This window comes from Pseudomonas sp. Ma2-10 (genome assembly GCF_054330215.1).
Genome location: NZ_JBTEYL010000004.1, coordinates 1 through 54008, shown reverse-complemented (window position 1 = coordinate 54008; position 54008 = coordinate 1). Strand labels below are relative to the sequence as shown.

Genomic DNA, 54008 nt, shown 5'->3' with positions numbered 1-54008 from the left:
TGCAGCGGTTGAACGTGGTCGGCGTGTTCAAGGTTGGCGCTGAACTGGACGGTTCCATGGCGCTGATCCACGTGGCCGATGCCGCGCAGATACAGCACTGGGCGCCGAATCAGGTACAGAGCGTGCGCCTGGCGGTAAAGGATCTGTACGCCGCGCCGAAGGTTTCCAGCGATATTGCTGGTGGGCTGGGCGCCGCTTACAAGGCTGATGACTGGACTCACACACAGGGCAGTCTGTTCAGTGCGATGAAGATGGAAAAAACCATGATCGGTTTGTTGTTGCTGATGATCGTCGCCGTGGCGGCATTCAACATCATCGCAACCCTGATCATGGTGGTGAACGACAAAGGTGCGGACATCGCGATCCTGCGGACCATTGGCGCTACGCCACGGCAAATCATGGCGATTTTCATGGTGCAGGGCACCGTGATCGGGGTTGTCGGTACGTTGATTGGTGGTGTGCTTGGCGTGATTGCGGCGCTGAACGTCAGCGAGCTGGTGGGCTGGATGGAGCGAGTCAGCGGGCAGCACATCTTCAGTTCAGACGTGTACTTCGTCAGTAACCTGCCGTCCGAACTGCAGGGGGCGGATGTGGTGTTGATCTGCTCCGCCGGGTTCATTCTGAGCTTCCTTGCCACCGTTTACCCGGCATGGCGTGCGGCGAAAGTCGAACCGGCTACCGCGTTGCGTTATTCGTAAGCTTTGATTGCCCCACCTTGATCGCTCCCATCACGCTGTGTGGGAGCGATCAAGTTTGCGGCAGTTCAATCACAAACCGCGTCCACCCGTTATCCGATTCGCAACGAATCTGCCCGCCATGGGCGCGGATGATTGACTGAGTGATCGCCAGCCCCAATCCCGCATGTTCACTACTGCCTTCCTGGCGCGCGGGATCAGCCCGGTAGAAGCGATCAAACAACCGCGGCAGCAATGCGCCATCAATGCCGTCGCCACTGTTCTCGACCGTCAGGCTCACTCCGTTGGGCTGATCAATAATTCGCACCCGAACCTCGCCTTCGACCGGCGTAAACCGCAACGCATTGTCCAGCAAATTGGAAAGCGCCCGCCGCAACATGCTGCGATCACCTTCCACGTGCGCACTGCCTTCACGACTCAACCTGACCTGAGCGTCCTCTGCCCATGGGGCAAAAAACTCCAGCAATAAATCCGCTTCTTCCGCCAGCTCCAGCGGTTCGCGCTTGGGCATCAACAACCCATGGTCAGCCTTGGCCAGGTACAACATGTCGTTGACCAGTTGCGCCATCCATTGCAGTTCTTCGAGATTGCTGTGCAGTGCTTCTCGGTAATCCTCAATGGGGCGTGGGCGGGTGAGGGTGACCTGGGTTTGGGTCAACAGGTTCGACAGCGGCGTGCGCAATTCATGGGCGATGTCGGCGGAAAAGGCCGAGAGTCGCTGAAATGAGTCGTCAAGGCGTCCGAGCATGGCATTGAAGTTTTGGGCCATTTCGGCGAGTTCTGGCGGCATGTTTTCTTCAGGCAGGCGTGCATTGAGCGACTGCGCTGAAACGCCGCTGGCTACCGCACTCATGCGCAGCAACGGACGCAACCCACTGCGCGCGGCCCAGGCACCGAGCAGGGCGGTGGCCAGTGCCGACAAGCCGACTGTCAGCCAGATCAGGTGCTGCATGCGTTGCAGAAAGTGCTGGTGATGGGTGATGTCCAGCAGCAAGGTCAGCTGCGGCGAGTCAGGTTTGTCGAGGTACAACGGAGCGTTGAGGGCGCGGTAGTCGGTACCTTCGCTGCTCACCGTGGACAAACCCGCCTGGGTAGGTAACTCCTGGGGCAAGCGCGTCGAACTGTCATACCAGCGCTTGCCGTCGCTGCCGGTGATCCGCAGCGACAGATCAGCCTGTCGGCTCAATTCATCGGCCAGTTTGACGTTGCTTTCACTCGACTGAATGTCACGAAGTGCCCGACGTAAACCAATCAGCTTGCCGTCCAGCAACTGTTGGTCGAGTTCAACGAAATGCGCTTCACTGGCCCGACTGAACAACACCCCGGCAAACAGCGACACCACGGCGGTGCACGCCGCAAACAGCAGCGCCAGGCGACTGCTTAACGAAAGCCGGCGCATCAGGCGGGGCGCTCTTCAAGGACGTAACCCATGCCACGCACGGTGTGAATCAACTTGTTCGGGAATTCATCGTCGATTTTCAGGCGTAAACGACGGATCGCCACTTCGATGACATTGGTGTCACTGTCGAAATTCATGTCCCAGACCTGGGACGCGATCAACGACTTGGGCAGGACTTCGCCTTGCCTGCGCAGGAGCATTTCCAGCAGGGCGAATTCCTTGGCCGTCAGGTCGATGCGCTGGCCGCTGCGCTCGACCCGGCGTCGGATCAGGTCCAGACGCAAGTCCGCCAGTTGCAGGCTGGTTTCCTGAGGTGTGGCGTTACCACGGCGCAACAGGCTGCGGATCCGGGCCAGCAGTTCGGAGAAGGCGAAAGGCTTGACCAGGTAATCGTCGGCGCCCAGTTCGAGGCCGTGGACCCTGTCCTCCACCGCGTCGCGGGCTGTCAGAAACAGTACCGGCGTGTCGAGGCCGGCACCGCGCACCGCTTGCAGAATCTGCCAGCCATCGCGGCCGGGCAACATCACATCGAGAATCAACAGGGCGTAATCGCCGGTCAGCGCCAGTTGCTGGCCGGTGCCGCCGTCCGCCACCAGTTCCGTATTGAAACCGGCCTCGGTCAGGCCCTGGCGCAGGTAGTGGCCAGTTTTCGGTTGGTCTTCGACGATCAGCAGTTTCATGGGCGACTCGAGGCAAATAGAACGAACGCTTTATACCGTGGGCGGCGTTAATACAGGTAAACCTGACAAAGTTGTAATCTGGTGGTCAGGTTGCGGGCAGTCGCAGCAGTTTAGAGTTTTCCACAGACTGAACCTTATCTTGTTGGAGTATGACTATGTTTTTGCGCAATTCACTGGTGCGCGTCGGGTGTTTGCTGGCGCTGAGCTCGCCGGCGTGGGCTTCCCCTGCGCATACCTACGACTTCGGTCAACCGGCCCCGGCGGCAAAGGCGACTCGCAGCGTTGAAGTCGTCATGGGCGACATGTTGTTCACCCCCAAGGTGATTGATATCAAGGCCGGTGAGACGGTTCATTTTGTACTGGTGAATAAAGGGCAGTTGTTGCACGAATTCAACCTCGGTGACGCGGCGATGCATGCCAAACATCAGCAGGAAATGATGAAGATGCAGCAGAGCGGCATGCTCACGCCGACAGGCATGAAGGACATGGATCACGGCGTCATGGCCGATATGGGGCATGGAATGAAGCACGACGACCCCAATAGTGTGCTCGTCGAACCGGGCAAAACCGCCGAGCTGACTTGGACCTTTACCAAGGCCAGCAACCTGGAATTTGCGTGCAACATCCCCGCTCATTACCAGGCCGGCATGGTCGGCAAGTTGACTGTCAGTCAGTAAGCACTCAAAGGCGGGAGCAAAGGCTGGTAGAATCCGCTGATTCTTCAGTCAGGTTTCCGCCATGCATCCCGCAGCCGAACACTCGCCGCTGGGCAAATCCAGCGAATACATCGCCACCTACACGCCGTCCTTGCTGTTCCCGATCCCGCGCACCGCGAAATGGGCGGAGCTGGGCCTGACGGCTGAAACCCTGCCGTACAAGGGCGTGGATTTCTGGAACTGCTTCGAGCTGTCGTGGCTGTTGCCGTCCGGCAAGCCAGTGGTGGCGATTGGCGAATTCAGTATCCCGGCGGACTCGCCAAACATCATCGAATCGAAGTCGTTCAAGCTGTACCTCAACTCCCTGAACCAGACGCCGTTTGCCGACATCGCGAGCCTTGAAGCGACGTTGGCCAAAGACCTGTCGGCCGCTGCCGGTAAACTGGTCGGCGTGCGGGTTCGCAACCTGAAGGACGTCGAGGCCGAAGGCGTCGTGGCGTTACCGGGCACGTGCATTGATGATCTGGATATCAGCGTCAGCAACTATGAGCATCCGCGTCCGGAACTGCTGCGTTGCGATGAATCGCGCATTGTGGAGGAGGGCGTGCACAGTCATTTGCTCAAATCCAACTGCCCGGTTACCCGTCAGCCGGACTGGGGTAGCGTGGCGGTGGAATACCGTGGTGCGGCGCTGGATCACGCGAGTTTACTGGAGTACATCGTGAGCTTCCGTCAGCACTCCGACTTCCATGAACAGTGCGTGGAGCGGGTTTTTCTCGACCTGCAACGGTTGTTGAAGCCGGAGAAATTGACGGTGTATGCGCGGTATGTGCGGCGCGGTGGGTTGGACATCAACCCGTATCGCAGTACTGAAGACGTGCAGCTGGCGAACCATCGGCTGGTCCGTCAGTAAGAACGAAAAAGCCCCGCTAGTGACAGCGGGGCTTTTTTGCATCTGATGGGTTCAGATCCCCATATTGGCCAGGGCTTGCACGATGTTGCGCAAGGTGCCAGCAAGGGTTGGGTGTTCGATTTCGAAGCGTTCGACGGCCAGGTTCACATTGTCGGAGAGACTGGAGTCCTTGGTTTTGGTTTCGAGCTCAAGTTCCAGCTCGATTTGTTGCATCAGCGCGTGCAGGTCTTCGCGCTCGGCTTCGGTCAGCGGTGGATTCTGTTCCAATTGCTCGCGCAGAGTATTGAGCTGTTGTTGCAGTTCGCGGGCAGGCATGGCGTTCTTCCTTTTATCGATAGGCACTGGCATAGACCGCAGCAGCACGCCAAAGGTCTATGGCTTGACCTTTAGATTAATCCACTCGCGCGCAACCTGCATGATCTCGATCAGGGCTTTTCGCCCTTGAGCCGGCGCAGGCTGATGTCGGCCAGGCAGGTGTCGAGTTCACCGAGGTGATCAATCACCGAATGCACACCCAGACTGAACAGTTGCATCGTTGCCTTGCCGCGTTTGAATTCCCGTTCCTGCTGACTCAGCGCCTGCCATTCGTTGGGCGCCAGTCCGCAGAGTGAGCCGCAGGACGCCAGCCCAATAGTCCACAATCCGGCATTGAGCCCCGCTTGCAGCAATCGCGGTTCGCCGCTGACCAGCACGCAACCCTCCAGTCGTTCAACATTCAACGTCATCAAGGCTTGCCAGCAGGTGTGCGGTGCCGGCCATGGATTGTTTGTTTCGAGGTGTTGCGAAGATTTGATCCACGAAGGCAATGCAGCGGCCAGGGAATGGCTGAGGGCCGGAGGCAGTTCATCGAGCCAGGCACAGGGGATCTGCTGATGTTGCAAGCTGCGCAGGCTATCCAGCGCGCCGGGCGTGGCGTCAGCGTGCGTGGCAGAGGGGAGGCCGTGCGCCCGCGTGCGGGCACCGAAATCCACCAGGCAACCACTGAGGCCGAACAGGACGGCGGTCAGGCTGGGCGCAATGTGGATCAAGGTTTCGGCGTGCGGCATATCAACGTCCCTGAAATAGCGTCAAGGCTAGGGGGCAACGGTGACAGTTGAGTGACACTGATGTGAATCGCTCACAATCATCACGAATGATCCGTAGGCTGCCTCGCACGGTGCTGCCTTAAGAGGCTTTTCCGTCTTATACTAGCCAGCTCTACGCTTGGGCCAAGCGCCCGCGCCAGTACAATCCAAGGAGTTTTTCTATGCGCTGGAGCAATCATCTAGCTCAGTTTTGTGTGTTTGCCAGCGTATTGCTGGTTCCGTTCGTTGTCCAGGCAGCCTCGGAAGACGACCCTTGGGAAAGCATCAATCGCCCGATCTACAAATTCAACGATGTGCTCGACACCTATGCGCTGAAGCCTTTGGCCCAAGGCTATCAATTCGTGACGCCGCAGTTTCTTGAAGACGGCATCCACAACATGTTCCGCAACGTCGGTGATGTCACCAACCTTGCCAACGATATCTTGCAGGCCAAACCGGCCGCCGCTGGCATCGACGTCGCGCGCTTGCTCTTCAATACCACGTTCGGCCTACTGGGCTTTATCGACGTCGGCACCAAAATGGGCCTGCAGCGCAATGACGAAGACTTCGGCCAGACCCTCGGCTATTGGGGGGTAGGTAGCGGTCCGTACGTGATGCTGCCGCTTCTGGGCCCAAGCACCTTGCGTGACGCGCCATCCAAGTATGTCGACGGCTACACCGGCCCGTACCCATACATCCACGACGTACCTGTGCGTAACTCGATCTTTGGCCTGAACATCGTCGACACTCGCGCCAGTCTGCTGTCGAGCGAGAAGCTGATCAGCGGCGACAAGTACATCTTCATCCGCAATGCGTACTTGCAGAACCGTGAGTTCAAAGTCAAAGACGGCCAGGTTGAAGACGATTTTTGATCCCGACCGGTAAAACGAAGAAGGCGGCCAGTGGGCCGCCTTCTTTCGTTTGGCTTCCGAGACCGGTTTGGCTCATGGGTTTAAACCTTCCTTTACGTTACGGTTTTGCCTGTTCTTATAACTCCCGGTGATTTGAAATTGAAAGACGTCAAGCGACCATCGGCGTGAGCTTGAAACGCCCCGCGGATGGGAGTACCGTCTGCGCCTTAGAAGGGCACCTCTGGTGTACCTGTATGTAGGGCAAATGCTCGAAAACAGTGCAGTAGAGAGGCTAGAAAGCGAATCCAGTAGTGTGAGCCGGGACAAAGCCCCTGCCTGCTACGCAAACCTAATTCTGGCGCCGTTTGCCCACATGCCAAAAACCAGTGCCACGCTGCTGATAATCGATGATGACGAAGTAGTGCGCGCGAGCCTCGCCGCCTATTTGGAAGACAGTGGTTTCAGCGTCTTGCAGGCCAGCAATGGCCAGCAGGGTCTTCAGGTATTCGAGCAAGACAAGCCCGACTTGATCATCTGCGATCTGCGCATGCCTCAGATGGGCGGACTCGAACTCATTCGCCAGGTCACCGAGCGGTCACCACAAACCCCGGTGATTGTGGTTTCGGGCGCCGGCGTGATGAACGACGCGGTCGAGGCCCTGCGCTTGGGCGCGGCGGACTACCTGATCAAACCTCTCGAAGATCTGGCTGTGCTCGAGCATTCTGTGCGCCGGGCCTTGGATCGTGCGCGCCTGCTGCTGGAAAACCAGCGCTACCGCGAGAAGCTGGAAAAGGCCAACCGCGAGCTCGCCGCCAGCCTGAACCTGCTCCAGGAAGACCAGAACGCCGGTCGCCAGGTGCAGATGAACATGCTGCCGGTCAGTCCCTGGACCATCGACGAGTTCCAGTTTGCTCACCAGATCATCCCGTCGTTGTACCTGTCGGGTGATTTCGTCGACTACTTTCGGGTCGACGAGCGTCGGGTAGCCTTCTACCTGGCGGACGTTTCCGGTCATGGCGCCTCTTCAGCCTTCGTCACCGTGCTGCTGAAGTTCATGACCACACGCTTACTCTTCGAGTCCAAGCGCAGCGGTACATTGCCGGAATTCAAACCTTCAGAGGTCCTTGGTCATATCAACCGAGGCCTGATCAGTTGTAAGCTGGGTAAACACGTCACAATGGTCGGTGGAGTCATCGACGAGGAGACAGGGTTGTTGACCTATAGCATCGGTGGTCATTTGCCGTTGCCTGTGTTGTACACGCCAGACAGTGTTCGTTATCTGGAAGGGCGTGGTCTGCCGGTGGGCCTCTTCAATGAAGCCACCTACGAAGACCACGTACTGGAGCTGCCGCCGACGTTCAGCCTGACGCTGATGTCAGATGGTATTCTGGACCTTTTGCCAGAACCTACACTCAAAGAGAAAGAAGCGGCTTTGCCCCAGCGGGTCAAGGCAGCAGGCGGCAGCCTGGATGGTCTGCGGCAGGTTTTTGGATTGGCCACGCTAGGGGAGATGCCGGATGATATCGCCCTGTTGGTGTTGAGCAGGAATCTTTAATGAGTACCGGTAGAATCCAGTTCGCCGAGCAGGATGGCACCTTCGTCCTGAAGTTCGTCGGTGAAGTCCGCCTGACCCTGTGTTCGGCGTTGGATGCGACTATTGAGCGGATCTTCACGGCGTTGAACTTCAACGCAATCGTGATCGACCTGACCGAAACCCGCAGCATCGACAGCACCACCCTTGGCCTTTTGGCCAAGTTGTCGATCCTATCTCGGCAAAAAGTCGGCCTGCTGCCGACCGTCGTCACCACCCACGAAGACATCACCCGTCTCCTGCAGTCCATGGGCTTCGAGCAAGTGTTCAACATTGTTGATCGCCCGATCCCGTGCCCTGAGTGCCTGACCGACCTGCCAGACCAGGATCAGTCCGAAGAAGTGGTGCGGATCAAAGTGCTCGAAGCACACAAGATCCTCATGGGGTTGAACGACTCCAATCGTGAAGCGTTTCATGATCTGGTGAACGCGCTCGAGCGTCACTGATTCCATAAGCGAGCGTGCACAAAAAAGGGCGAACCTGTGAAGGCTCGCCCTTTTTGCGTTTGCTCTTATTGGATCAGAGCTTGGCTTGCAGCAATGCTTCGAGTTTTTCCTGGTCGCGAGCGAACTGACGAATACCCTCAGCCAGTTTCTCGGTCGCCATCGCGTCCTCGTTGGACAACCAACGGAACTGCGCTTCATTCAAGTTCAAACGCGCTTCACCGGCATGGCCTGGGGCCAATTTGCGCTCCAGCTTGCCAGTGTCCGCCGCCAGCTTATCAATCAGATCCGGGCTGATGGTCAGACGGTCGCAACCGGCCAGTTGCTCGATCTGATTCAGGTTGCGGAAGCTCGCGCCCATGACGACAGTCTTGTAGTCATTGGCCTTGAAGTAGTTGTAGATGCGTGTAACTGACTGCACGCCCGGATCATCCGCGCCGGTGTAGTCGTTGCCGTTGGCTTTCTTGTACCAGTCGTAGATACGACCCACGAACGGCGAAATCAGGAAAACCCCTGCGTCAGCACATGCCGCAGCCTGAGCGAACGAGAACAGCAGCGTCAGGTTGGTCTGAATGCCTTCTTTTTCCAGAATTTCGGCCGCGCGGATGCCTTCCCAGGTGGAAGCGATCTTGATCAGCACGCGGTCACGGCCAATGCCGGCCTTGTCGTACAGGTCGATCAGACGGTGCGCACGCTTCAATACGGCGTCAGTGTCGAACGACAGGCGCGCATCCACTTCGGTGGAAATGCGGCCGGGGATCACTTTCAGAATTTCTTGCCCTACCGCAACGCCAAAACGGTCGCTGGCCAGCCCCACATCGCCCTTGCAGTCGCTGACGCAAGCGTTCAGCAACTCGGCATAACCGGGAATGGCCGCCGCTTTGAGCAGCAGGGAAGGGTTGGTAGTAGCGTCCACGGGTTTAACGCGAGCGATAGCTTCGAAGTCGCCGGTGTCGGCAACCACGGTGGTCATTTGTTTGAGTTGTTCCAGCTTGGAAGTCATGGGCGTGCTCTGTCCTATGGGTCTAATGACATTACCCGAGCGCTGACAGCCACTCAAGGGTGCGTGTACGTATCGAGGGCCCCAGCGGCAACATCCGGGAAACGGCTGTTTGAAAGGCCGGGCGCGCTGTCGGTAAATACGATGCCGAATCAGACCACAGGTTCAACCCACGCGACCGTTAACGGCCCTCAAGCAACTCAGCCGCCTGATCCAGCAACACCAAAGGCTCTTTAGCCTTGTGAATATCCACCGACAACAACTGCCGAAACTTCCGTGCCCCGGGAAACCCGGTGCCCAGCCCCAGCACATGCCGAGTGATGTGGTGCATCGAGCCGCCCGCATCAATATGCGCGGCGATATAAGGCCGCAACTGCGCCAGCGCCTCGGCCCGGCTGATCACCGGCGCCGTGCTGCCGAACAGTTGCTGATCCACCTCAGCCATCACATAAGGGTTGTGATAGGCCTCACGCCCAAGCATCACGCCGTCGAACGTCTGCAAATGTTCGTGACAGGCTTCCAGCGTCTTGATCCCGCCGTTGAGAATAATCTCCAGCTCCGGAAAATCCGTTTTCAACCGCGCCGCCACGTCATAGCGCAGGGGCGGAATGTCACGGTTTTCCTTCGGCGACAACCCCTCCAGAATCGCAATCCGCGCATGCACCGTAAAACTCGTGCATCCGGCATCCCGAACCGTGCCGACGAAATCACACAACTCCTCGTAACTGTCCCGCCCATTAATCCCGATCCGATGCTTCACCGTCACCGGAATCGACACCGCTTCGCGCATCGCCTTCACACAATCAGCCACCAGCTGCGGATGCCCCATCAGGCACGCACCGATCATATTGTTCTGCACCCGATCACTCGGGCAGCCGACATTCAAATTCACCTCGTCGTAACCGTGCTCCTGCGCCATACGCGCACACATCGCCAGGTCCAGCGGGACACTGCCGCCGAGTTGCAGGGCGAGCGGGTGTTCGGCCTCGTTGTGACGCAGGAAGCGGTCGTGATCGCCGTTAAGCAGCGCGCCGGTAGTGACCATCTCGGTGTAGAGGAGGGCGTGTTTGGAGAGTAGGCGTAGGAAAAACCTGCAATGCCTATCAGTCCAATCCATCATAGGCGCAACGGAAAACCGCCGAGATAGTGCAGGGCTTGAGTTTACTGGGCTGTAGTGGGTGTTTGGGACCATTTGGCTCAACGTATTTATAGCGTGTTTTTAGGCGTTTTCAGGCGTTTTTTCGATGGCGCTGGTACAATGTACCAATCACTTTCAGAATTGTACCAGTCGACCATGGCAACGATCAGAGCACGAAAACGCACCGATGGCTCAGTCAGTTACACGGCACAGATACGCCTGTTTCGCGATGGAGCGCAAGTCTACCAAGAGAGCCAGACCTTCGCCCGGAAACAGGCGGCACAAGCGTGGGTGCGGCGACGTGAGGCAGAGCTAGATCAGCCTGGTGCGATCGAGCGAGCAAACCGCAAGGGCGTCACCGTACAGGACATGATCAAGCAGTACCTGGATGAAATGGAGAAAGTCCGGCCGCTGGGTAAAACCAAGGAAGCCACTCTAAATGCTATCGCGGCGACGGAGTTTGGCCAGACCGTTGATTCTGCCATCAACAGTCAGCGATTGGTGGATTTTGCACTCTGGCGCATGAGCAAAGAGGGCGGCGGTGTCCAGCCGCAGACGGCCGGCAACGATCTGGCGCACCTTGGGGCCGTCCTATCGATTGCACGGCCAGCTTGGGGGTATGAGGTCGATATCCACGCGATGGCAGATGCTCGAAAGGTGTTGAGAAAGCTGGGTTACAACATGAAAAGCCGCGAGCGGGATCGGCGGCCGACCAAGGACGAGCTGGATAAGGTGCTGGAACACTTTGTAGGTATTCAGCAGCGTCGCCCTAGTTCGATCAACATGCTCAAAGTAACTGGCTTCGCGTTGTTCTCCACGCGTAGGCAAGACGAGATCGGCCGAATGCTCTGGGAGGACGTCGATGAAGAGCGTCAGCGGGTGATGGTGCGGGACATGAAGAACCCAGGCCAGAAGATTGGCAACGATGTTTGGTGTCACCTCCCGGATGAAGCTTGGCGCATTCTGAAGAGCATGCCAAAGGAGCGTGCAGAGATTTTCCCCTACAACTCGTCATCGATCGCCACTGCCTGGGCAAAGGCGTGCAAGTTTCTGATGATTGAAGATCTGCACTTCCACGATCTGCGGCACGACGGCGTGAGCCGGTTATTTGAAATGGACTGGGATATCCCGCGAGTGGCCAGTGTTTCCGGGCATCGGGATTGGAATTCATTGCGTAGATACACCCATCTGCGTGGGCGAGGTGACCACTATGCCGAATGGCCGTGGTTAGAGCGGATCATTCAGGCGCCCGTGAAGCTGGGCGCCTGGGGTAAGCAATGAGTTAACTGGCTCGGCGGTATCCGTTGAGCTGGTTGAACTCTTTCACCGCAGCTTCCCGTTGCAGATCAAGATAGGCCGCCAGATCAGTGATGTGGATACCTTTGGCGCTTTTCTGGCTCGGCTCCAGCCGAGTGATCGGGATTTTGATCTGTCCGGCCATGACCTTGCGCTGGAACATATCGGTGGTCAGGTGCGTGAAGTAGTCCTTGCATACCTGCTCTAGCGGGATAATGGCCCGGCCATTGTACTGGGCCATAAGAATGAAGGCAGTATTCATTCTATCTCCTCGCGCATGGATACTTTGCTTCTGCTGGCCGCAGATAGGTCTGGCAGTAGTGCTGGTGCTGGCCTGACAGTAAAATATGTTCCACCTATCTCGACTGTTTGAACGCCCCTAAGAAATCCAGTTATGTCGATATCAATGCCATTCTTTAAACGACGTTGATGAGCCGCTACCAAGTGTAGTATTGGCCGTTTTCGTCCTGTCTCGGTTAGTGGAACTGATCTCGCGTACAGCAAGGATTTAATTTGCTCTGGCATTGAACCCAGCCGAGCGAGGCAGTTGGATTCACGGGCCTCTATAGTCCAGCAGTAACGGCTGTCGGCAATGAATTGCAAAGCAATCGATGCTCTGGCTTCACGACCTTTTAGTTCCTTTTCCGGCGTGCTGAGGTCGTGAGTGGTTTTGTACCGGCCAGCGATTTCAAAGCGTTGTTCACAGGCAACAACTTTGCCTTCTTTCGTTATGCAAAAGAAAGAACGATCACCCTCAATAAAATCATTTTCCGATGCGGCTATTATTATTTCATACAGCTGCCCACCCGAACGTTTGTGCCATATCTTGGGTAGACTGGTGACTTTCCGAATATATGTGGTTTGAAAAAAGCCACCATATTCATCGGGCGGGGCTTGTTGTGTCCTGGTAAATCCAATGCATCCCAGTGTAGGTAAAGGGTCATTGGTAACATCGAATTCCCAATCTCCAACGTCGGTTGTGCTTGGCGCGATGATGAATCTGTCGTTGCTCGGAATATAGGGACCGATTCTTCTGATGAGGCCCATCCGCTCATTAGTAAGAGTATTTGGGCCGGCCCCTTTATTTTTTTTGATTCTGGTTTCAAAACAGGTGATCAAGGCTGCGGCGACAGAGTCTTCAAAAGAGTCACTTGTCCAGAGATCTAGGTTGCCTGAGCTAGTGAGTGTCATTGAAGTTCTCCTTGCTGTACCACGCTGAGGCCCAATCGGTAGCCCGCTGCATGGATCTGTCCGGCTAGTTTTCGACCGACGCCGGGAATGCACATAAGCTCCTTTATTTCGCTCATGTTTTGAGTGTGCGAGGTGGTTTTATACCCCACGACAGGCTGCGCGAGCGGGCGTTTCTGAGCGTTTAGCGTTGCATCAGCGAGCGCTGCCCCGCGCAGCTTTTCGTGGGGTATAAGTGCCTCGGCAGTGGCGCTGAGAGGGACAATAATGCCTGCTGCTGCGCAGCAGAGACTGTTTGTTTCAGTTGTGTCGACACGATTGGCAGTGCGGAGCAAAGCGGTCAACGCTTGGGTGGTATGCAGGTCCATCTTCATGCCGCTTTCCTCCGGTGTTCGATAGTGAGTTGGTCCATCAGGTGCTGGTGAAACGTGAGCCGTGCTTCGGTGCTGCTGTAACTTGCTGGCAGCCTGGGTGGTGAGGCGCAGCATTGAGATAGGACGACTCATGCTTCACCTCCGACCATTTTTTGGTGTTGGTTTTTCAGGTGAAGTTGCTGAAAAAACAGAGATGCTTTTTTTGCGTCCTCGAAACTTGTACGGATGCTTCCGTCGCCAGATTCGCTCTCCTTGGATAATTCCAGTTGTGTTGCTGGATCCAGCAGGGCTGCCATGGCGAGCGCTTGATCGCGTAGCGCAATGGTGTCGCGTTCGAGTTTCTTTCCCGTACGGAAGGCGCTGAATGTCTCAGCCGCGATTCGCAGTTTTTCTGCGATTTCCAGCAGGGTTTGACGTTCTGTCTCTCCCATTTTGGAGGCATCTAGGGCGCGCGCGTAGCGTGCGTAGATTGATTCGTAATGGCCGTGCCATTGATCAACAAGAAGTTGCAGTCCTCGAATCGATTCCGAGTTGTCTGCCTGTTGAATAGCCTTGCCTTCGTCAATGCCTTCAATACGGCCATCGATCAGCCCGCCGCGATAGCCTGCCCAATAGGTAAGGCCGACGAGTACGATCAGAACGATCAATGCGCAGATTTGTATTGCGTTCATGTGGTGTGCTCCTGGTGGTTTCGCTTGGCTGGTGGTGGCAGCCGTTTGTTGGTTGTTTATTCGTTGTCAGTATCGGGAGGAATTTCACGTCTCCGGCTTGTCGTTTGACGGTCGCGGCATGTCTTCGTCTGCCTTGTAGGCGCGAATGTCGATCAACGCGGCAATGTGCCTGATGTGGGCATACCTCAATGCCTTCACGCTTTCATCGATGGTGGTCACCGGAAGTTGAATCCGTCCGCTGTTGATCGCTTCCGTGAACGTCTTTTCATTGAGGTTCTTGAAGTAGTGCACGCGCAGCTTTTCGAGGGGGATAAGCACGTCGCCGAAGAGGTGGTGTAGCATCTCGACGGTGGAGCTATCCGGCGCGGGAAGTAGTCGTAGCGGTGTTTGGTTGGGGTTGTTCATACGGCTGCTCAGCCTCCTTGCGTTTAAGTCGTGATGGGTGATTCCAGGCATTCAGGCAGTGGCACTTGGTCAGTTCCCGCAGATGGTCAGGCACTTCAAGGAGCGCGGCATTGCGCTCCTCGCGTGTGAGCATGGCGACGATCTGGCGGGCGTACTCCCTAGGCCACGTCACGGTTGTCTACCGGGATTTCTGGTAGGTCCAGCCCCAGTTGCTCGGCAAGCCATCGAATGCCGGCTTGTTTCACCCTGGTTGACTGGCTGTACTGCATGCCGAATGTCTCGTGATGCCAGCTACCGTTTTTGACCCCCAGATACTCGCGATCCCGGGTCGGGAAGGCCGGAAGTTTCTGCAAGTTGAGCAGCCCCTTTTCTTGCATGAGGCTGATCAGTTTGGGGCGGGTGATGCCTAGGTATTTGGCGGTTTGGAGGAGGGTGCGATCCATGAGTCCTCCTTACGCGGCATGCGCGGCGGGAGTCGCCGCGGCTGCCAGGTGGTTGATGGATTCGGCAACCTTTTCGTAGATCTCTGCATCGGTGCCGCACACGGTGAAGCACTTGGTGCGCGGGCGTTTCACGCCGATGCTCATGATGGTGGTGATGCCGGTGCGTGTTTGGGTTCGATGGATCGCGACATGGACGGGCAGTTCAAAACCCATGTCGAGGCTCTCCACGCCACCGGTACGCACCAACTCGAACACGCGCTGTTTGTGCTCGATATCGAACCGTGCATATTGTCGGGCTGCGTGTGGAGTGTTCTGCAGATCGGCTGTGCTGGTGGCGTCGAGCGGACCGTTGATGATCTCTTCAATGAAGTCTGCCAGCTTGAGGTGCATCTTTTTTTCATTCGGCAAGGTCAGCGTGTGGCGCTCGCTGCCTGGCTCAATGACGAAGAGAGTGTCCGATGCGTTGCGTTCAACCTTCAGGCGAAACGGCACGGCTTCGCGCTTGGGGTCCGACCTGAGTACGTGGTTGAAGGTGCCACTTAGATTGACCTGGGCGTTGAGCAGTTGAAGGGCGCGGTTGTCGAATTTGAACTTGCTCATGCTGCAAACCCTCCGCCGTTCGGATCGAACGGCGCAGGAGCGGTGCGGGATTTTTGCTTGGGTTTTGTAGGGATGAATGCACAGCCGCATTTGCGAGCCAAACGGCGAATCTCGAAGATGCGGGAGGGGTCAGTAGTGGTCGGGTGGACGTACAGGGTGGCTGTGGTATGCATGATGTTGCCTCGCTCTGTGGTGGAAGAGTGAGGAAAAAATAACCTCAAAGGTTATTTTATTCAACATAAAATTAACCTTGAAGGTGTTTTTGTGTGTGGCTGGGTCTGCTCCTTTGACTTGTGACTTTCAGCAAAGCCCTATGGAAATCGTGGAACGTGAGAGCTAGTGACTGATTTTTTGATTTTTCTGTGAACGAATAGCTGCCATCTTGATATTATCGAGCGATTTAGACCTAGAGAATTTGAATGGATTCTTCAATAGAACCTCCGACGATTATTGATCTTTTTTGTGGCTGTGGAGGATTTTCCTTAGGGGCGGAGCTTGCTGGGTTTCATACACTAGCGGCAGTGGATATTGACTCCACGATCCAATCTGGGTATCGGAAAAATTATCCTCATACCAAGGCAATCGAAGGAAACGTGGCTGAGATAACGCTGAATGATTGGTATCAGTTGATTGGCTCAGTTCGACCTGACGGGATTATTGGTGGCCCTCCCTGTCAGGGTTTTAGCCGAATCGGTAAGCGTCAGAAGGACGATCCGAGAAATAATTTAGTTCATCATTTTTATAGGCATGTTAGAGAATTAGATCCCAAATTTTTTATTATGGAAAATGTCCAGGGAATATTGGACGAAGATAATGTCGATACCTTAATGCAAGGGATCGATCAGGTTTCCGGTCGATTTGAGATATTAGGTCCATTCGTAATCAATGCCGCAGATTTCGGTGCACCTACAAATCGTTATAGGGTTTTAGTAGTTGGTTATAATCCACTAGAAGTGTCTCCTCTCTCAATAGAGCAATTCACTGGTCGAAAGGTAGAGAGATTAACAACGGTTGAAGACGCTATTTCTGATTTGCCTTCGCCAATCGCCACAACTAACAGTACAGAGTTTTCTTGGAGTAAGTATCCTAAAATTGGGCGGTCAGGTATTTCTGATTATGCGAAGAGAATGCGACAACCTCCACCTGTCGGTATCGGTTGGCCTGAGGCGTTAACAAAGTTAAAGCTAGGGTTCATTTCTGGGCTCGCAGAAACGAAGCATACTCCGGTTGTTTCGGCACGTTATGCTGCTACCCCTCCTGGCAAAGCTGATCCGGTAAGTAAGTCGTATAAACTAAAGTGGGACGGGCTTAGCCCCACCCTGCGCGCAGGGACAGGGTCGGACAAGGGGTCTTTTCAAGCGGTCCGACCACTTCATCCGGTAGATGGACGGGTGATTAACGTACGTGAAGCTGCTCGGCTCCAAGGCTTTCCTGATTGGTACGTATTTCATCCTGCCAAGTGGCATAGTTTTCGGATGATTGGGAACAGTGTTTCACCTATTGTGTCTTTTGGATTGCTTTCTGAAGTGTACAAAAAACTAAAAATTTCGAAGAAGATTTCGGCTGCATAATAAGCATGGAGAGCAATTCTAATGAGTAAGGCTGAAGAAATTACTGTTGATACTCGGCCTAGTAAGGCTGTTGTTGTCGATAGTCTCACGCGTGACATTAGTATTGAAGCATGTATTTTTGATTTGATCGATAATTCGATCGATGCAGCCAGAAATACAATGATAAAGCTCAATCCAAAGGTTGGCGCAGAAGTTCTTCCTGAGAGTTATCAGGGATATAAGATTGACATAAGTATTAGTGGTGGCGTTTTTTCAATCGATGATAATTGTGGTGGTATTACAGTTCGGCATCTAGAAAAGTCAGTTCTTCGATTTGGTGAGCGTTCCGCCCATCATATGGGGATCGGAGTGTTTGGGGTCGGGCTAAATCGAGCACTATTTAGAATAGGTAGGGTGACACACCTTGACTCTGATACAGGTCTGGAGCGTTCCGTACTCGATTTTAATACAGATGATTATTTAGCGACAGATGAGTGGGATTTAAAGGCCACAAAGCTTCCATCTGCAGGGAAGGTTGGTACAAAGATTGAAATTAGTTCTTTTTCCAACGAGACCTCGCAGCTTTTTGCAGGCAGCGATTGGGTGGGGAGAATCATAGTTGAAGCTGGTAGGCGATATGGGCGCTTCATTGATAAAGGGCTTTTGATCAAGGTTAATGGTAGTGAGGTAGATAGTCATATTATTCGAATTCGCCCTGATAGCCCCTATGGAATAGATTCGAAGTTTTTTAAAGTGTCTGACGAGATATCTGTGTTAATAGAGTCGGGTCAGCATTTGCATCATCGATTTTCGGCAGAACAAGATTATAATAAATCCAGGAACGCGGGTTTGACAGGGGAGTACGGCTGGAATGTGTTTTGCAATGAGCGGGCCGTATTGATCTCTGATCGCACAAGAAAAAGCGGCTGGTTAACAAAGTTCCACACGGAATTTTATGGTTTTGTCGGGCATGTGTATTTTACTTGTAAGGATCCATCAAAGCTTCCTTGGAATACTACGAAGTCAGATGTAGATCTTAACAACGTCGCATATCAAGCTGCTTTGGATGATATGTCTAAGTTTGCTTTGAAGTGGCGGAAAAACTCCGGTGATGCTAAGCAGAAAAAAAAGGATCTGGAACCACTTACTCCCACTCCAACCGCGAATCCAGCCCCGGTTCCTGCGCCAGCACCTGCTCCGGGTCCTACCCCTGCTAATGGTCCTAAACCTAAGGCTCCAATTAAAAAGCCGATTCAAAAAATCGATCACAATCAATTTGTAACTGTGCTACCCCAAGATATAGATCAGCGTCATTGTTATGATAAACACTTGGCATTGGTTCATGAGGCGCAGAGGCTAAATCTTGGTGATCTTACTTATTCTGGTCTTGTTTTAATTCGAATGCTATTTGAGGCTAGTGCAATTTGTTTTTTAACAAGAAAGGATAGGTATGGAGAGCTGCGCGAAGTAATAATCTCCAATAGGAACGCGGAAAGAGAAAAGTCCGGGAGAGAGAAACTATCCGCGAAGGAAGAAAAGAATTCTGAGCCTACAGTTGATGAGGTGATACTTTTCTTACAAGGGCATGAGGATATTTGGGATGATGCAATAAGGAATAAAATAAAGCATAGCCTAACAAAGTTTTCCGGATTTAAGTCGACTTTGAATAGTGCTGCGCATAATACGTTTCAAATGCTTAATAAGTATGAGGCGTTCAAGATACGCGATGCCGTTCTGCCAATATTGCGCTACCTTATAGAAAAAGAGTGATAAGTGCTTTTATATATAGATTATTGGCGACAGGTGTGATTTTCTTCTCCCTTAGAGCTATCTAGGGGAGAAGTCGTACTTCACAAGTCGGAAATTTTCCATCTTGCTCTTCCGCAAATGCTCCACTCTTCTGTCATACGAATAATTCGCTCTGGCCAATCTGGATTCAGTGCATAGAGGTATTGTTCATTGCCTTCTTGCTTTAACTGCTTGAGGGTTGCAGCCTGATCTCTTGTTCTTTTCGCTGCAACAAAATGACCTGGTAATGCTTCAAGTGATGGATCAATAACGATCTTATCTCCCGCAACAAACTTTGGCTCCATACTCATCCCCTCCACGCGCAGAATGAAGGCTCGTGGGCCGACCGGTCCAGGTGCGTCGATCCACTCCTCAGCATCTCGTGGGTCAAAACTTCCATGAGCCTCACACCAAGCCCCTGCTGCAATTGATCCGATCACTGGCAGTTTGCGTCCCGTATGACTTAGCACCGTGGCATTGTTGAATTCGCCTATGCCGTAGGGCATATCGAGATATCCATCATGAAGGTGCAATGCCTTCTCAATCTCTCGAGCGATCTGATCACCGATGCCTTTGGTGGGATTTTTACCCCCAAACGCACTCACCTGAGCTGGTGCTTTGCCCAGTTGTTCAGCGATGTCAGTCAGGCGGAGCTTTCTCTCTGCCAGGACTCTTCGGAAATTTTGCAGTCGGGTATCTGAGATTTTCATGTGCCAATTCTGGCCGGATTAACCTTATGGGTGAATGTCCTTTGGGGTGTTGCAAAAATTAACCTTTATGGTTAAATTTGGCGTCGGAGGTACACCACATGAAGCTGCGCGAATATATCAACCGTTTAGATTCAGATGAACTTACAGCCTACGCCGAGCGTTGCCGGATTGCTGTGAGCTACCTGCGTCTTCACGTCAAATACGCGAGCAAGGACCCTAGCGTCTCTTTGATCAAGTCTTTGACCCGTGAAAGTGAAGGCTGCGTCTCGCTAGCTGAGGTTCTGGAGCATTTCGGTATCACTGAAAACGCTCCGGCAACCAAAGCAGCATAGTCAGAAAAAAGGCGACCCAAGGGCCGCCCAGTTCCTCCCGGCACGCACCACCACAGCGCTGTCGGGTCGCGATAAAGAAAGGCGGGCACACCACATGCTAACCGTCGATCTTTACCGCGCTTTCCAAGGCACGGATGTCTTGGTGTTGCTGCCTTTTCCACCACAGATTGGGCAGCTGTTGCGCCAGAGGTGAACGACGGATCGTTCGCCTCGCCTCGGCACGGTGCCGGTGTCGATCTTGAGATCTCGCCGGCGTTTGGGCCTCTTCAAGCCACGCGACAAATGTATCACCACTGCACGTCGCGCGGCACTGGCAACTTTTAAGGATTAATGCCATGAGCCGAATCGCTCTGAGTTGTGTAGAACGGGCGCAGCGGGAAGTCCTGCCGCTCGATCTAGCGCTTTACCATGCTGCTCGGGACTATCCCGGCGGCGCCGCTGCAATTGCCGCTACCACCGGCAGAAACGCCACCACGCTGCAGCACAAGCTGTCTCCAACCCACCCGAGCCATACCGTGAACATCCAGGAATTCGGCGAAATTCTGGAGCTGACCAAGGACCGTCGCATTTTGGATGCTGTGCACTCGCTGGTGGGGGATACGACCTGGCAGGAATTGGCCGAGGCGTACACCAACGACATGCCAGAAACCTTGACCACCGGCATTGCCGAGTATTTTCGGCAGGTCGCAGACCTGGCTGATATTTGGGCCAAGAGCATCGGCGACGGCATGGTGACGGACCATGAACTGGCCGCAATTCGCCTACAGGTGTTTCGTGGCATTCAGGGGCTACTGGGAATGTTCAACCGCGCCACCTATGTCAACAAAACGACGCGGGGTGTCGACCATGGCTGACATCGCAGATTTTGCTAATGACCTGGTGCAGGAGCGGCTTGATCAGGCGCTGGCTGCACGGAACGCCGCCAAGCCTGCATTGGCGGCGCATTCGTTTTTATTCTGCGAGGACTGCGAAGAGCCTATCCCAGAAAAGCGTCGAGTGGCTCAAAAGGGCTGCACCCAATGCTTGAACTGTCAGTCCATTACTGAAGCGCGGGAGGCCCGTCATGCTCGATGAGGTATTGAATCAATTCGCAGACTACGGCCTTGAGCCTGAACAACCGCTAATCTTTGGCAAGCTCACCAGGTGCAAAACGTCGCAGGACAAGGGCAAGGAAAAAAACGGTTGGTATGTCGTCCATGAGCATCGCACTGAGAAGAACGAAACACTGATCTTCGGCAGCTTCGGTGATTGGCGTTCGGGCGAGTCGCAAAAGATTAAGGTGAAGGCCGGGCGCATGAGCCCGGAAGAGCGTGAAGTCATGCGCGCTCGGCAGGAGGACGCCAAGCGTAAGGCCGCTGAGGTAGCGGCCAACGCGGCACGGCGAGCAGCCAACCGTGCAGCCGGATTGTTCAAGCGCATGCCGGAAAAGGGCAAGAGCGCCTATCTGGATCGAAAACAGATCGTTGGGTTCAAGGTTCGTTATGCACCTCGCACTGGCGCGGTGTTGGTGCCAATGAGCAACGTGCGGCATCAGATCGTTGGCCTACAGGTGATCTTCCCCGTTAAGCAGGAAGACACCGGTCGCGACAAGACTTATTGGCCTGCCGGCATGTCGAAAGAAGGCGCTTTTCACTTGATCGGCGGACACCCTGAGCCAGGTGAACCGGTGCTGATCTGTGAGGGGTACGCCACGGGCGCCAGCCTGCACATGGCGACCTCGATGGCGGTGGCTATCGCCTTCGATGCGGGCAACTTGCTCTCGGTGTCCAAGGCCATGCGAGAGCAGTTCCCCGGCTGCCCGGTTATCATTTGCCGCGACGATGACTGGAAAACCAAGCGTCCGAATGGCGAGCCTTGGAACCCCGGTGAGGAAAAGGCCAACAACGCCGCGTTGATCGTCGGTGGTCAGGTGGTCGCGCCAGTCTTCTCTGGCGAGCGTGAAATCAAGTGGACCGACTTCAACGATCTGCACATTGCCGAAGGTTTGGAGGCTGTCCGCCGCCAGGTATTGGCGGTGGTCAAACCTCCTGCAGCTGGTGGTTGGAAGGATCAACTGGCTCGCACCGAAAATGGCTCCCTGATCGCGCACATGCAAAACGTCGAGCTGATCCTGGGCAATGACGAGCGCTGGGCTGGTGTCATTGGTTACAGCGTGTTCAGCTCCAAAATCGTAAAGCTACGGTCTGCGCCCTTTGGCGGCGGTGCTGGCGATTGGGCCGACATTGATGACATGCGGGTGATGAAGTGGCTCGCGCAGCAATACAACCTGCGGGTCAAAGCGTCCCATGTGATCGAAGCGGTCAGTGTGGTTGCCCACGACCATTCTTTTCACCCGGTACGTGAGTATCTGGAGAAGCTTGAGTGGGACCGCGTCCCTCGGCTGGAAACCTGGCTGACGGACGTGCTCGGGGTCCATGCAAACGAATACTCAGCCAAAGTCGGTAAGCGCTGGCCGATCTCTGCGGTGGCTCGGGTCATGCGCCCGGGCTGCAAGGCCGACTCGGTGATGATTCTTGAAGGCGGGCAGGGTGAAGGTAAGTCCACTGCCATGGGCATTCTAGGTGGTGAGTGGTTCATGGACACCCCTTTTGCCCTCGGCGACAAGGACAGCTTCCAGGCGATTCGCGGCAAGTGGATCGTCGAATTGGGGGAGCTGGACAGCTTCAACAAAGCTGAAAGCACCAAGGCCAAGCAGTTCTTCTCCGCATCTACTGATACCTATCGCGAAAGCTACGGCCGCAGAACGAACGATGTGCCACGCCAGTGTGTTTTCGTGGGTACCACCAACCAAGAGGAATACCTCAAGGACGCCACTGGTAACCGGCGTTACTGGCCAGTGTTCTGCAACAAGGTCGACCTGGAAACGCTGCGTGAGATTCGCGACCAACTGTGGGCTGAAGCGGTATTTTGCTTCGAGGCCGGCGATATCTGGTGGGTGACGAAGGACGAGTCTTGGATGTTCGCCGAGGCACAGGACGAGCGGTTTGTTGTGGACGAGTGGGAAGGTCCGATCCTGACCTGGTTGGAGGAGTCGCAGATCGGCGAAACCGCCACCGGCAACGAGATCCTGACCCAGGCCCTCAAGTTGGATGTCGGCCATTGGGGCAAGCCGGAGCAGATGCGGGTCGGTGCGATCATGCATCGCCTGGGCTGGCGGAAGAAGCGCATGCCGGCTTTGGCAAAGAGCGGCATCCGGCAGTGGGCCTATCAGAAGCCTGAGACATGGGGGCGTGCGTCTGCATTACAGGCGACCCTGGTAGAGGAGCCTTGCTTTGATTAAGCGAATTGATGAGATGCTCAAGCTCTGGGCTCAGGATCTGCATTCTCCGATGAACCCCGACTGCGGCGGATCCGGTGGCGGCAACATGATTGCCATGTTGATGGAGTGCAAGGGTGAGCTGATACGTGGAACTCGCGGCAGTAGGGTGTTGCTGGATGAGTCAGTTGATATCGAGCTAATCGTCAACAAACACCTGGCACCTGAGCTAGCCCTAGTGGTGATGGAGCACTACTGCAATCACGACAGCTTTCTCTCGCAGAAGATGTTGCACTGTGGGTGCAGCGCGCCCACGTACTATCGCCGCTTGCACGACGCCCATGTGAGCATCGACGGTTTGTTGATGGGGAAGGCTGCGTGACCTCAGGCATCACTCCCTGCGCCACTGTCCTACTGTCCGGCCCTGTCCGACTGCCATTTAATGTAGTTGGACAGGCGGAGGCCGCGCCGTTGCTGGGCTGTCCTACTGTCCAACCTTTGCCCACCCCATGCACACGTAAGCATAGCGGGCACGTAGTCGCGCTATGGCGCGTACGCGTGTTTTTAGTTTTCTCTCTATACACAAGAAAATAGTAAATAAAGTAGGACAGTAGGGCGGAGCCCCCAATTTAGGCGCCTGTAGCTGTCCTACTTCGACTCTGCATAGTGGGACAGGTAGGACGGGACACCAGAAGCGATAGCCGCCTGAATGCGTTGTACCCCTGTTGTACCTGCGTCACACCCACGTTGCACCCGTATTGCTCCATGGCATTAAAACTAGCTTGCTGCCATGATAATCCACCTGTAAAAAGTACCCATCTTCGATACGTGCGACCGCAGAGAGCGGCAGGCACTACACACCAAACCCGGCCATTGCGCCGGGTTTTTGCGTTTATGGAGTAGGGCGATGACGAACGAGCAGCAAGCACTGGCAGAGATGCCGATTTGGTTAGTGATCGTCCTGGCCCTGGTCGGCGGTGTATCGGGTGAGATGTGGAGAGCCGACAAGGACGGGGCGCGGGGCTGGGCGTTGTTGCGACGCCTGGCGCTTCGGTCCGGTGCCTGCATTGTCTGCGGCGTGTCGGCGATGATGCTGATGATCGGTGCGGGCATGACTATCTGGACGGCGGGCAGCTTGGGCTGCCTGACCGCGATGGCCGGCGCTGATGTCGCCATCGGTCTTTATGAACGCTGGGCCGCCAAGCGACTGGGCGTTTCCGAAGTGCCGCCGGCCAGTGGCGAACAGGGGTGAGTAATCGCGGCGGGGCGCCGAAAACTGGCGGGGACCCTGGGGTTATTCGGAGGGTACGGGGTCGGAAACCCGCGGGAAAGTGTTAGCGGACAGTTCACCAGCTTAGTGAACTGGGGTGAACAGGTGAACCCCCCCGTATTCATTAGGTGAACAGGACATTCCATCATGACGGTAATCAGCAAAACGGAGTTTGCAGCACGGCGCGGTTGGGCGAAATCGTATGTTTCCAAGTTGGCGAATCAGGATCGGTTGGTACTGACTGACGATGGCAAGGTGGAGCTGGAAGCCACCGAAGCCCTGCTGGCCGAGTCTGCCGACCCAAGCAAAGCCGCCGTCGCCGACCGGCACGACCGGCTTCGCCTTCAGCGGGAAGCTCAAATCGCCGCAGAAGAACCTGCGGTGCCGCAAGTCGGCCAGCCGGTGGATTTCCAAAGGTCTCGGGCTCTGCGCGAGCACTACATGGCGTTGCAGGAGCAAGCCAACTTTCACAAACAGCAGGGCACTTTGGTCGAGCGCATCGCAGTAGAAACCGGCGCTTACAACGCGGGCCGCTTGTTGCGGGATCAACTGCTGGGCATGCCTCCGCAACTGGCACCGGAACTTGCCGTCATGACCGACCCCTGGCAAATCGAAAAGCACCTGACGGCCGCTATCCGTCGCTCGCTTGAGGATGCAGAACGCTTGTCCTCAGCGGATCTTGAACACGCCCTGACCCCGAGCTAAGCCCATGCCCACGGAAATCCCTAACGGTGCAGAGGTGTACCGGGAGGCGTATTTCCGTGGGCTGCACCCTGACCCGGATGTCTGGGTAGATGAGTGGGCCGACGAATACATGCGCATCCCGCGTGACACTGGTGCTGCCGAACCCGGCCAGTACCGCACGTCACGCACGCCCTATGCGCGCGAGCCCATGCGCTGCCTGTCGCCGGCTCACCCTTGCAAGCGCGTGGTCACCATGGTGGCCTCGCAATTGATGAAAACCCAGATCGCCTTGAACTGGATTGGTGGCCTGATCCACATGGCGCCGTCCAATATCTTGACCCTTCTACCGAGTCTCGGCCTGGCCAAGCGGGTGTCGTCGAGGATCAGTAAAACCATCAAGGCCACACCGGTGCTGCGCGAACGTGTGGCGTCCAGCCGCTCGCGGGATTCACGCAACACCATGGACACCAAGGAGTTCGAGGGCGGTTCGCTGTACGTCACCACCGCCGGCTCGGCCGCCAACCTGTCGGAGCTGTCGGCGCGCTACGTCTACGGCGATGAGATCGATCGCTGGGAAGTGGACATCGGCGAGGAGGGCGACCCCATCGAGCTGGCGGAAACGCGAGGCAGCACCTTCGGCCGCAACGCCAAGTTCTACTTCTCCAGCTCGCCGACGATCAAGGGCGCCTCGCGGATCTCCGACCTGTTCGAGGGCAGCGACCAGCGTTACTACTACGTGCCGTGCCCGAGCTGCGGGCACATGCAAATCCTTGAGTGGGAACGACTGCATTACTCAAAGGACTACAGCGTCGTGCATTACCAGTGCGCTGGTCCTGACTGCGATGTGCTGATCGATGAATACCACAAGGGCGAGATGCTCGCCAAAGGCGAATGGCGTGCCCATGCCGAAGGCGATGGCGAGACGGTGGGTTTCCATCTCAATGCACTGTATTCGCCGCTGGGCTGGATGGACTGGAAGTCGCTCGCCAAGCAATTCGAGAAGGCCAAGAAGGCCCAGGCCAAAGGTGATCTAGAACCGATGCAGGTGTTTTACAATACCCGTCTGGCGAAGGTCTGGGACAGCGCACAAGAGCAAACCAAAGCCGATGAACTTAGAAAGCGGGCGCGGTTGGAAGGCTTCACCCTCGGCTCACTGTCGGCTGCGGTGCTGATGATCACCGGCTCCGTCGACGTCCAGGCCAACCGCCTGGAGTTCATGGCCATGGGCTGGGGCGTCGGCATGGAGCGCTGGGTCGTCGACTATCAGGTGGTCTCGGGTGATCCCGCAGATGAACGTACCTGGGCAGCATTGGACGAATTGCTCAAGGCTAAATATCGCCATCCGTGCGGTGTTGGCCTCGGCATTCTCGCGGTGGCCGTCGACTCCGGTGGCCACCACACGGATGAGGTCTATCAGTTCTGCCGCGTTCGGCGCTGGCGGAATGTGTTCGCCATCAAGGGCGCGAGCAAACCCGGTAAGCCGGTGATTGCTCAGCGCCCGTCGATGGTCGACGTGACTTGGAAGGGCCAGACCGAACGCAACGGCGCCGAGCTGTGGTTCGTCGGTACCGACACGGCCAAGGACTGGATCTACAACCGCTATCCGTTCGAATCTGGCCCGGGTGCACTGCACTTTGCCAATGACCTGCCGGATGATTTCTTCGACCAGTGCGTCGCGGAGCGCAAGGTTGCACGGTACATACGCGGACACAAGCGCATTGAGTGGGTCAAGGGCAAGGCCGAGCGTAACGAAGCACTCGACTTAATGGTGTATTGCCTGGCCATGGCGCATTACCTGGGTCTCAACCGTTACAAGGAACACGACTGGGAGCGAGTGCGTCAGTCCCTGGCGCAGTCTGGTCTGTTCGACGACGCATTGGGCATCAAGCCTGTTCAAGGCGAACGCGTCACCGGACCAGCAACACCCGTTGCTGCACCGCAATCGGCTCCACAACCTACTGCTACGGTCGTGCAATCGCGACCTGCAGCACCGCCACCTCAACGCCGCAGCTCCACCAGCGGTTACCTGAAGAGACGCTGATATGTCCTTTACCCAAAAGCACCTCGACGCGGTTGAGGCGGCCATCGCACGCGGTGAAAAAGTCGTGCGTTACACCGACCGCACCGTGGAGTACCGCTCCATCGACGAACTGCTCAAGGCGCGCGAGGAAATACGTTCGTCGCTGATCAATGCTGCCGGGCCGCGTTCGCGCGTGGTCAGGCTGTACCACGGAGGCAAAGGAGTCTAATGGCCCGGCACTTTCCGACACTCACCCGTAACGGATTCGTGTTGTCGTCGAACATCAAGGCCAGTTACGAAGGCGCCGGGGAGGGTCGCCGATCCACTGGCTGGGATGCTCCCGACAATGGGGTCAACAGCATCAACACTCCGGCGCTGCGTAACTTGCGTTCGCGCTCCCGAGCAGCGGTTCGCAACGACCCGTATGCCTTCAACGTGATCGACAAGCGCGTCAGCAACCTGATCGGTACCGGCATCACCCCGCGACCCAAAACCGACGACGAAGCCCTGCGCAAATTGCTACAGGAACTCTGGGACGATTGGGTTGATGAATCGGACGCCGATGAGCGTACCGACTTCTACGGCCAGCAGGCCCTGGCGGCGCGCACGGTTGAAACCTCGGGCGAATGTTTTGTGCGATTGCGTCCGCGCAGTTTGGACGAAGGTCTCGCGGTACCGCTGCAGCTTCAGATACTCGCGCCGGAGTTCGTGCCGCATGACAAGTTCGAGACCACCAAAACCGGCAACCTCATCCGCGCTGGCATCGAGTTCACCCCGGATGGAAAGCGGGTGGCGTACTGGATGTACCTGTCGCATCCGCGTGACTCGTCGTCGCTGAACGCCGGTTACAACCAGTTGGTGCGCGTGCCGGCCTCGCAGGTGCTGCATATCTTTGAGCCGGTCGAGCCTGGCCAGTTGCGCGGCGTACCGCGATTGTCACCGGTGCTGAAGCGCCTGCGCAGTCTCGACAACTACGACGACGCGGTGTTGTTTCGCCAGGAGGTGGCCAACCTGTTTGCCGGATTCATCAGTCGGCCAGCGCCGGAATCTGGACAGACGCCCCGAGATCCAATCACCGGCCAACTACTGGACAACGATCGAGACGGCTTCACGCCGATGGTCGCGCTTGAGCCCGGCACCATGCAGGAGCTGGGGCCGGGTGAAGAGGTCGAGTTCTCCAAACCGCCGGACGCGGGCAACAATTACCCGGACTTCATGCGGCAGCAACTGATGGCCGCAGCGGCGGGGACGGGGACGCCTTACGAGATCCTCACCGGCGACATGCGCGAGGTCAACGACCGGGCGCTGCGGGTGGTGCTCAACGAGTTTCGGCGCCGTCTGGAACAACTGCAGTTCGGTGTCTACGTGCACCAACTGTGCCGCCCGGTGCGGGCGGCCTGGATGGACATGGCCGTGTTGTCGGGTGTCCTGGTGCTGAAGGATTACGCACAGCGTCGACGTGAATATCTGCGCACTCGTTGGGTGCCGCAAGGTTGGGCCTACATCCAGCCCGTGCAGGACGTACAGGCGCGGCGGATGGAAGTCCAAGCGGGCTTTGCCTCGCGTAGCGAGATGGTCCTGCGCACCGGCTACGACGCCGAAACGGTCGACGCGGAAAACGCCGCCGATCTGGCCCGGGCCACGCGTCTGGGCCTCAACTACAACACTCTCGACGCCGTCGTCACCAACGACGACAACAAGGAGCAACCATGAGCAAGAAAGCGCGACCGCGCATTTACAATCGCGCGGGTCAGCGCGTGCAGGTTCAGGACAAGACTTGGTACGCGTTGCAGGCCAGCGGCGAGGCCACCGAGCGAGTGATCGAGGTCTTTGTCTATGGCGAGATCGGCACTTGGGGCATTACGGCCAATCAGTTTGTGCAAGACCTGCGCGCCATGGACGACGGAGTCTCGCCAGTGATCGCGGCATTCAACAGCATCGGCGGTGATTTGTTTGACGGGCTGGCGATGCACAACGCGCTGTCGCGTCTGGGCGAGCGCTGCACCGGCCGGATTGATGCGTTGGCCGCCAGTGCCGCCAGCGTGGCGGTGTGCGGTGCACACCACGTAGTCATCGCGTCGAACGCCATGCTGATGATCCACAACCCTTACACCTACGCCGGTGGTGACGCTGAGGACTTCCGCCGAGTCGCTGATGTGCTGGATCAGACTCTGGAGGCGATTATCGCTGCCTACAAGGCCAAGGCGCCGGACATCGATGACGCCGAGCTGCGTCGCATGGTCAACGCCGAAACCTGGCTGACGGCCAATGAAGCGGTGGCCCTGGGTCTGGCCGATGAAGTCGGCGACGGCATCAAGGTCAAAGCATGCCTCGGCCAAGGCGCTGTGTTGCAGCGTTACCAGCACGCACCGGCTGAGTTGCTGGCCCAGCTCGACGAGCCACCCGAGCCGGATCCGGAGCTGGAGTCGATCGATCCGCCGTTGGTGCCGGAGGTGGTCGACTCGGCCAAGTTGGCACTGATGATCACCCAGCGCTGCACGGCGGCGGGCATCAGCAACCTGGTCGAGCCGCTGCTCAGCTCGACCCAACTCGAAAGCGAAGAGATCGTCCTGGCCGGCCTGGCCCGTGCCAAAGCGGTGAATGACCTCTGCGTGGCAGCGCGCTTGCCGGAGTTCAGCGCCGAATACGTCGCGGCGGGACTGGATGCTGCAGCGGTGCGGGCGCGTCTGTTCGACAAGATTGTCTCCAGTGGCAAGGGCTTTGAGATCGACAACAGTCTGCCGCTGGACCACGACCCGGCACCGAAGGTGCTGGCCAAACAACCTGACCCCACCTCGATCTGGGCTTCGCGACAAGCGGCTCAATCTGGAACTGCGCACGGCGCGAAAGGAGCAAGACCATGACCATCAAAAAAGAGCCGATCCACGCGGGTGAGTTTCTCCTGTCTGAGGGCGCCGGGAACATCTCGCGGGAAACGATCAACGTTGCCGCTGGCCCTGCGTTGAATCCCGGCCAAGTCCTCGGTCTGGTGACGGCCACGGGGGAGTTCGCGCCGTATGACCCGGCCGCCGAAGACGGTACTCAGGCTGCCGTGGCGATCCTCTACGGGCAGCTGGGAGAGTCGGATATCGTGCGCCGTGGTCGCGCCGTGGTGCGCATGGCGGAGGTCAGCGAAGTGCACCTGACCGGGCTGGACCCTGAGGCCGAAAAAGACCTGGCCATCCATTTCCTGATCGTCCGCTAAGACCATCAGCCGCGTTTACCCAGCCCGCCTTGAGCGGGTTTTTTCATTTCTGGAGAGTACCCATGGCCGAGATCGCCATTTTTGACGACGAAGCGTTCACCGTCACTGCGCTGACTGCTGCACTCAACGATCAACCCTATTTGCCAGGGCGCATCAGCGCTTTGGGCCTGTTCCGCGAGGAAGGCATCACCACCCTGACCGTACAGATCGAAAAGGACGGCGACACCCTGGCACTGGTGCCTGCCGGTGAGCGGGGTGGCTCTGGTCTGGTCGTCGCGGCCAGCAAGCGCAACCTGATCCCGTTCAACACCGTGCACCTGCCGGAGCGTTTCACCATCAAGGCCGACGAGATCCAGGGCATTCGGGCTTTCGGTACTCGCACCGAGCTGCAGGCGGTGCAGGATGTGGTCAATGCCCGCCTGGCCAAAGCGCGTCGTCAGTTGGACGCGACCCACGAGTTCCAGCGCATGGGTGCCCTGAATGGCCTGATCCTCGACGCCGATGGCCAAACACCGCTGTTGGACATCTATGCATCCTTCGGAGTGCAGCGTCAGAAGCTGCCCATGGGCCTGGCCGATCAGAGTACCGAGCTGCGGGTTAAGTGCGGCGAAGCGCTGGATATGCAGGAAGACGCGCTGGGCAGTGTGACCAGTACCGGTTCTCGCGCCTTCTGCGGCAGGAACTTCTGGAACAAATTGATCGTTCACAAGACGGTCAAGGAAACCTACCTCAACAGCCAGCAAGCGGCAGCGTTGCGCGGTGATGCCCGGGAGAGCTTCGAGTTCGGCGGTATTGTCTGGGAGCGCTACCGTGGCAAGGTGGCGGGTGTGTCTTTCGTCCACGACGACAAAGCGTTGCTGGTCCCTGAGGGTGTGCCTGATCTGTACATCTCGGTGTTTGCTCCAGCGGACTACATGGAGACGGTCAACACTCAGGGAATCCCTTACTACAGCATGATCGAGCCTCTGCCGTTCAATAAAGGCATGGCCGGTGAAGCCCAGTCCAACCCGCTGCACCTGTGCACCCGACCGCGTGCACAGATCCTGCTGGAGCTCTGACTATGAGCTTTCGCGATCTGGTTGCCGAGGTCGATGCGGTGGTGTTCGAAACACTGGGCGACACCGCACGGATTGAGGGTCGCGAAGAGCCGGTGTTCGGTATGTTTGCCGCGCCCTGGTTGCAGCCGAAGTTTGGCAAGCTCAACACCGGGTTACGTGAGCCGCGTTTCGAGATCCGCGTCAGCGATTCGCAGGGCTTGGTGCAGGGCCTGTTGGTCAGTATCGATTTGCCCGCCTTGGACGGCGGCGGCGATTACGACCTGCTGCAGCTGGAGCCGAGCGGTGACGGCCTGGTAGCCCTGATCCTGAGGATGCGCCCATGAGTGTCGGTAGCTATTTCAAACCCTCGGCCGGCGGCGGGATGATTTCCATCCAGTCCTCGGCCACGGACCTTCAAGCGTTTCAGGACTTTGCCAAGTTGGTACCCAAGGCTGCGGCAACGGCGCACCGACGCGCGATCAACAAAACGTTGGGTTGGTTGCGCACGCACATCGCCCGGGCCGTCAGCCGGCAAGAGCGCATCGCTGTCGCTGCTGTGCGTCAACGGTTGCGCAGCTATCCGGTTTCCGGCGGGGCTACGAGCGGCAAGTTGTGGTTCGGTTTGAACGCCATCGAGTCCAGCCGGATCGGCCGCGCACGGCAAACGGGCAGCGGCGTGTCGGTAGCGGGGCGGCGTTACCAGGGGGCATTCCTGAAAAAGGTCTATGGCAACAAGCCCGACATCTGGATTCGCACGGCGAGCAAGCACTTCAACACGGACGACTACCCAGACAGCACGGTGTCACCGGGTCGTGGGCCGAGTTCGGGGTGGGTGGCGGAAAATGGCAGTCGCTTTCCGTTGGCCAAGGCGAAAGTCTCGCTGGAGCAGGCGCGGCCACACTTCGATAGCTGGGTACAAAAGGCGGATGAGCGCCTGCTGGAGATCCTGAAACAGGAGCTCAACTTTGAGCTGCAGAAGTACCTCAAGAGGATAGGCAATGTCTGACGAACCCTTCAGTCTGGAGCAGCTTTACCAGGCGGTAGAACAGCATCTGCGTGCCCACCTGCCAGGCGTGCAGGCAGTCACAGCCTGGCCGAACATTTCGGATCGCGTGTTGCTGCCGGCGGTGTTTCTGGAACTCGCCGAGATCGAACCGGGTACCGATATCGGCACGGGCGAAACCTCGTTGGTCTGCAAGTTCGAGGCACGCATCATCGTTGACCCGATCAAGCCGCACCATCATCAACATGCCGTGCAATTGGCGACACAACTGGCCGTGCTGCTGCGTGCGCAGACCTGGGGCTTGCCAGTTGAACCCGCCGAATTCGTGCAGGCACTGCAGGATTGGACCCAGCCGCAGCTGGATGGCTACACGGTCTGGCTGGTGGAGTGGAACCAGCAGATTTATCTCGGTACCGAGCAATGGCCATGGCCAGATGATCAGCCGGGTGAATTGCGGTTGGAAGATTACGCCGTCGAAATTGTGACGGCGCCGGAGAGTGTGCCGTGAGTTACGCAAGCGCCCAGCATGACCGCATGCTCGCGGGGGTGGTTAAAGATTGTTATGTGGTGGCGGTGGATCTGACCGCATCACCGCCGGTATGTCGGGTTTCGGATGGTGAATGGATCAGCGCCTGGGTGCGCTGGCACAGCATCGCCGCCGGTAAGGCCAGACACTGGCGGGCACCGTCCATGGGCGAGCAGGGCAGTTTGATCAGTGCCAGTGGGGACGTGTCGCAAGGTACATTTGTTCCGGGCCTGTATGGCAATGCCGGCCCACCGCCAGATAACCGCGACCACGTCGAGGTCTGGCGCTTCGATGATGGCGGCTCGCTGGTCTACGACTGGCAGGCCAAGAGCTACAGCATCACCCTGCCCAGCGGTACGGTGACCATCAAAGTCGCCAGCACTGAGGCGGTCATAACGGACAGCGCTGTGAACGTAACCACCGGCAACATCAACCTGAAAGCGGCGGTGACTATCGACGGCGCATTACACGTCACGAAGGGCATCACCAGTGCTGGCGCGATCATCGACGCCGGTGGCAACAGCAACCACCACACGCATTAATTTCAACCCACGACAGCCCGCCCAGTGCGGGCTTTTGCATGCCTGGAGAAACACATGGCCAAGATCGTCGACATGCTAGTCACCGACGAACAGGTGTCCGCATCACCGATGCGGGAACCGCTACTGCTAACGACACCGGAGCTTTTGAAGTTTCGCGACAAGGTCTACACGTCGCGGCTGCTGATTGTCCCGGACTCCGACCGCACCCTACCGGTGAATAAGGGGGTGGTAGAGGTTTCGGTGTCCGATACCGACGCCGTCAAGTTCCTGAAAGCCAACGAAGAGTTCGAGCTGCTGAAGGAGTGATTTAGATGATCGGAATGGACCGCCACACCGGCCAACCCATTTCCGGCATCGCGCACTTGCGCCAATCCGTTCCAGACATTTTGGGCACGCCGTTGGGCAGCCGCCGGCATCGGCCGGAGTACGGCAGCAAGCTCCGGCGGTTCATTGACTTGCCCGTTAATGAGGGCTGGAAAAGCGCCGTTCAGGCTGAAGTCGCCCGCGCCCTGGGGCGTTGGGAGCCGCGTTTGAAACTGGATCAGGTGCGCGTCATTTCCGTTATTGGCGGGCAAATCAACCTGAAGATTGTCGGCGAGTACCTGGGCGACGGCGTCACGTTGGAGGTAGCCGTATGAGTATCGTGGATCTGTCGTCGCTGCCGGCGCCGACTGTGTTGGAGCCTCTGGACTTCGAAGAGGTTTATCAGGAGGGGCTGGGTGTTTTTCGCGGGTACATGGGCGGCAACTGGACCGCCGCGCTGGAAAGCGATCCGGTGGTTAAGGTGCTGGAGGTCGGCGCGTACATCAAGGTCGGTAACCGCGCCCGGGTGAATGACGCCGGCAAAGCGGTATTGCTGGCACACGCCATAAAGGGCGACCTCGATCACCTGGGGGCCAACGTCAATCTGAAGCGCCTGGTCATTCAAACCGAGGATCTGCTGGCGGTGCCACCGGTGCCGGAGGTCAAGGAGGACGACGACCCGTTTCGCGAGCGTATCCAGTTGGCCTATGAAGGGTTGACCACGGCCGGCCCGCGTAACAGCTACATCCTGCACGCGCGCAACGCCTCTGGGTTGGTGGCGGATGCCACGGCCGAAAGCCCGGCACCGTGTTGCGTTACGGTAACGGTGCTGTGTTTGGATGGGGAAGGCGAGGCGCCGCCGGAGCTGCTGGCCACGGTGGCCACCGCGCTGAATGACGACGACGTGCGGCCGGTAGGGGATCGGGTGACGGTGCAGAGCGCGCAAGTGATCCGCTACCAAATCGCCGCGATTTTGCACATGGCCAGCGCCGGCCCCGAAGCGGACGCCAGTTTGGCCGAGGCGAAAAGCCGATTGGCGGCCTGGATTAATCCGCGCAAACGGCTGGGCGTCGAGGTCGCGCGGTCCGCTGTCGACGCTCAATTGCACGTTGCCGGCGTTTCCCGGGTGGAGCTGGTCGGCTGGCAGGACTTGGCCCCGACAAAGGCTCAGGCGGCGTTCTGTACTGGTTGCACCGTGACGCTGGCGGGCTGATATGAAAAGCCTACTGCCGATCAACAGCACGCAACTGGAACGGGCCATGGAGGCCACGTTTTATGAGAAAACGATTGTCCCGCTGCGCGACCTCTACAACGCCGATACCTGTCCGGTGCATTTGCTGCCGCATCTGGCGTGGGCGTGGTCGGTGGATCGCTGGGACTATCGATGGACTGAGGCGACCAAGCGCGCCGCGATTAAGGCGTCTTACTACATCCATGCCCACAAAGGGACCATCGGCGCGCTGCGCCGGGTGGTGGAGCCCCTGGGCTACCTGATCGAAATCGTTGAGTGGTTCAACACGGTTCCGACAGGTGTTCCGGGCACCTTCGCGCTGAAGGTCGGCGTGCTGGACACCGGTATCACCGAGGAAATGTATCAGGAGTTGGAGCGTCTGATTGACGACGCCAAGCCTGTGACCCGGCACCTATCGGGGCTGGCCATCAGCTTGGCAACCTCCGGCCACTGCTACCTAGGCGTTTCCGTCACGGACGGTGACGAAATTGATGTTTACCCGCCGCAACCGAGAGACATTGAAGTCGCTGGGGTGATTGGTCGTGGTGGGCGTGAACACACAATCGACACTCTGGATGTTTACCCATGATTGACCAGAACTCACAGTTTTTTGCCATCCTGACCAATGTCGGCGCGGCCAAGCAGGCCAACGCCGATGCTTTGGGGATCGCATGGAAAATCACGCAAATGGGCGTGGGCGATGCCAACAATACCGACCCGTTGCCCTCGGCCACACAGACGTCCCTGATCAGTGAGTGGCGGCGGGCGCCGCTGAATCAGCTCAAGGTTGACCCGAATAATGCGGCAATCATCATCGCCGAGCAGGTCATTCCCGCCGATGTGGGCGGTCGCTGGATTCGCGAAATTGGCCTGTATGACGCCGATGGCGACTTGGTCGCAGTGGCCAATTGCGCGCCATCGTTCAAGCCGCTACTGAACCAGGGCTCAGGTCGCACGCAGGTCGTGCGGATGAACCTGCAGGTCAGTAACGCGTCCAGCGTCGAGCTTAAGATTGATCCAAGTGTGGTGCTGGCTACCCGATCCTACGTTGATCAAAAGGTAGTCGACGAGCTGGGGCGCTTGGACTTCAAACAATCGGTCAGGGTGGCCGCGACCGCTGCCATCGTGCTGTCTGGATTGCAAACGGTTGATGGCGTGGCGTTGGTGTCGGGGGATCGGGTACTGGTGCCGCTTCAGGCTGCCGCCAAAGATAATGGCATTTATGTCGTTGCTGCGGGCGCCTGGGCGCGCTCGGCTGATGCTGATCTTGGGGCTGAGGTGACTGCCTCAATGTTCGTTCCGGTCGAAGAGGGCGGCGTCAACGGCGACAGCCTTTGGCAGTTGGTAACCAATGGGTCGATTGTCTTGGGCGCTACGGCACTGGCATTTGAAATGCTCGCGGGCAGAACGGGGATTCAGGCGGGCACTTACAAGAGCCTGACGGTCGACAAGTACGGTCGCGCCATTGGCGGATCTAGCCCGAGCACGCTGGCCGGGATGGGCATCACGGACACCTACACCAAGACTGAAATCGAGGCGATGATTGCGCAGGCCTCGTCGCTGCCGGTCGGGGCGCAGGTCTCGTTTCCAGTGAATAAGGTTCCGCCCGGCTTTCTGGAGCGAGACGGTAGCGTCAAGAGCATTGCGCTTTATCCAGATCTGGCGGCGTTTTTGGGCGGCGCGTTCAACAAGGGCGATGAGGGGGCGGGTAATTTCCGGCTGCCAGAATCGCGCGGCGAGGGCGAGCGTGGCTGGGACCATGGTCGTGGTGTGGATGCCGGCCGAGCGGTGGGCAGTTGGCAGCAGGCGACCGGTGTCTATCCATTGGTTGGTAGTGACGGGAACGTCCTTACTGTCAATCTGACAGATGCTGACGGCGGCCTAAACCCTATGCCGCACCCGTCGTACACCTTGATGACCAAGACGGCGAACTACAGCACCATGCCGGTGGCTTCGCAGTTTGTACGGACGCGCAACGTCGCGGTGGTGATGTGCATCAAGGCCTGGAACGCGCCAATCAATCAGGGGAACATTGATATTGCGGCGCTGGCCGCCATGGTCCAGGCCCTTCAGGTTAACGGCCCTGTCGCTGGGACATTCCGCAACGCGAAAATGACGGTCGCGGTGGCCTCGGCCTCTGCCACGTTTACGGCTGATGAGGTGGTGGTCGGCGACGGTGTGAGTCGGCTGTCCTATCGCCTTACTGCGCTCAATAAAGCGATCAACCTTGCGACGGAGGGGGTTGGCGGCATGGATGTCGGAACCGCTCCTGCAAGCGGCTACGTTGCGCTTTACGCCATTTTCAACCCGTTGTCCGGTATGGCTAAAATTCTCGCCACCAACGCGACGGCGGGCGTTGCCCCGAATATCTACACCGGTGCAAACATGCCAGCAGGCTATACAGCTTCGGCCTTGATCGGGGTTTGGCCAACGAACGCAAGCAAACAGTTTGTCATGGGGCATCAGGTCGACCGTGAGGTACATCTGGCTTATGTGAGCGTGTTGGGTACAGCGGTGCAGCAGCCGGCGTTTACCGCGTTGTCACTGGCCGGGGCGATTCCGCCGAATGCCAAAAAGGTCAGTGTTCTAGTCAATATCACGTCGACGGCCCCCTCAGGTGGGATTCTGGACACGGCCGGATCGGCGTCGGGGATTGGCACTAAAAACTTGAACTTCACCAGTTCGGCAGCGGGTCAGTGGGGACTTCAAGCGATGCATGAAAATATCCCGCTTATCACTCCGCAGACGATTTATTACATTGCCACGAACAGCTCGGGAACCCCGGCGTTCAGCATTTTCGTCACGTCGTACACGTTCTAAGAGGGCTCCCCCCATGGCGCTTGTCCATGTTCAGTTTCAAAGTGGCGATCCAGATGCGCCAGTTGTCTCGGTGTTTGGCTGTCCTCAGGACGAGAAGGGCCATCCGCATCAGGGCAAAATCGAGGATAACGACCCTCGATATCTGGCTTATTTGGTGCCGCCCAGCGCGCCATTGCCTGATATCAAAAACGTGATCGCCGATGAGCGCTACAAACGCGAAGGTTCCGGCGTTGTTGCCAACGGCCTGTTGATCGATACGACGCGCGATAGTCAGTCGTTGATCGCGAGTATGGCGGTGGCGGCCCTGATTGATTCCGGGTATTGCTGCAACTTCAAAACCGAATCCGGATTTGTGGAGCTGGACGCTGCGCAGATTCTGGAGATTTCTTCGGCGGTGCGCGGGCATGTACAGGCCTGCTTTGATCGCGAGCTGGTGTTGCTGCGCGTGATCGAGGCGGGCGAGTACCGCGACGAAATGCTGGCCGAGGGTTGGCCGGATTCGCCGCCGTTACCTGAGCCCGTAGAGCTGCAATAAACGCCCCGCACTGACGGGGCGTTTTCTTTTCCGTTACGCGTAACACGAACATCCCTCACAGCCTCGCTTATGCGGGGCTTTTCCGTTTCTGGAGATTGAGCTTTATGAGTTTCTTTCACGGCGTTACGACCACCGATATCAAGACCGGGGCGCGCACCATTTCCTTGCCGTCGTCTTCCATTATCGGACTGTGCGACACCTTCACCCCGGGCATTCTCGGCGGCGGTACGGCACTGGCCGGCGAGCTGAAGTTGATCACCACCGAGCGCGAAGCCATTGCCGCCTTCGGCGCCGATTCGGCGATCACCAAGGCCTGTCAGGCGATCTACACCAAGGCCAAGGCGGTGATCGTCGCCATCGGTGTGCCGAAGCTGGAAGACGCGGCGCTGCAAACCTCGGCGATCATTGGCGGGGTTCTGGCTTCCGGTAAGCGCACCGGCCTACAGGCCTTGCTCGATGGCAAAAGTCTGTTTAACGCTCAGCCGCGGCTGTTGATCGCGCCGGGGCACACGGCCACTCAGGCGGTGGCCACGGCGCTCGATGGCTTGGCGCAGAAGCTGCGCGCCATCGGCATTCTCGACGGGCCTGGCACCACGGATGAGGCCGCCATGGCCTACGCCGATAACTTCGGCAGTCGCAACCTGTTCATGGTTGACCCGGGCGTGCAGTACTGGGACACCGGTCTGAGCCAGACGGTCGATGCCCCGGGCTCGGCTTGGGCGGCGGGCTTGTTTGCCTGGACCGATGCGGAATACGGCTTCTGGGCGTCGCCGTCGAACAAGGAGTTTGTCGGCATCACCGGCACGACCCGCGCGGTCGAGTACCTGGACGGCGACGAGACGTGCCGGGCCAACCTGCTGAACAACGCCAATATCGCGACGATCATCCGTGATGACGGTTATCGCCTGTGGGGCAACCGTACGCTGTCGAGCGATCCGAAATGGGCGTTCGTCACCCGCGTGCGCACGCTGTTCATCCTCATGGATGCCGTGCAGGCCGGCCACAAATGGGCCGTTGACCGCTCGATCACCAAGACCTACGTCAAGGATGTGACTGACGGCCTGGAAGCGTTTATGCGCGACCTGAAAGCCCAGGGCGCAATCATCAACTTCGAGGTGTACCCGGACACCGAGTTGAACACCGCCAGCCAGATTGCCCAGGGCAAAGTGTATTGGCGCATTCGCTTCACCGACGTGCCGCCGGCCGAAAACCCGAATTTCCTTTTCGAAGTCACCGATCAGTGGATGACCGAAGTTCTTGAAGCAGCCTAAGGGGCCTAGTCAATGATTCCTCAAACTTTGTTTAACACGAACCTGTTCGTTGATGGCGTGAACTTCTCCGGCGACGTGCCGAGCCTGACCCTGCCCAAGCTGGCCAGCAAGACCGACGAGTATCGCGGTGGCGGCATGGCCGGCCCGGTCGAGATGGATCAGGGCCTGGAAAAAATGGAGGCGTCCTTTGTCACCAAGGGCGTGCGCCGTGAGTCGTTGAAGTACTTCGGTCTGGCCGATGGCACGGCGTTCAATGCGACGTTCCGGGGTGCCTTCAAGGGGCAAAAGGGCGCCGTGACGGCGGTGGTCGCCACCCTGCGCGGCCGGCTCAAAGAGGTCGACCTGGGCGACTGGAAAGCCGGTGATCCGGCCGAGATCAAACACGCCATTGCAGTCACGTACTACAAACTCGAAATCGACGGGCGCCTGATGTACGAAATCGACATGGTCGCCGGTATTCAGGTGATCGACGGCAAAGACCAGCTCGCCGAAGTGCGCACCGCGCTCGGCCTCTAAGGGAATAGATCCAGATGACTCAAGTAAACGATAAGAAACTGCCGGCGTGGCTGGCGGTCACCGCTGAGAGCGCCGTCGTGACCCTCTCGCGTCCCAGCGATGCCAACGGGGTCAAGGTCGAGACGTTGACCTTGCGGGCCCCGGCCGTGCGCGAAGTGCGGGCGGCCGACCGTGCCTCTAACGGTGATGACGAGCAGCGCGAGCTGATGCTGTTCGCGGGCTTGGCCGAGGTGGGCCTGAAGGATCTGGAAGGCCTCAAGCTGGTGGACTATCGCCGTGTGCAGGCGGCCTATTCGCGCTTGGCACCCGATACCGATTACTCGACGTCGATGCCGGCGTGGTTGTCGATCACCACCGATAATGTGCTGGTCACGCTGTCGTGCCCGAGCGAAATCAACGGCGTCACGGTCGATAAGTTGGCCTTGCGTTCCCCGACCGTGCGCGATGTGCGTTCGGCGAATCGTGAGGCGGGCGGTGATGACGAGCAGCGCGAGCTGGTGTTGTTTGCCGAGTTGGCTGATGCGCCTGTCGCGGATCTGGAGGGCCTGAAGTTGGTGGATTTTAACCGCCTACAGGCCGGCTATTTTCGTATGGACCAAGACAACGGGGTTTGACCCCGGCGTCATAAAAATGGCCGCGAAACGTCTGGCGGCGGAAACCGGATTTTCCGCCGCTGAGATTCAGTCAATGCCGTTTGCTGAGATGGTGTGGTGGCTCACGGATTGAGCCGCCTTCGGTAAGGCTGTGCAAATGGGGGCCATGACATGGCGAACAAACTCGCCCTCGGGCTAGTGATCGGTGGTGCTGTCAGTTCTTCAGTCGGTACCGCGTTCAAGGACGTGACGGGGCGGATCAAACGCCTTGAGGCGGAAGGGGCCAAGGCACGCGTGCTGCAGCGTGCGATCGGCGACACCATTCGCTTGCGCGATGAATGGAAAAAAGCCCACGACAGCGGTTCCGCTGGGGCGTCCAAGCTGCTGGGCCGGTTGAACTCCAATCTGGACAGCTTGAAAAAGCAGGGCGTCGAAGTCGGGCGTCTGGAGAAGTCCTATCGGGCCATGGGTCAGGCGGCCAATAAGGCCGAGCTGAAGGCCAAGGGGCAGCAGCAGCTGGACGCCGGCAAGTCCGGCATGAAAAAGGCGGTCGGCGCCGCTGTCGTCGGTGTGGGCGCTATGGCGGTGCCGACCAAGGTCAGCGCGGACTTCGGCGCCATTGTGCGTGACATCGCGATCAAGGCAGGGATTGCCAACAAGCCACAAGAAAAGGAGATGTCACAAAAGATCATCGCCACCTCGCGTGACACCGGCATGGCGCGCAACGACGTGGCCGACGTGGTCAACCAGTTGGTTGGCGCCGGTATGGAGTTGAGCAAGGCCCTGGAATATGCGCCGGTCGCGGCCAAGTTTGTCGTGGGGCAGGGGTCCAACGGTGTCGACACGGCGAAGATGATCAACGCGCTGGGGCAAAACGCCAAGATCACCGACCCGAAACAGATGCAGCAAGCGCTGGAAGCGATTGCCTATCAAGGGCAGGCGGGCAGCTTTGAAGCGGCCGACATGGCCAAATGGTTCCCTGAGCTGTTGGCCAACATGGGCAGCCTGGGTATCACCGGCATGGATGCGGTGACGCAGTTGGGCGCCATGCTGCAAGTGCAGATGAAGTCGGCCGGCGGCGCCGATGAGGCGGCCAACAACCTCAAAAACTGGATGGGCAAAATCGGCTCCGGCGACACCGTCAAGGCGTATGAAAAGGCCGGCATCGACTACAAGGGTTCGATGCAGACCGGTTTGCAAAACGGGATGTCCACGCTGGAAACCAGCATGGCGCTGGCGCAGAAGTACATCCAGGCCACCGATCCGAAGCGCGCGGCGGCGATGGCCAAAGCGACGTCCGAAATCAGCCAGCAAGCTGACCCGGAGAAAGCCAAGGCCATGATGGCCTCTCTGGAAGAGTCTCTGCGCACTGGCGACCTGTTCGCTGACATGCAGGTCAAGGCCGCGCTGTCGGCGTTCATGCAGAACAAGGCGCTGTACAGCCAGCTTAAAAACGATTCGCGTGATGCCACGGGCATCCTCGACAAAAACCTCAGCGAGCGGCGTGAGGCGTCGTCGCAGAAGTGGGCCGAAATGGCTCAGTCGATGGATGACGCCATGCGCAGCGTGGGGGACGCCCTGCGCCCGGTTACGGACACGGTGGCCGAGGCGCTGACCAAGGTCACCAAAAGCATTACCTCAATGTCTGACAGCGCGCCCGGGGTGGTGACGGGGATCGCGTTGGTCGGTGGTGGATTGGTCACGCTCACGGGCCTGTTCAGTTCGTTCAAGATGGGTAAAGGGCTGTTCAACCTGGCGCGCGGCTCGCTTGGGGGTGGCAAGGCCGGCGCGGTGCAAAAGGTCTTTGTCACCAACTCCGAGGATGGGGGTGGTGACGGCGAAGGCGCCAAGGGCAAGACCGGCAAAGCGCTGTCCCTGGTGGAGACTGGGTTGAAGGCGGTGGCGGCTTTCACCGGCAAGGGGGCCGAGGGCGCCGACGATGAGGCGGGAGGCAAGAAGCCCGGCAAGTTGGATGTGGTGTCGACCGGTCTGGAACTGGTTTCGCTGGTCAAAGACGCTGCCGGGGGCGGTGACGACGACGCTGGCGGTGACGGCGTTAAAAAGGTCTTTGTGGTCAACGCCTCGGCGTTGGGCGGCGCGGAGGCCGGTGGTGCGGGTGGCCAGGGTGGTCGCCGGCGCCGGGGGCGCAGCTCTTCGCGGCGCCGTGGTCCGCCCGCGCCGCCTCGGCCGCCGATTCCTCCAGTGCCGCGTGCGGGCGCGCTGTCCCGACTGGGGGCGGTGGCGGGAACGGCAGGCAAATTCGGCAAGCTGATCCCCGGCGGTGCGTTGATGGACGCCGGCGCCATGGCGCTCGATACCTATCAGAACGCCAAGACGCAGGACGAAAAGGCCGAGGGCTACGGTGAGGCCGCCGGTTCGCTGGCGGGCACCATGGCCGGCGCGGCGGCGGGGGCGGCCATTGGTTCGGTGGTGCCGATTATTGGCACCGCGATCGGTGGCTTGATTGGTGCCTATCTCGGCAGTCAGGGCGGCCAGATCTTGGGCGGCGCCGTGGGCAAGTCGGTGTTTGGGGGTGGCGAGGAAAAGCCGGCTGTTGCGGCCACGCCGTTGCTGATGGCGCCCCGACCGGGTCCGGTGGTGCCGAGTCTGGCCACCATGGGCCAATCGTTCAATGGTGCGAATGGCTCCGGCGCGTTACTGATGGCCTCGGGGGCAGCTCCGCAAGGGCCGGTGCTGGGTGATGTCGCGCGCTCATTGGCGGTGTCGGCGGCGGCCAAGCCGGCGGCGGTGGCGATCCAGCCCAAGGAGCCGGAGAAGCCGGCACCGACCAAAGTGGATCAGCAGTTCCAGTACTCGCTGAACATGCCGGTCACGGTGAACGGTGACGTCAAAGATCCGCAGCGTATGGCGCAGGATCTGATGCCGCACATGCAGCGGCTGATGGCGGACGCGGCGAAACAGAACGCTACCAAGCTGTACGACGAACCCCATCTGTAAGGAGGCCGCATGGCGTATATGGAACAGTTGCAATCGGGGCTGAAGTACTTGATCGAGGCCGGGGAGGCTGGGCGGCGTAGTGCGGATGGCATGCTCGGCCCGGTCAACGGCGCGATCAGTGAAATCACTGGCGCGGCGTCCGAGCTGGAAAACATCCCGTTCGTGGGGCCGGCGATCGGCGCCAAGCTTCAGCGGGTGATGCGCGGCGTCGACGCGGCCCAGGCCAAGGTCGGGCAGGTGGTGGCGGTGTACGGCCGGGCCACCCGGGCGGCCGCCGAAGTACAGGAACGGCTGGGGACGCTGAAGGAACAGGCGGGCAAGGCGGCGACGGCGATCAACAACATCGCCGGCAAGGTCAGCCCGTCGTTGGCCAACATCGTGCCCACCAGTTCCTTTGCCGTGGATGCCACGCCGGCGCCGGAAGCGGTGAAGCCGTTCCCGCACTTGCTGATCATTCAGCCCCGTGACCCGAAGCTTCAGCCGTATTTCTTCAATCTGGACACCGCGGCCTTCGACGAGCTGAGCCGCTCGACCGAATTCCGCTGGGCTTCCCAGGAGCGCTTGTCGCGCCGCCCGGCGCAGCAGGCCATCGGGATGGGTGAGGAAAAGCTCACGCTCAAGGGCACGATCTACCCGGGCTTCAAGGGTGGGATCAAGCAGCTCGACACGTTGCGCACCATCGGGGCCCGGCTTCAGCCGCTGACCCTGACCACGGGCTATGGCGAGGTGATTGGGACGTGGTGCCTGAAGACCATCGCCGAGGAACAGGGCGCGTTTTTGCACGGCGGGATTCCGCGTAAACAAGGGTTCACTCTGGAGTTTGGGCGCTATGGCGACGACATGCAGAACGTCTGATGGGGACATGCTCGATGTCATTTGCCATAACGTTTATGGCCATCTGAACGGCAGCACCGAAGCGGTGCTGGATGCCAATCAGGGGTTGGCGGATGAGCCGCAGCCCTACCGCACCGGCGTGGTGATCTATCTGCCGGATCTGCCCAGCCCGACCGGGGAGGGGGTCAGCTTGTGGGATTGATGGTCTACACTCGTGCCGCTTGATTCCTCAAGCTCCTTTCTTTTTTTACCCGCCTTGTGCGGGTTTTTTTTTGAGCAAAATCCATGACCCCTATGTTTCGAATCGTGGCCGATGGCGCGGATGTAACGGCGAAGATCAATGATCGGTTGTTGTTGCTGCGCACCTCTGACAAACCCGGGATGGAGTCCGACGAGTTTGAGTTGCGCATTGATGACCGAGACGGCCAGGTGCTGCTGCCTCGGCGTGGCAGTTCGATCGAGATCTACCTGGGCTATGCCGAAACGTCCTTGGTGCGCCTGGGGCGTTACGCGGTGGACACGGTCGAGGTGTCGGGTCCGCCGGACTCGATCGTGATCAAGGGCAAGGCCAGCGACATGCGCGGCAGTGGCAAGACCATTCGTAGCGGCAGCTGGGAAGACGTGCCGCTGTCGACGATCGTGGCCGACATCGCCGCGCGCAATGGCTGGCAGCCGGTGTGTCCGGTATCGACGAAAGTTGCCCGGGTCGATCAGCTCAACGAGTCTGATTTTAATTTCATCACTCGTCTGGCCAAGCAATACGACTGCACGGCCAAGGTGGCCGACGGCAAGCTGTTGGTGATGCCGCGTCAAGCGGGCCAGACGGCCAGCGGCAAGGCGTTCGGCGCGATCACCCTGACGCGTAGCGACCTCAGCCGCTGGCAGTTCAGCCTAGGCGATCGCAACTCGCACAAGGCCGTGGCGACCAAGCACCAAGACAAGAAGACCGGCAAGCTCGCCATCGTCTCGGTGGATAACGACGACGCCCCGGATGGCTTGCCGGCGGTGCATACCGATCGGCATATCTACCCGAACAAGACCGCCGCCGAGGCGGCCGCCAAGGCGCGTTTAGCGGCGTTCAATCGTTCGACCGCTGACGTGCGGTTTGAGATGCCAGGCCGGACCGACATCTTTGCCGAGCGATTGATCAACGCCCAGGGCTTCAAGGTTGGCCTTGATGGCGAGTACCTGGCGGATTCGGTGGAGCAGGTGTTTACCCAATCCGGCTGGTCGACCACCGTCGAGTGCAATGCGGGCAAACAAGGCAAATCCAAGGGTAAGAAAAAGACAGCTAAACCGCCGCTCAAGGTGGTGAGCGTCGAGAAGCAATAACGCAACCCATCGCCGCCCCAGTGCGGTTTTTTATGTCAGGAGTGTGTATGTCCATTACGGAGCAACAGCTACAACGCATCATGCCCAACGCCCGCCGCCAAGCGGGCGTTTTTGTATCCGCCCTAAACGCGGCCATGGCGCATCGGCAAATCAATACGCCGAAACGTCAGGCGGCGTTCCTGGCCCAAGTTGGCCACGAGTCGGGTCAACTGCAGTACGTCCGCGAGCTGGGCGGCGATCAGTACCTGAGCAAGTACGACACCGGCACTCTGGCCGTGAAACTGGGCAACACCCCGGAAGCGGACGGCGATGGCCAACGCTATCGCGGTCGCGGCCTGATTCAGGTGACCGGCCATAGCAACTACCTGCGCTGCAGCCTGGCATTGTTCGGTGACGAACGTTTGCTGCGCACCCCTGAGCTGCTCGAGCTGCCGCAATGGGCGGCCGAGTCGGCGGCGTGGTTTTGGTGGGTACGCGAGCTGAACGCCCTGGCGGATCGGGATGAGTTCGAGGCGATCACTCGCAAAATCAACGGTGGTCTCAACGGCCTGCAAGATCGGCTGCAGCTGTGGAAGCGGGCGAGGGCAGTGCTATGCGTGTCGTCGACCTGATTCCTGCGCCGTACCGGCTGTTAGCCGTTTGCGTGCTGCTGACCGCATTGGTCGGCGGATCTGCCGCGTCGGCCTGGAAGGTTCAGGACTGGCGCTACGGCCAGCAACTCGCCGAACAGGCCAGCCTGCACAAAGGCGATCTGATCGCCATCAGCAACGCCGCCGCTGACCAGGTGCGCACGGCACAGGACAAGCGCCTGGCCCTTGAGCAGCGGCTGTCGACCAGTGAACAAACCCACTACAAGGAACTCAGCGATGCTCAAACCAACCAGGCTCGCCTGCGTGATCGCCTTGCCACTGCTGATCTGCGGCTGTCAGTCCTACTCGACGCCACCGATGCAGCCAGTGGCAACACAGTGTCAGCCGCCACCCCCACCGGCGGCGTGGTTCATGGCGGAACACGAGCCCAACTTGACCCAGCGCATGCTCAACGAATTATCGGCATCACCGATGCCGGCGACCAAGGACTGATCGCCCTGGCGGCCTGTCAGACTTACGCCAAAGAAGTCTCAACAGCGAAGTGAAAAAGAGCGACCGGAGTGGATGCGTCAACATCCATCCCGGCCGCCGTCCCTGCAGATTGTCCCTGCAAGTCCAGCCAAGGCTCTTGCTCCGTGCACAAAGCGCGGCGAGCCTAGCACCTGTTTATCCATACAGTAAAGGTCTTGCTCTCAATGTCCACACCCATCATCCCTTGGATGGGCGGCAAACGCCGCCTGGCCGATCGCCTCATCCCGCTTTTTCCACCACACGAATGCTACGTCGAAGTCTTTGCCGGCGGTGCCGCGCTCTACTTCATGCGACCCCAGGCCGCGCCCGTTGAAGTCCTCAACGACATCAACGGCGACCTGGTCACGCTGTATCGCGTCGTGCAGAACCACCTGGAAGAATTCGTGCGCCAGTTCAAATGGGCGCTCAGCTCGCGCCAGGTGTTCGAGTGGCAGAAGATGACCCGCCCCGAAACCCTCACCGACATCCAGCGCGCCGCCCGATTTTTCTACCTGCAGCACCATGCCTTCGCCGGCAAGGTCACCGGGCAGACGTTTGGTACCGCGACCACTGGTCCGGCCATCAACCTGCTGCGGATCGAGGAAAACCTCTCGGCCGCCTGGCAGCGGCTGTCCGGCACCTACGTCGAAAATCTTCCCTGGCTTGAATGCGCCGAACGTTACGACCGCGCCCATACCTTCCACTACATGGACCCACCTTACTGGCAGACCGCAGGTTATGGCGTGGACTTTCCGTTCGAAAACTATGATCGCATGGCTGACTTCATGCGCCGTTGCAAAGGCAGGGTGATGGTCAGCATCAACGATCACCCGGACATCCGTCGCGTGTTCGAGGGTTTTCACTTCGAGACGCTGGATATCCGATACAGCAACACCAATCAGCGGCGAGGAAAGGCAGAGGTCAGCGGTGAGTTGGTGATAATGAACTGGGAACCTGCAGCTTTAGGAGAATTGTTTTAGGCAGAAAGCGGTGTCTGCTTTAACTTTTATAGATTGACGCGCCGACGACCCCCGACTATGAGTGCTTGAGTTTAACTTTAATCTTTAGGGGGTGGTTGGCTGAGGGGTTTTTTCATGTCATATTGATATTGCATGAAAAAATAAAAATACTCGGGAGGGTTATATGAAAAAACTAACTTCGCAGATAAGTTCGATGCGGTTTGTGGTGATGGCAATGTTAAGCCTGTTTAGTGCTAATTGTTTCTCTAATGGCGAGCTTCTACCCGAAGATACACTACTCGCTAAACTTCCTGGTTCCGCGCGCGTGGTTGTAAAAAAGGAAATGAACCACGTTAACGCCTATGATCGAAATGTTGTAAGTTTCGATGGTCGAACAGTCTATGAGGATATAGTTGGCTCTAGCAATCCATGCTATTCAAATCAGGTTAATTGTTTTAATAAAGAATCGTTTCCATGGTTGTCTTTGATGGGCCATCACACCTTGAGTGTAGGTGAGGTCTTTTCGATAGCTTATAAGCCGGCCAGTTCTAGCTCTGATCTTTTCTCTTTAAATGGTTATGTTTTGCAGTCGGGCGTGAAGACTGAAGATTATCTTGGTTTTCATATTCCTTCGGGCACAAAGAATCAAGCGCCAAGGACAGTGGGTGATTTCAATAAATTGACTAATTACACCTTTCAGTTTGTTTATGATGATCCGAAAAAGTTTGAGCTATATCCGGGGATGGATAAGGAAATTGCGCTAGAAATAGAAATGAAAAAAATTACTGGCTTGCTTAAGAGTCAGCAGTATGAAGAAGCATTGCCTCGGTTTCAGCGCGTGTTCATGGCGCTGGATGCGAATAATATGGAGATTGATGAGGTGCTTGCCTATTACTATATTTTCACGTTAGATAAAACAGGCCGGAAACAATCAGTAAAAAATTTATCGGAAGGTTATTTCGCTACATGGGGTAAAAAAGGTACGCACTATAGCGAGGTAGTTGAAATGGCAGGTAAGCAGTAATTTATTGGTTGATTGCTTTATAATCAATTTTCATCGTGGTTTAGCGTTTAATTTCTCTGTTCTGCTGGGGTTGTTATGTTAAGTATGCAATCAATGCGCCGCAGTGCTTGCCGTTTAAAACTGGCTTTTTTTTACGGTTCATTCTTGTGCGTGGTCCCTTTTCAGTCGCCCTCTGCGGATACGAAAGTCATCGTAGCGGAGGGCAGTACTGAGACCTGTCATGTTCGTTCTATCGCATTAAATGTTGCGCATACGGACGCAATAAATGATGCGCATAGTGAGTGCGCAGCTCTAGGTCCTGAATGGAGGTTCGGTAAATTGAAGCATGCGGGGTACGAGCAATGTCAGCGGTGTGGTAGCTCTGATGAATTTGAGTGCAAGGTTACGCAGGCAACTTTTGAGTGTAAGCGGCCGGATCCGAAGAAAAAAGTTAATAAAGAATCAGAAGCTGGCAACCCTTCAAGTACGATAAAAAATGCATTTGGAGAGCTTGAGGGTAATAAGCCAGCGCCTACGGCTACTACACCGAAAGGGCCGTTCGGTGCGCTAAACGAACTAGATGATCTTAATAAAAAAATCAAAGCTCAGCCAGTTAGGATTTTGTCTCCTGCGAACAACGCCACTACGTCCTCTAGGATTATTGATGTATCAGGGGATACCCAGGGCTATGCCACGAATAGTGTCTTAAACGTGCAGTTTAATGGTGCCAGTCAACAAGTTCTGACATCTGATACCGGTTCGTTTGACACCAAGGTTGCTCTTAAGTCGGGGCGAAATGAAATCAAAGTTTGCGTCCGTGAGAAATGTTCAACAGTGGAAGTGAACGCCGATATCGAAAAGCTTTCACTTATGGCAACGCTTACGTGGGAGGCTGGTAGTGACCTTGATTTGAGAGTCGAAACACCGTCCGGAAATACTTGTAATTTTAAGAAGCAGTCTACACGTGGGGAATGCACTCTAGACATTGATGATACCAAAGGGTTGCGACCAGAAAATATATCTGTTCCGCTTGAGGCTCCAGCAGGAGAGTATAGGTTTACTGTGATTAACTTTAGCGGTAAAGGTGGTGTGTCCGGTAGGATTCAGACTTATCATAATGACAAGCCTTTCATAACTAGGAATTTTATTACTAGTTCTCGCAAGGGCGAGGTCGAAGCGACGGTTGTGTTAACGAAGTGAGGTTAACTTAGCCGGTCTAGTTTTGTTAGAGCCAATAATCTTCGTGGCTCAATCCTCGATACGCAATTGCCTGGAAGGTAAAGTGCTGAATGTCAAAGATGGTGCTGTCAACGCCGAGGTAGTCATCGAGTTGGCCGGTGGCTCGAAGGTGTACTCGATCGTTACCCGTGACGCCGTTGCCGAGCTGGGTTTGAAGCCCGGCGTCAGCGCCACTGCGGTTATTAAGGCTTCCCACATCATTTTGGGTGTACCGGCCTAAAAGATCACGGGTGTCCACACTGGAAGTCTTGGCGCTAATTGGTGCAGGGATGTTGTAGATCAGCCATGTCTGGCGGCACTGTTATGCCACCAGACATAGGTAGTCAACTGAGTGGCCTCTTTTGGCCCAGGCTGTGTAAAAACGCTGATGCGGTTTTTGAGGTCCTCGCTTCTACGTTAAATCCGAATGCGCTCGGCCAATCAGCAGTCCTGATTTTAGGCAGGAGCGTGATTTTCGTGCCGATTTTGATTGCAGCATCTGCAAGAAGGTGTTTTTACACAGCCTCGGCCGAAAACAGACAGTCACGACCTGCAGATTTATCGAGAGTGTGCAGGTCGAGCGGGGCGGACAGCTTTAGGGCAAATTTAGGGCATATTGTGGGCCGGAGTAGGCCGCGATATGCCACTTGCTAACGGGTAAAGCACTGAATTCGGTGGCCTGAAGCGGTCTAGCGGGACGTTGGAAGGGGTTAGAATCTCTATCCATGCCTCATTAACCTGAGGCCCAAGCGACCGCGTGCGACTCTACGCACTCCGTCAGCAAAAACAGGCATTGATTTTCAACCTGCAAATATGTCAAAAAATCGCAATGGCTGATCGCCTCGCCCACGCGTTGCCATTAGTGTGCCATTATGCTCTGCCGTCCCGCGTCGCCAAAATTGAACCTTCTACGTACATCCGCCATTTACGTTGAGCAACTCTAGCACCCGGTAGTTGCGAAAATAGGACTCCACATGATCAGTAATTTGACGCTGGAAGATTTTCTTCACCGCAATAGAATCAGTCCAGACCAGTGGGATGCAGCTGCTATTGATTGGGAAACGTTGATAGCAATCGGTAATGATTATGAACGCCATGGTCCTCAATTGCGGGAATATGCCGGGATGCTCGCAAGGGTAATGCAGCAATATAATGGAGTACACTCTGTTCGTTGGCGCATTAAAAACTCCGAACATATGCTGGAAAAAATTGTTAGAAAACGGGCAGAAAAATCAGATAAGTACCTTGCAATAAACGCGCAAAATTATTACTCGATTATTACCGATCTTATTGGTATCAGGGCCTTGCATCTTTTCAAAAATGAAGCCCTCGAAATCGATGCATCCATACGTGATAATCAACAACTAATTGATACAGAACAGCCGCTGGTGTATACCAGAAAAGGCGATACTATCTCAGAAGATGTCTTCCCCAAGGACCGTTTCGAGCATCGTGAACATCCAGCCGGCTATCGATCAGTGCATTATATTATTAAAGCGCAACCTCAAAAGCGTCAGGTCTTTGCCGAGGTCCAAGTTCGAACAATATTTGAAGAAGGCTGGAGTGAAGTTGACCATCGGGTACGTTACCCGAATTTCAATGCGGACGAGATGGTTAATGTGTTTTTGGCCATATTTAACAGGTTGGCGGGACAGGCTGATGAAATGGGTAGTTTTGTACAAGTGTTGGCCCAAGCATCCACCACTACACAGGCTGAGCTAGCCGCTGCTCATGATGAAAAAAGAAAATCCTTGGAGGCCATGGAAGCGCTGGTTTCCGAGCTGGAGCAGAAGACAGAGCAGCACGCTCAGTCACAAGGCGCCGTTCTTAAGCTTAAAGAAGAGCTTTCTCGTATGAGATCGGCAGCGGATGTTGCGGAAATGAATACTAGCGTATTCTCCGGAAAGTGGATGGAGAACATTCAGCGGAATAGCGATTTTGCTAAGAATTTGGTCGATATTGACTTCGCAGCACAGGCAAGATCTGTTCTAGGGCATACGTTAGAACCCTCTAAATATCTGCAAGGCTTACATGGTTTGGAAAGCTTGAAAGGTTTGCAAGAGTTAAAAGGCTTGCATGAGTTAAAGGGCTTACAGGAGTTAAAGGGCTTACAGGAGTTAAAGGGCTTACAGGAGTTAAAGGGCTTACAGGAGTTAAAGGGCTTACAGGAGTTAAAGGGCTTGAAAGAGTTGAAAGGTTTGGAGACGCTCAAAGAGTTGCTTGATAGCGTAAATATTGCCTCTTACTCTCCAGTTATAGACCAAGCACTGCAAGTATCTAAAGCTACCCGTAAGAAAAAAGCAGAAGGTGAGGGAGAGAAGTGAACGGAAAAAAATTTACCGTTAAGGGCGGATTTATTTTCTATTAATCGTAGCGTTGCAAGAGCGATCTAATGACGCTTCTAGCCGATTGCCGTCACTCAGAAGGCGGTATTCGGCGTCTAATAGCCCTCGGTTAACCGTTATCTAATTTCTTGAGGCGAGCCAAGCCTTGTTTGATAAATCCCGCATTTTCACCGATGGTCTCCAGTGCGACGCGAACATTTCCTCCCGCTTCCGCCGCGCCCTGGGCTTCTGCTACCAAGGTCAGCTCCATGATGGCTGCCTCCAAGGCCAGTTGATTGTGATAGATCCTTGCCAACACATCCGACAGTGAGTATTCGCTTGTCACGGTTACCGACTCCTTTCGAAAAAATTCAAGCATAGCAGCGACAGTGCTCGTGATTGGGCCCGAAAATGGTTGCTTAAAATTTGCTATTGCCGATGGAAGAAGGTGTGAATTTTAAGATGGGGTAAATGATGGTGGTACGAAATTGGTACGCAGGTTTTTGAACAGGGACTATTAGCCTTTGTTTATGGGGGTATTAGGTTTGGTAGTTCCAATCCATCATCGGCGCGACGGAGAAGCGGCGGGACACTGTAGGTGGCGTGGTTGTTGGGTTTGAGGCGTATTCTAGGGGCATCGGTTCATGTCAATTGGTGGCCGATAAAACTTGTTTTTGCCTGTTTTTGCCTGTTTTTGCAAGCTTGGTGCTAAAATTTAGCACTGAATGATCAGCTTTTAGCACTGGAGGTGAGCGGAGTGGGAACGATCACTAGGCGCTTGAACAAAAGCGGGCAGGTCAAGTACACGGCCCAGATTCGGTTGCGACGAAAAGGGGTAATAGTCTACCAAGAAAGCCAATCGTTCGACCGAAAACAGGTGGCCCGTGCCTGGATGACCAGGCGGGAGGCTGAGCTGGCACAGCCTGGCGCTCTCGATAGCGCATCACGCACGGCCGTGCCGCTCAAGAAGATCATCGAGCGCTACCTTGAGGAGTACGAAAGGATTCGTCCGCTGGGCAAGACCAAGCGTGCGACCTTAAGCGCGATCAGCGAGACTTGGTTGGGTGGCGTCCTTGATAGCGAACTGACAAGCCAGAAGTTGGTCGAGTACGCGCAGTGGCGCTTAAGCAAGGAGGGCGGCGGCGTGCAAGCTCAGACTGTAGGCAATGACCTTTCGCACTTAGGGGCGGTGATGGGAGTTGCCAGGCCGGCTTGGGGCTATCAGGTTGATCCAGTAGCGATGAGTGATGCCCGCAAGGTTCTGCGCAAGCTGGGTATGGTCAGTCGGAGTCGGGAGCGTGATCGGCGGCCGAGCAAGGACGAACTGGATAAGCTGCTTTCCTGCTTCTTTGAGCTACAAGACCGCAGGCCTAGCGCTATCCACATGCCCAAGGTGGTCGCCTTCGCGATCTTCTCGACCCGCCGGCAGGAGGAAATCACCAGGATTCGTTGGGAAGACCTGGACGAGCAACGCCAGTCGGTTCTCGTCAGGGATATGAAGAATCCTGGGCAGAAGATCGGCAACAACGTCTGGTGTCATCTGCCGGATGAAGCCTGGAAGATCCTGCAGAGCATGCCCAAATTGCGGATTCCACGACACTTGGACACTCAGCCCACGATCATTTGGACACTCGTTCCATGCTCACTTGGACACCTGATCCACGTCCACTTGGACAGGCAG

61 protein-coding genes and 1 pseudogene (1 of these 62 running past the window's edge) are annotated in these 54008 nt (G+C 57.0%); 47 read left to right on the top strand and 15 right to left on the bottom strand.

The window, feature by feature from the left end; genetic code table 11:
- Positions 1 to 698, top strand: partial view of a lipoprotein-releasing ABC transporter permease subunit gene (locus tag ACXPVS_RS07500; RefSeq protein WP_458509366.1) — the 3' portion only. Its footprint begins 547 nt before the window's first position; the window shows 698 of its 1245 coding nt (coding positions 548-1245); its start codon lies off the left edge, out of view; it ends in the stop codon at positions 696 to 698.
- Between the two features lie 49 nt (positions 699 to 747).
- On the opposite strand, the gene ACXPVS_RS07495 is transcribed toward ACXPVS_RS07500, so the two are convergent.
- Positions 748 to 2094 (bottom strand): heavy metal sensor histidine kinase, encoded by a 1347-nt coding sequence (locus ACXPVS_RS07495; RefSeq protein ID WP_458509365.1) that lies wholly within the window; start codon positions 2092 to 2094, stop codon positions 748 to 750.
- Positions 2094 to 2774: a heavy metal response regulator transcription factor gene (locus ACXPVS_RS07490; protein ID WP_458509364.1), complete on the bottom strand. Its 681-nt coding sequence runs from the start codon at positions 2772 to 2774 to the stop codon at positions 2094 to 2096. The genes ACXPVS_RS07495 and ACXPVS_RS07490 overlap by 1 nt, the downstream gene beginning before the upstream one ends.
- A gap of 155 nt (positions 2775 to 2929) precedes the next feature.
- Here ACXPVS_RS07490 and copI point away from each other — a divergent pair, with 155 nt between their 5' ends.
- Both copI and queF read left to right on the top strand, forming a co-directional pair.
- Positions 2930 to 3451, top strand: a complete 522-nt coding sequence (gene copI / locus ACXPVS_RS07485) for a copper-resistant cuproprotein CopI (protein ID WP_458509363.1) — start codon at positions 2930 to 2932, stop codon at positions 3449 to 3451.
- Between the two features lie 61 nt (positions 3452 to 3512).
- Entirely contained in the window at positions 3513 to 4343 is an 831-nt protein-coding gene (queF, locus tag ACXPVS_RS07480) for an NADPH-dependent 7-cyano-7-deazaguanine reductase QueF (protein ID WP_458509362.1), read from the top strand.
- A gap of 51 nt (positions 4344 to 4394) precedes the next feature.
- Here queF and ACXPVS_RS07475 read toward each other — a convergent pair whose 3' ends face one another.
- Positions 4395 to 4658 (bottom strand): DUF4404 family protein, encoded by a 264-nt coding sequence (locus ACXPVS_RS07475; protein ID WP_283183804.1) that lies wholly within the window; start codon positions 4656 to 4658, stop codon positions 4395 to 4397.
- A gap of 110 nt (positions 4659 to 4768) precedes the next feature.
- Positions 4769 to 5389 carry an HAD family phosphatase gene (locus ACXPVS_RS07470; RefSeq protein ID WP_458509361.1) on the bottom strand — a complete coding sequence of 207 codons (621 nt, stop codon included), beginning with the start codon at positions 5387 to 5389 and terminating at the stop codon, positions 4769 to 4771.
- Positions 5390 to 5589: 200 nt separating this feature from the next.
- On the opposite strand from ACXPVS_RS07470, the gene ACXPVS_RS07465 reads away from it, so the two are divergent.
- The 3 genes from ACXPVS_RS07465 to rssC all read left to right on the top strand — a co-directional run bounded on the left by ACXPVS_RS07465 (position 5590) and on the right by rssC (position 8295).
- Positions 5590 to 6279, top strand: a complete 690-nt coding sequence (locus ACXPVS_RS07465; protein WP_458509360.1) for an MlaA family lipoprotein — start codon at positions 5590 to 5592, stop codon at positions 6277 to 6279.
- 352 nt (positions 6280 to 6631) lie between these two features.
- Positions 6632 to 7813, top strand: coding sequence for a two-component system response regulator RssB (gene rssB / locus ACXPVS_RS07460; protein WP_458509359.1), 1182 nt, complete (start codon positions 6632 to 6634; stop codon positions 7811 to 7813).
- Positions 7813 to 8295 carry an anti-sigma factor antagonist RssC gene (gene rssC, locus ACXPVS_RS07455; RefSeq protein ID WP_007935262.1) on the top strand — a complete coding sequence of 161 codons (483 nt, stop codon included), beginning with the start codon at positions 7813 to 7815 and terminating at the stop codon, positions 8293 to 8295. The genes rssB and rssC overlap by 1 nt, the downstream gene beginning before the upstream one ends.
- Before the next feature lie 73 nt (positions 8296 to 8368).
- On the opposite strand, the gene tal is transcribed toward rssC, so the two are convergent.
- Both tal and dusA read right to left on the bottom strand, forming a co-directional pair.
- On the bottom strand, positions 8369 to 9295 hold the full coding sequence (tal, locus tag ACXPVS_RS07450; RefSeq protein WP_458509358.1) for a transaldolase: 927 nt from the start codon (positions 9293 to 9295) through the stop codon (positions 8369 to 8371).
- Positions 9296 to 9473: 178 nt separating this feature from the next.
- Positions 9474 to 10484, bottom strand: coding sequence for a tRNA dihydrouridine(20/20a) synthase DusA (gene dusA, locus ACXPVS_RS07445; protein ID WP_458509357.1), 1011 nt, complete (start codon positions 10482 to 10484; stop codon positions 9474 to 9476).
- A gap of 102 nt (positions 10485 to 10586) precedes the next feature.
- On the opposite strand from dusA, the gene ACXPVS_RS07440 reads away from it, so the two are divergent.
- Positions 10587 to 11711, top strand: coding sequence for a site-specific integrase (locus ACXPVS_RS07440; RefSeq protein ID WP_210688978.1), 1125 nt, complete (start codon positions 10587 to 10589; stop codon positions 11709 to 11711).
- A gap of 1 nt (position 11712) precedes the next feature.
- On the opposite strand, the gene ACXPVS_RS07435 is transcribed toward ACXPVS_RS07440, so the two are convergent.
- The 7 genes from ACXPVS_RS07435 to ACXPVS_RS07405 form a co-directional block, all read right to left on the bottom strand.
- Entirely contained in the window at positions 11713 to 11988 is a 276-nt protein-coding gene (locus tag ACXPVS_RS07435; protein ID WP_458509356.1) for a pyocin activator PrtN family protein, read from the bottom strand.
- Complete coding sequence (locus ACXPVS_RS07430) at positions 11985 to 12917, bottom strand: hypothetical protein (protein WP_458509355.1); 933 nt, start codon at positions 12915 to 12917, stop codon at positions 11985 to 11987. Before ACXPVS_RS07430 ends, ACXPVS_RS07435 begins: the two co-directional genes overlap by 4 nt.
- Complete coding sequence (locus tag ACXPVS_RS07425; RefSeq protein ID WP_458509354.1) at positions 12914 to 13420, bottom strand: hypothetical protein; 507 nt, start codon at positions 13418 to 13420, stop codon at positions 12914 to 12916. The genes ACXPVS_RS07430 and ACXPVS_RS07425 overlap by 4 nt, the downstream gene beginning before the upstream one ends.
- On the bottom strand, positions 13417 to 13959 hold the full coding sequence (locus ACXPVS_RS07420; RefSeq protein WP_458509353.1) for a hypothetical protein: 543 nt from the start codon (positions 13957 to 13959) through the stop codon (positions 13417 to 13419). Before ACXPVS_RS07420 ends, ACXPVS_RS07425 begins: the two co-directional genes overlap by 4 nt.
- An 84-nt stretch (positions 13960 to 14043) precedes the next feature.
- Positions 14044 to 14364, bottom strand: a complete 321-nt coding sequence (locus tag ACXPVS_RS07415) for a pyocin activator PrtN family protein (protein WP_458509352.1) — start codon at positions 14362 to 14364, stop codon at positions 14044 to 14046.
- A gap of 158 nt (positions 14365 to 14522) precedes the next feature.
- Positions 14523 to 14807: a phage antirepressor KilAC domain-containing protein gene (locus ACXPVS_RS07410; RefSeq protein ID WP_458509351.1), complete on the bottom strand. Its 285-nt coding sequence runs from the start codon at positions 14805 to 14807 to the stop codon at positions 14523 to 14525.
- A gap of 9 nt (positions 14808 to 14816) precedes the next feature.
- Positions 14817 to 15407: a hypothetical protein gene (locus ACXPVS_RS07405; protein ID WP_458509350.1), complete on the bottom strand. Its 591-nt coding sequence runs from the start codon at positions 15405 to 15407 to the stop codon at positions 14817 to 14819.
- Positions 15408 to 15826: 419 nt separating this feature from the next.
- Here ACXPVS_RS07405 and ACXPVS_RS07400 point away from each other — a divergent pair, with 419 nt between their 5' ends.
- A complete protein-coding gene (locus ACXPVS_RS07400; RefSeq protein ID WP_458509349.1) occupies positions 15827 to 16978 on the top strand; it encodes a DNA cytosine methyltransferase in 1152 nt (383 codons plus the stop codon).
- A 21-nt stretch (positions 16979 to 16999) separates the two neighbouring features.
- Positions 17000 to 18727 carry an ATP-binding protein gene (locus ACXPVS_RS07395; protein ID WP_458509348.1) on the top strand — a complete coding sequence of 576 codons (1728 nt, stop codon included), beginning with the start codon at positions 17000 to 17002 and terminating at the stop codon, positions 18725 to 18727.
- Positions 18728 to 18807: 80 nt separating this feature from the next.
- On the opposite strand, the gene ACXPVS_RS07390 is transcribed toward ACXPVS_RS07395, so the two are convergent.
- Positions 18808 to 19455, bottom strand: coding sequence for a LexA family protein (locus tag ACXPVS_RS07390; protein WP_458509347.1), 648 nt, complete (start codon positions 19453 to 19455; stop codon positions 18808 to 18810).
- 98 nt (positions 19456 to 19553) lie between these two features.
- Between ACXPVS_RS07390 and ACXPVS_RS07385 the strand changes: the two genes are divergently transcribed.
- From ACXPVS_RS07385 to ACXPVS_RS07205, 37 genes and pseudogenes are all read left to right on the top strand, one after another.
- Positions 19554 to 19787, top strand: coding sequence for a hypothetical protein (locus ACXPVS_RS07385; RefSeq protein WP_458509346.1), 234 nt, complete (start codon positions 19554 to 19556; stop codon positions 19785 to 19787).
- Between the two features lie 335 nt (positions 19788 to 20122).
- A complete protein-coding gene (locus tag ACXPVS_RS07380) occupies positions 20123 to 20641 on the top strand; it encodes a phage regulatory CII family protein (protein ID WP_458509345.1) in 519 nt (172 codons plus the stop codon).
- Positions 20634 to 20861: a TraR/DksA family transcriptional regulator gene (locus tag ACXPVS_RS07375; protein WP_447789181.1), complete on the top strand. Its 228-nt coding sequence runs from the start codon at positions 20634 to 20636 to the stop codon at positions 20859 to 20861. The genes ACXPVS_RS07380 and ACXPVS_RS07375 overlap by 8 nt, the downstream gene beginning before the upstream one ends.
- Positions 20851 to 23067, top strand: coding sequence for a VapE domain-containing protein (locus ACXPVS_RS07370; protein WP_458509344.1), 2217 nt, complete (start codon positions 20851 to 20853; stop codon positions 23065 to 23067). Before ACXPVS_RS07375 ends, ACXPVS_RS07370 begins: the two co-directional genes overlap by 11 nt.
- Positions 23060 to 23425 (top strand): PA0613 family protein, encoded by a 366-nt coding sequence (locus ACXPVS_RS07365; protein ID WP_447789185.1) that lies wholly within the window; start codon positions 23060 to 23062, stop codon positions 23423 to 23425. Before ACXPVS_RS07370 ends, ACXPVS_RS07365 begins: the two co-directional genes overlap by 8 nt.
- 525 nt (positions 23426 to 23950) lie before the next feature.
- Positions 23951 to 24295 carry a phage holin family protein gene (locus ACXPVS_RS07360; RefSeq protein ID WP_083376222.1) on the top strand — a complete coding sequence of 115 codons (345 nt, stop codon included), beginning with the start codon at positions 23951 to 23953 and terminating at the stop codon, positions 24293 to 24295.
- Between the two features lie 165 nt (positions 24296 to 24460).
- Entirely contained in the window at positions 24461 to 25018 is a 558-nt protein-coding gene (locus ACXPVS_RS07355) for a terminase small subunit (RefSeq protein WP_458509343.1), read from the top strand.
- A 4-nt stretch (positions 25019 to 25022) separates the two neighbouring features.
- Positions 25023 to 27038 (top strand): phage terminase large subunit family protein, encoded by a 2016-nt coding sequence (locus ACXPVS_RS07350; protein WP_458509342.1) that lies wholly within the window; start codon positions 25023 to 25025, stop codon positions 27036 to 27038.
- Position 27039: 1 nt separating this feature from the next.
- The gene (locus ACXPVS_RS07345) at positions 27040 to 27246 is read left to right on the top strand and encodes a phage head-tail joining protein (RefSeq protein WP_458509341.1); all 207 of its coding nucleotides are present in this window, start codon (positions 27040 to 27042) and stop codon (positions 27244 to 27246) included.
- Positions 27246 to 28730, top strand: a complete 1485-nt coding sequence (locus ACXPVS_RS07340; protein WP_458509340.1) for a phage portal protein — start codon at positions 27246 to 27248, stop codon at positions 28728 to 28730. The genes ACXPVS_RS07345 and ACXPVS_RS07340 overlap by 1 nt, the downstream gene beginning before the upstream one ends.
- A complete protein-coding gene (locus tag ACXPVS_RS07335; RefSeq protein ID WP_458509339.1) occupies positions 28727 to 29881 on the top strand; it encodes a head maturation protease, ClpP-related in 1155 nt (384 codons plus the stop codon). The genes ACXPVS_RS07340 and ACXPVS_RS07335 overlap by 4 nt, the downstream gene beginning before the upstream one ends.
- On the top strand, positions 29878 to 30222 hold the full coding sequence (locus ACXPVS_RS07330) for a head decoration protein (RefSeq protein ID WP_458509338.1): 345 nt from the start codon (positions 29878 to 29880) through the stop codon (positions 30220 to 30222). The genes ACXPVS_RS07335 and ACXPVS_RS07330 overlap by 4 nt, the downstream gene beginning before the upstream one ends.
- Before the next feature lie 62 nt (positions 30223 to 30284).
- Entirely contained in the window at positions 30285 to 31280 is a 996-nt protein-coding gene (locus tag ACXPVS_RS07325; protein ID WP_458509337.1) for a major capsid protein, read from the top strand.
- Positions 31281 to 31282: 2 nt separating this feature from the next.
- Positions 31283 to 31603: a head-tail joining protein gene (locus ACXPVS_RS07320; protein ID WP_458509336.1), complete on the top strand. Its 321-nt coding sequence runs from the start codon at positions 31283 to 31285 to the stop codon at positions 31601 to 31603.
- A complete protein-coding gene (locus ACXPVS_RS07315) occupies positions 31600 to 32265 on the top strand; it encodes a hypothetical protein (RefSeq protein WP_458509335.1) in 666 nt (221 codons plus the stop codon). Before ACXPVS_RS07320 ends, ACXPVS_RS07315 begins: the two co-directional genes overlap by 4 nt.
- On the top strand, positions 32258 to 32770 hold the full coding sequence (locus ACXPVS_RS07310) for a hypothetical protein (RefSeq protein WP_458509334.1): 513 nt from the start codon (positions 32258 to 32260) through the stop codon (positions 32768 to 32770). The genes ACXPVS_RS07315 and ACXPVS_RS07310 overlap by 8 nt, the downstream gene beginning before the upstream one ends.
- On the top strand, positions 32767 to 33330 hold the full coding sequence (locus ACXPVS_RS07305; RefSeq protein WP_458509333.1) for a phage baseplate assembly protein V: 564 nt from the start codon (positions 32767 to 32769) through the stop codon (positions 33328 to 33330). Before ACXPVS_RS07310 ends, ACXPVS_RS07305 begins: the two co-directional genes overlap by 4 nt.
- A 54-nt stretch (positions 33331 to 33384) precedes the next feature.
- On the top strand, positions 33385 to 33636 hold the full coding sequence (locus ACXPVS_RS07300; RefSeq protein ID WP_458509332.1) for a hypothetical protein: 252 nt from the start codon (positions 33385 to 33387) through the stop codon (positions 33634 to 33636).
- Between the two features lie 5 nt (positions 33637 to 33641).
- Positions 33642 to 33968, top strand: a complete 327-nt coding sequence (locus ACXPVS_RS07295; protein ID WP_458509331.1) for a GPW/gp25 family protein — start codon at positions 33642 to 33644, stop codon at positions 33966 to 33968.
- Positions 33965 to 34846 carry a baseplate assembly protein gene (locus tag ACXPVS_RS07290; RefSeq protein ID WP_458509330.1) on the top strand — a complete coding sequence of 294 codons (882 nt, stop codon included), beginning with the start codon at positions 33965 to 33967 and terminating at the stop codon, positions 34844 to 34846. Before ACXPVS_RS07295 ends, ACXPVS_RS07290 begins: the two co-directional genes overlap by 4 nt.
- A gap of 1 nt (position 34847) precedes the next feature.
- Positions 34848 to 35453 carry a phage tail protein I gene (locus tag ACXPVS_RS07285; protein ID WP_458509329.1) on the top strand — a complete coding sequence of 202 codons (606 nt, stop codon included), beginning with the start codon at positions 34848 to 34850 and terminating at the stop codon, positions 35451 to 35453.
- Positions 35450 to 37684, top strand: a complete 2235-nt coding sequence (locus ACXPVS_RS07280) for a phage tail-collar fiber domain-containing protein (RefSeq protein WP_458509328.1) — start codon at positions 35450 to 35452, stop codon at positions 37682 to 37684. Before ACXPVS_RS07285 ends, ACXPVS_RS07280 begins: the two co-directional genes overlap by 4 nt.
- A 13-nt stretch (positions 37685 to 37697) precedes the next feature.
- A complete protein-coding gene (locus tag ACXPVS_RS07275; RefSeq protein ID WP_458509327.1) occupies positions 37698 to 38219 on the top strand; it encodes a DUF4376 domain-containing protein in 522 nt (173 codons plus the stop codon).
- 104 nt (positions 38220 to 38323) lie between these two features.
- A complete protein-coding gene (locus ACXPVS_RS07270) occupies positions 38324 to 39490 on the top strand; it encodes a phage tail sheath subtilisin-like domain-containing protein (protein WP_177051169.1) in 1167 nt (388 codons plus the stop codon).
- 12 nt (positions 39491 to 39502) lie between these two features.
- Positions 39503 to 40006 (top strand): phage major tail tube protein, encoded by a 504-nt coding sequence (locus ACXPVS_RS07265; RefSeq protein ID WP_458509326.1) that lies wholly within the window; start codon positions 39503 to 39505, stop codon positions 40004 to 40006.
- Positions 40007 to 40020: 14 nt separating this feature from the next.
- Positions 40021 to 40620, top strand: a complete 600-nt coding sequence (locus tag ACXPVS_RS07260) for a phage tail assembly protein (protein WP_458509325.1) — start codon at positions 40021 to 40023, stop codon at positions 40618 to 40620.
- Positions 40621 to 40770: 150 nt separating this feature from the next.
- Complete coding sequence (locus ACXPVS_RS07255) at positions 40771 to 43557, top strand: phage tail tape measure protein (RefSeq protein WP_458509324.1); 2787 nt, start codon at positions 40771 to 40773, stop codon at positions 43555 to 43557.
- Between the two features lie 9 nt (positions 43558 to 43566).
- A complete protein-coding gene (locus ACXPVS_RS07250; protein ID WP_458509323.1) occupies positions 43567 to 44412 on the top strand; it encodes a phage tail protein in 846 nt (281 codons plus the stop codon).
- Complete coding sequence (locus tag ACXPVS_RS07245) at positions 44387 to 44593, top strand: tail protein X (RefSeq protein ID WP_149417768.1); 207 nt, start codon at positions 44387 to 44389, stop codon at positions 44591 to 44593. Before ACXPVS_RS07250 ends, ACXPVS_RS07245 begins: the two co-directional genes overlap by 26 nt.
- An 83-nt stretch (positions 44594 to 44676) precedes the next feature.
- Positions 44677 to 45723, top strand: coding sequence for a phage late control D family protein (locus ACXPVS_RS07240; RefSeq protein ID WP_458509322.1), 1047 nt, complete (start codon positions 44677 to 44679; stop codon positions 45721 to 45723).
- A 47-nt stretch (positions 45724 to 45770) separates the two neighbouring features.
- The gene (locus ACXPVS_RS07235) at positions 45771 to 46334 is read left to right on the top strand and encodes a glycoside hydrolase family 19 protein (protein WP_458509321.1); all 564 of its coding nucleotides are present in this window, start codon (positions 45771 to 45773) and stop codon (positions 46332 to 46334) included.
- Positions 46316 to 46858 (top strand): lysis protein, encoded by a 543-nt coding sequence (locus ACXPVS_RS07230; RefSeq protein WP_458509320.1) that lies wholly within the window; start codon positions 46316 to 46318, stop codon positions 46856 to 46858. The genes ACXPVS_RS07235 and ACXPVS_RS07230 overlap by 19 nt, the downstream gene beginning before the upstream one ends.
- 150 nt (positions 46859 to 47008) lie before the next feature.
- Positions 47009 to 47803 carry a DNA adenine methylase gene (locus ACXPVS_RS07225; protein WP_458509319.1) on the top strand — a complete coding sequence of 265 codons (795 nt, stop codon included), beginning with the start codon at positions 47009 to 47011 and terminating at the stop codon, positions 47801 to 47803.
- A gap of 163 nt (positions 47804 to 47966) precedes the next feature.
- Positions 47967 to 48806 (top strand): hypothetical protein, encoded by an 840-nt coding sequence (locus tag ACXPVS_RS07220; protein ID WP_458509318.1) that lies wholly within the window; start codon positions 47967 to 47969, stop codon positions 48804 to 48806.
- Between the two features lie 75 nt (positions 48807 to 48881).
- Positions 48882 to 49985, top strand: coding sequence for a hypothetical protein (locus ACXPVS_RS07215; protein WP_458509317.1), 1104 nt, complete (start codon positions 48882 to 48884; stop codon positions 49983 to 49985).
- Positions 49986 to 50040: 55 nt separating this feature from the next.
- A pseudogene (locus tag ACXPVS_RS07210) lies at positions 50041 to 50244 on the top strand (TOBE domain-containing protein); the annotation flags it as partial.
- Between the two features lie 733 nt (positions 50245 to 50977).
- On the top strand, positions 50978 to 52327 hold the full coding sequence (locus tag ACXPVS_RS07205) for a hypothetical protein (protein ID WP_458509316.1): 1350 nt from the start codon (positions 50978 to 50980) through the stop codon (positions 52325 to 52327).
- Between the two features lie 130 nt (positions 52328 to 52457).
- Here ACXPVS_RS07205 and ACXPVS_RS07200 read toward each other — a convergent pair whose 3' ends face one another.
- A complete protein-coding gene (locus ACXPVS_RS07200; RefSeq protein WP_458509315.1) occupies positions 52458 to 52673 on the bottom strand; it encodes a hypothetical protein in 216 nt (71 codons plus the stop codon).
- A 411-nt stretch (positions 52674 to 53084) separates the two neighbouring features.
- Between ACXPVS_RS07200 and ACXPVS_RS07195 the strand changes: the two genes are divergently transcribed.
- The coding region (locus tag ACXPVS_RS07195) for a hypothetical protein (RefSeq protein WP_458509314.1) at positions 53085 to 54008 on the top strand (924 nt) is incomplete at its 3' end.

What these genes read in the sequence shown, in the direction of transcription:
- ACXPVS_RS07425 (WP_458509354.1), bottom strand. Translation starts at nt 13,420, where the DNA reads ATGAGTCGTCCTATCTCAATGCTGCGCCTCACCACCCAGGCTGCCAGC.
- ACXPVS_RS07470 (WP_458509361.1), bottom strand. Translation starts at nt 5,389, where the DNA reads ATGCCGCACGCCGAAACCTTGATCCACATTGCGCCCAGCCTGACCGCC.
- ACXPVS_RS07475 (WP_283183804.1), bottom strand. Translation starts at nt 4,658, where the DNA reads ATGCCTGCCCGCGAACTGCAACAACAGCTCAATACTCTGCGCGAGCAA.
- tal (WP_458509358.1), bottom strand. Translation starts at nt 9,295, where the DNA reads ATGACTTCCAAGCTGGAACAACTCAAACAAATGACCACCGTGGTTGCC.
- ACXPVS_RS07230 (WP_458509320.1), top strand. Translation starts at nt 46,316, where the DNA reads ATGCGTGTCGTCGACCTGATTCCTGCGCCGTACCGGCTGTTAGCCGTT.
- ACXPVS_RS07260 (WP_458509325.1), top strand. Translation starts at nt 40,021, where the DNA reads ATGACTCAAGTAAACGATAAGAAACTGCCGGCGTGGCTGGCGGTCACC.
- ACXPVS_RS07205 (WP_458509316.1), top strand. Translation starts at nt 50,978, where the DNA reads ATGATCAGTAATTTGACGCTGGAAGATTTTCTTCACCGCAATAGAATC.
- rssB (WP_458509359.1), top strand. Translation starts at nt 6,632, where the DNA reads ATGCCAAAAACCAGTGCCACGCTGCTGATAATCGATGATGACGAAGTA.
- ACXPVS_RS07435 (WP_458509356.1), bottom strand. Translation starts at nt 11,988, where the DNA reads ATGAATACTGCCTTCATTCTTATGGCCCAGTACAATGGCCGGGCCATT.
- ACXPVS_RS07495 (WP_458509365.1), bottom strand. Translation starts at nt 2,094, where the DNA reads ATGCGCCGGCTTTCGTTAAGCAGTCGCCTGGCGCTGCTGTTTGCGGCG.
- ACXPVS_RS07395 (WP_458509348.1), top strand. Translation starts at nt 17,000, where the DNA reads ATGAGTAAGGCTGAAGAAATTACTGTTGATACTCGGCCTAGTAAGGCT.
- ACXPVS_RS07255 (WP_458509324.1), top strand. Translation starts at nt 40,771, where the DNA reads ATGGCGAACAAACTCGCCCTCGGGCTAGTGATCGGTGGTGCTGTCAGT.
- ACXPVS_RS07315 (WP_458509335.1), top strand. Translation starts at nt 31,600, where the DNA reads ATGAGTGTCGGTAGCTATTTCAAACCCTCGGCCGGCGGCGGGATGATT.
- ACXPVS_RS07250 (WP_458509323.1), top strand. Translation starts at nt 43,567, where the DNA reads ATGGCGTATATGGAACAGTTGCAATCGGGGCTGAAGTACTTGATCGAG.
- ACXPVS_RS07310 (WP_458509334.1), top strand. Translation starts at nt 32,258, where the DNA reads ATGTCTGACGAACCCTTCAGTCTGGAGCAGCTTTACCAGGCGGTAGAA.
- ACXPVS_RS07290 (WP_458509330.1), top strand. Translation starts at nt 33,965, where the DNA reads ATGAGTATCGTGGATCTGTCGTCGCTGCCGGCGCCGACTGTGTTGGAG.
- ACXPVS_RS07245 (WP_149417768.1), top strand. Translation starts at nt 44,387, where the DNA reads ATGGCGACGACATGCAGAACGTCTGATGGGGACATGCTCGATGTCATT.
- copI (WP_458509363.1), top strand. Translation starts at nt 2,930, where the DNA reads ATGTTTTTGCGCAATTCACTGGTGCGCGTCGGGTGTTTGCTGGCGCTG.
- ACXPVS_RS07420 (WP_458509353.1), bottom strand. Translation starts at nt 13,959, where the DNA reads ATGAACGCAATACAAATCTGCGCATTGATCGTTCTGATCGTACTCGTC.
- ACXPVS_RS07280 (WP_458509328.1), top strand. Translation starts at nt 35,450, where the DNA reads ATGATTGACCAGAACTCACAGTTTTTTGCCATCCTGACCAATGTCGGC.
- ACXPVS_RS07350 (WP_458509342.1), top strand. Translation starts at nt 25,023, where the DNA reads ATGCCCACGGAAATCCCTAACGGTGCAGAGGTGTACCGGGAGGCGTAT.
- ACXPVS_RS07275 (WP_458509327.1), top strand. Translation starts at nt 37,698, where the DNA reads ATGGCGCTTGTCCATGTTCAGTTTCAAAGTGGCGATCCAGATGCGCCA.
- ACXPVS_RS07240 (WP_458509322.1), top strand. Translation starts at nt 44,677, where the DNA reads ATGACCCCTATGTTTCGAATCGTGGCCGATGGCGCGGATGTAACGGCG.
- ACXPVS_RS07440 (WP_210688978.1), top strand. Translation starts at nt 10,587, where the DNA reads ATGGCAACGATCAGAGCACGAAAACGCACCGATGGCTCAGTCAGTTAC.
- ACXPVS_RS07410 (WP_458509351.1), bottom strand. Translation starts at nt 14,807, where the DNA reads ATGGATCGCACCCTCCTCCAAACCGCCAAATACCTAGGCATCACCCGC.
- ACXPVS_RS07385 (WP_458509346.1), top strand. Translation starts at nt 19,554, where the DNA reads ATGAAGCTGCGCGAATATATCAACCGTTTAGATTCAGATGAACTTACA.
- ACXPVS_RS07220 (WP_458509318.1), top strand. Translation starts at nt 47,967, where the DNA reads ATGAAAAAACTAACTTCGCAGATAAGTTCGATGCGGTTTGTGGTGATG.
- ACXPVS_RS07340 (WP_458509340.1), top strand. Translation starts at nt 27,246, where the DNA reads ATGGCCCGGCACTTTCCGACACTCACCCGTAACGGATTCGTGTTGTCG.
- ACXPVS_RS07300 (WP_458509332.1), top strand. Translation starts at nt 33,385, where the DNA reads ATGGCCAAGATCGTCGACATGCTAGTCACCGACGAACAGGTGTCCGCA.
- ACXPVS_RS07265 (WP_458509326.1), top strand. Translation starts at nt 39,503, where the DNA reads ATGATTCCTCAAACTTTGTTTAACACGAACCTGTTCGTTGATGGCGTG.
- ACXPVS_RS07360 (WP_083376222.1), top strand. Translation starts at nt 23,951, where the DNA reads ATGACGAACGAGCAGCAAGCACTGGCAGAGATGCCGATTTGGTTAGTG.
- ACXPVS_RS07325 (WP_458509337.1), top strand. Translation starts at nt 30,285, where the DNA reads ATGGCCGAGATCGCCATTTTTGACGACGAAGCGTTCACCGTCACTGCG.
- ACXPVS_RS07355 (WP_458509343.1), top strand. Translation starts at nt 24,461, where the DNA reads ATGACGGTAATCAGCAAAACGGAGTTTGCAGCACGGCGCGGTTGGGCG.
- ACXPVS_RS07225 (WP_458509319.1), top strand. Translation starts at nt 47,009, where the DNA reads ATGTCCACACCCATCATCCCTTGGATGGGCGGCAAACGCCGCCTGGCC.
- queF (WP_458509362.1), top strand. Translation starts at nt 3,513, where the DNA reads ATGCATCCCGCAGCCGAACACTCGCCGCTGGGCAAATCCAGCGAATAC.
- dusA (WP_458509357.1), bottom strand. Translation starts at nt 10,484, where the DNA reads ATGGTCCCAAACACCCACTACAGCCCAGTAAACTCAAGCCCTGCACTA.
- ACXPVS_RS07375 (WP_447789181.1), top strand. Translation starts at nt 20,634, where the DNA reads ATGGCTGACATCGCAGATTTTGCTAATGACCTGGTGCAGGAGCGGCTT.
- ACXPVS_RS07320 (WP_458509336.1), top strand. Translation starts at nt 31,283, where the DNA reads ATGAGCTTTCGCGATCTGGTTGCCGAGGTCGATGCGGTGGTGTTCGAA.
- ACXPVS_RS07235 (WP_458509321.1), top strand. Translation starts at nt 45,771, where the DNA reads ATGTCCATTACGGAGCAACAGCTACAACGCATCATGCCCAACGCCCGC.
- ACXPVS_RS07400 (WP_458509349.1), top strand. Translation starts at nt 15,827, where the DNA reads ATGGATTCTTCAATAGAACCTCCGACGATTATTGATCTTTTTTGTGGC.
- ACXPVS_RS07215 (WP_458509317.1), top strand. Translation starts at nt 48,882, where the DNA reads ATGTTAAGTATGCAATCAATGCGCCGCAGTGCTTGCCGTTTAAAACTG.
- ACXPVS_RS07295 (WP_458509331.1), top strand. Translation starts at nt 33,642, where the DNA reads ATGATCGGAATGGACCGCCACACCGGCCAACCCATTTCCGGCATCGCG.
- ACXPVS_RS07390 (WP_458509347.1), bottom strand. Translation starts at nt 19,455, where the DNA reads ATGAAAATCTCAGATACCCGACTGCAAAATTTCCGAAGAGTCCTGGCA.
- ACXPVS_RS07345 (WP_458509341.1), top strand. Translation starts at nt 27,040, where the DNA reads ATGTCCTTTACCCAAAAGCACCTCGACGCGGTTGAGGCGGCCATCGCA.
- ACXPVS_RS07430 (WP_458509355.1), bottom strand. Translation starts at nt 12,917, where the DNA reads ATGACACTCACTAGCTCAGGCAACCTAGATCTCTGGACAAGTGACTCT.
- ACXPVS_RS07490 (WP_458509364.1), bottom strand. Translation starts at nt 2,774, where the DNA reads ATGAAACTGCTGATCGTCGAAGACCAACCGAAAACTGGCCACTACCTG.
- ACXPVS_RS07330 (WP_458509338.1), top strand. Translation starts at nt 29,878, where the DNA reads ATGACCATCAAAAAAGAGCCGATCCACGCGGGTGAGTTTCTCCTGTCT.
- ACXPVS_RS07270 (WP_177051169.1), top strand. Translation starts at nt 38,324, where the DNA reads ATGAGTTTCTTTCACGGCGTTACGACCACCGATATCAAGACCGGGGCG.
- ACXPVS_RS07370 (WP_458509344.1), top strand. Translation starts at nt 20,851, where the DNA reads ATGCTCGATGAGGTATTGAATCAATTCGCAGACTACGGCCTTGAGCCT.
- ACXPVS_RS07285 (WP_458509329.1), top strand. Translation starts at nt 34,848, where the DNA reads ATGAAAAGCCTACTGCCGATCAACAGCACGCAACTGGAACGGGCCATG.
- ACXPVS_RS07335 (WP_458509339.1), top strand. Translation starts at nt 28,727, where the DNA reads ATGAGCAAGAAAGCGCGACCGCGCATTTACAATCGCGCGGGTCAGCGC.
- ACXPVS_RS07415 (WP_458509352.1), bottom strand. Translation starts at nt 14,364, where the DNA reads ATGAACAACCCCAACCAAACACCGCTACGACTACTTCCCGCGCCGGAT.
- ACXPVS_RS07465 (WP_458509360.1), top strand. Translation starts at nt 5,590, where the DNA reads ATGCGCTGGAGCAATCATCTAGCTCAGTTTTGTGTGTTTGCCAGCGTA.
- rssC (WP_007935262.1), top strand. Translation starts at nt 7,813, where the DNA reads ATGAGTACCGGTAGAATCCAGTTCGCCGAGCAGGATGGCACCTTCGTC.
- ACXPVS_RS07405 (WP_458509350.1), bottom strand. Translation starts at nt 15,407, where the DNA reads ATGAGCAAGTTCAAATTCGACAACCGCGCCCTTCAACTGCTCAACGCC.
- ACXPVS_RS07380 (WP_458509345.1), top strand. Translation starts at nt 20,123, where the DNA reads ATGAGCCGAATCGCTCTGAGTTGTGTAGAACGGGCGCAGCGGGAAGTC.